Annotated in this window: 57 protein-coding genes and 1 pseudogene; 10 read left to right on the top strand and 48 right to left on the bottom strand. The window is 38.2% G+C overall.

The features are described 5' to 3' along the window. Positions 1–137: 137 nt before the first annotated feature. The 5 genes from TY16_RS25195 to TY16_RS10565 form a co-directional block, all read right to left on the bottom strand. On the bottom strand, positions 138–848 hold the full coding sequence (locus tag TY16_RS25195; protein ID WP_052342677.1) for a permease prefix domain 1-containing protein: 711 nt from the start codon (positions 846–848) through the stop codon (positions 138–140). Further along, positions 835–1,179: a PadR family transcriptional regulator gene (locus tag TY16_RS10580; RefSeq protein WP_043931875.1), complete on the bottom strand. Its 345-nt coding sequence runs from the start codon at positions 1,177–1,179 to the stop codon at positions 835–837. The genes TY16_RS25195 and TY16_RS10580 overlap by 14 nt, the downstream gene beginning before the upstream one ends. 549 nt (positions 1,180–1,728) lie before the next feature. Beyond that, complete coding sequence (locus tag TY16_RS25190) at positions 1,729–4,878, bottom strand: FIMAH domain-containing protein (protein ID WP_052342676.1); 3,150 nt, start codon at positions 4,876–4,878, stop codon at positions 1,729–1,731. A 410-nt stretch (positions 4,879–5,288) separates the two neighbouring features. Further along, on the bottom strand, positions 5,289–5,702 hold the full coding sequence (locus TY16_RS10570) for a S41 family peptidase (protein WP_043931874.1): 414 nt from the start codon (positions 5,700–5,702) through the stop codon (positions 5,289–5,291). Positions 5,703–5,798: 96 nt separating this feature from the next. Next, positions 5,799–7,454: an AMP-binding protein gene (locus tag TY16_RS10565; RefSeq protein ID WP_043931873.1), complete on the bottom strand. Its 1,656-nt coding sequence runs from the start codon at positions 7,452–7,454 to the stop codon at positions 5,799–5,801. Between the two features lie 192 nt (positions 7,455–7,646). Between TY16_RS10565 and TY16_RS10560 the strand changes: the two genes are divergently transcribed. Both TY16_RS10560 and TY16_RS10555 read left to right on the top strand, forming a co-directional pair. After that, positions 7,647–8,075, top strand: coding sequence for a hypothetical protein (locus TY16_RS10560; RefSeq protein WP_043931872.1), 429 nt, complete (start codon positions 7,647–7,649; stop codon positions 8,073–8,075). 235 nt (positions 8,076–8,310) lie between these two features. Beyond that, positions 8,311–8,940, top strand: a complete 630-nt coding sequence (locus TY16_RS10555; protein WP_043931871.1) for a cupin domain-containing protein — start codon at positions 8,311–8,313, stop codon at positions 8,938–8,940. A gap of 221 nt (positions 8,941–9,161) precedes the next feature. Here the strand turns inward: TY16_RS10555 and TY16_RS10550 are convergent, their stop codons facing one another. Further along, positions 9,162–10,355, bottom strand: coding sequence for a hypothetical protein (locus tag TY16_RS10550; protein WP_043931870.1), 1,194 nt, complete (start codon positions 10,353–10,355; stop codon positions 9,162–9,164). Positions 10,356–11,040: 685 nt separating this feature from the next. Here TY16_RS10550 and TY16_RS10545 point away from each other — a divergent pair. Continuing rightward, a complete protein-coding gene (locus TY16_RS10545; RefSeq protein WP_043931869.1) occupies positions 11,041–11,472 on the top strand; it encodes a hypothetical protein in 432 nt (143 codons plus the stop codon). A gap of 117 nt (positions 11,473–11,589) precedes the next feature. Here the strand turns inward: TY16_RS10545 and TY16_RS10540 are convergent, their stop codons facing one another. The 8 genes from TY16_RS10540 to TY16_RS10500 all read right to left on the bottom strand — a co-directional run bounded on the left by TY16_RS10540 (position 11,590) and on the right by TY16_RS10500 (position 18,971). Further along, positions 11,590–12,804: a UTP--glucose-1-phosphate uridylyltransferase gene (locus TY16_RS10540; protein WP_043931868.1), complete on the bottom strand. Its 1,215-nt coding sequence runs from the start codon at positions 12,802–12,804 to the stop codon at positions 11,590–11,592. Between the two features lie 127 nt (positions 12,805–12,931). After that, positions 12,932–13,279, bottom strand: coding sequence for a VOC family protein (locus TY16_RS10535; RefSeq protein ID WP_043931867.1), 348 nt, complete (start codon positions 13,277–13,279; stop codon positions 12,932–12,934). Positions 13,280–13,693: 414 nt separating this feature from the next. Beyond that, positions 13,694–15,148 (bottom strand): GMC oxidoreductase, encoded by a 1,455-nt coding sequence (locus TY16_RS10530; RefSeq protein WP_043931865.1) that lies wholly within the window; start codon positions 15,146–15,148, stop codon positions 13,694–13,696. Positions 15,149–15,539: 391 nt separating this feature from the next. Further along, complete coding sequence (locus tag TY16_RS10525) at positions 15,540–15,926, bottom strand: VOC family protein (RefSeq protein WP_043931864.1); 387 nt, start codon at positions 15,924–15,926, stop codon at positions 15,540–15,542. Between the two features lie 5 nt (positions 15,927–15,931). Then, positions 15,932–16,342, bottom strand: a complete 411-nt coding sequence (locus tag TY16_RS10520) for a hypothetical protein (protein WP_155922209.1) — start codon at positions 16,340–16,342, stop codon at positions 15,932–15,934. 486 nt (positions 16,343–16,828) lie between these two features. Next, positions 16,829–17,278 carry an NUDIX hydrolase gene (locus TY16_RS10510; protein WP_043931861.1) on the bottom strand — a complete coding sequence of 150 codons (450 nt, stop codon included), beginning with the start codon at positions 17,276–17,278 and terminating at the stop codon, positions 16,829–16,831. Positions 17,279–17,333: 55 nt separating this feature from the next. After that, positions 17,334–18,038: a DinB family protein gene (locus TY16_RS10505; protein ID WP_043931859.1), complete on the bottom strand. Its 705-nt coding sequence runs from the start codon at positions 18,036–18,038 to the stop codon at positions 17,334–17,336. A gap of 75 nt (positions 18,039–18,113) precedes the next feature. Continuing rightward, on the bottom strand, positions 18,114–18,971 hold the full coding sequence (locus TY16_RS10500; RefSeq protein WP_197028380.1) for an alpha/beta fold hydrolase: 858 nt from the start codon (positions 18,969–18,971) through the stop codon (positions 18,114–18,116). 353 nt (positions 18,972–19,324) lie between these two features. On the opposite strand from TY16_RS10500, the gene TY16_RS10495 reads away from it, so the two are divergent. Further along, positions 19,325–20,494: an MFS transporter gene (locus tag TY16_RS10495; protein ID WP_043931858.1), complete on the top strand. Its 1,170-nt coding sequence runs from the start codon at positions 19,325–19,327 to the stop codon at positions 20,492–20,494. 148 nt (positions 20,495–20,642) lie between these two features. Here TY16_RS10495 and TY16_RS10490 read toward each other — a convergent pair whose 3' ends face one another. The 9 genes from TY16_RS10490 to TY16_RS10450 form a co-directional block, all read right to left on the bottom strand. Further along, positions 20,643–21,224, bottom strand: a complete 582-nt coding sequence (locus TY16_RS10490) for an O-methyltransferase (RefSeq protein WP_043931857.1) — start codon at positions 21,222–21,224, stop codon at positions 20,643–20,645. A 240-nt stretch (positions 21,225–21,464) separates the two neighbouring features. Beyond that, a complete protein-coding gene (locus TY16_RS10485; protein ID WP_155922208.1) occupies positions 21,465–22,088 on the bottom strand; it encodes a hypothetical protein in 624 nt (207 codons plus the stop codon). A 680-nt stretch (positions 22,089–22,768) separates the two neighbouring features. Continuing rightward, positions 22,769–22,966, bottom strand: a complete 198-nt coding sequence (locus TY16_RS10480) for a hypothetical protein (protein ID WP_043931855.1) — start codon at positions 22,964–22,966, stop codon at positions 22,769–22,771. A gap of 328 nt (positions 22,967–23,294) precedes the next feature. Beyond that, positions 23,295–24,449, bottom strand: coding sequence for a pyridoxal-phosphate-dependent aminotransferase family protein (locus tag TY16_RS10475; RefSeq protein WP_043931854.1), 1,155 nt, complete (start codon positions 24,447–24,449; stop codon positions 23,295–23,297). Between the two features lie 257 nt (positions 24,450–24,706). Next, on the bottom strand, positions 24,707–25,090 hold the full coding sequence (locus tag TY16_RS10470; RefSeq protein ID WP_043931853.1) for a VOC family protein: 384 nt from the start codon (positions 25,088–25,090) through the stop codon (positions 24,707–24,709). Between the two features lie 154 nt (positions 25,091–25,244). Continuing rightward, positions 25,245–25,991, bottom strand: a complete 747-nt coding sequence (locus TY16_RS10465; protein ID WP_043931851.1) for an ABC transporter permease — start codon at positions 25,989–25,991, stop codon at positions 25,245–25,247. After that, complete coding sequence (locus TY16_RS10460; protein ID WP_043931850.1) at positions 25,988–26,719, bottom strand: ABC transporter ATP-binding protein; 732 nt, start codon at positions 26,717–26,719, stop codon at positions 25,988–25,990. Before TY16_RS10460 ends, TY16_RS10465 begins: the two co-directional genes overlap by 4 nt. Positions 26,720–26,889: 170 nt before the next feature. Continuing rightward, positions 26,890–27,510: a hypothetical protein gene (locus TY16_RS10455; RefSeq protein ID WP_231505596.1), complete on the bottom strand. Its 621-nt coding sequence runs from the start codon at positions 27,508–27,510 to the stop codon at positions 26,890–26,892. Between the two features lie 41 nt (positions 27,511–27,551). Continuing rightward, complete coding sequence (locus TY16_RS10450) at positions 27,552–28,244, bottom strand: DUF2711 family protein (protein ID WP_043931849.1); 693 nt, start codon at positions 28,242–28,244, stop codon at positions 27,552–27,554. 232 nt (positions 28,245–28,476) lie between these two features. On the opposite strand from TY16_RS10450, the gene TY16_RS10445 reads away from it, so the two are divergent. Then, positions 28,477–29,676, top strand: a complete 1,200-nt coding sequence (locus TY16_RS10445) for an MFS transporter (protein ID WP_043931847.1) — start codon at positions 28,477–28,479, stop codon at positions 29,674–29,676. A gap of 411 nt (positions 29,677–30,087) precedes the next feature. Here TY16_RS10445 and TY16_RS10440 read toward each other — a convergent pair whose 3' ends face one another. Beyond that, positions 30,088–30,384 (bottom strand): TIGR04104 family putative zinc finger protein, encoded by a 297-nt coding sequence (locus TY16_RS10440; protein WP_043931846.1) that lies wholly within the window; start codon positions 30,382–30,384, stop codon positions 30,088–30,090. Between the two features lie 209 nt (positions 30,385–30,593). Here TY16_RS10440 and TY16_RS25665 point away from each other — a divergent pair, with 209 nt between their 5' ends. Next, positions 30,594–30,770: a twin-arginine translocase TatA/TatE family subunit gene (locus TY16_RS25665; RefSeq protein ID WP_081772949.1), complete on the top strand. Its 177-nt coding sequence runs from the start codon at positions 30,594–30,596 to the stop codon at positions 30,768–30,770. Between the two features lie 139 nt (positions 30,771–30,909). Here TY16_RS25665 and TY16_RS10435 read toward each other — a convergent pair whose 3' ends face one another. From TY16_RS10435 to TY16_RS10405, 7 genes are all read right to left on the bottom strand, one after another. Continuing rightward, the gene (locus tag TY16_RS10435) at positions 30,910–32,115 is read right to left on the bottom strand and encodes a hypothetical protein (protein ID WP_043931844.1); all 1,206 of its coding nucleotides are present in this window, start codon (positions 32,113–32,115) and stop codon (positions 30,910–30,912) included. Between the two features lie 15 nt (positions 32,116–32,130). Then, positions 32,131–32,964, bottom strand: coding sequence for a hypothetical protein (locus tag TY16_RS10430; RefSeq protein ID WP_043931843.1), 834 nt, complete (start codon positions 32,962–32,964; stop codon positions 32,131–32,133). Continuing rightward, on the bottom strand, positions 32,961–33,650 hold the full coding sequence (locus tag TY16_RS10425; protein WP_043931842.1) for an ATP-binding cassette domain-containing protein: 690 nt from the start codon (positions 33,648–33,650) through the stop codon (positions 32,961–32,963). Before TY16_RS10425 ends, TY16_RS10430 begins: the two co-directional genes overlap by 4 nt. Positions 33,651–33,672: 22 nt before the next feature. Continuing rightward, a complete protein-coding gene (locus TY16_RS10420; protein ID WP_043931841.1) occupies positions 33,673–34,038 on the bottom strand; it encodes a GntR family transcriptional regulator in 366 nt (121 codons plus the stop codon). A gap of 548 nt (positions 34,039–34,586) precedes the next feature. Continuing rightward, a complete protein-coding gene (locus tag TY16_RS10415) occupies positions 34,587–35,123 on the bottom strand; it encodes a dihydrofolate reductase family protein (RefSeq protein WP_043931840.1) in 537 nt (178 codons plus the stop codon). A gap of 71 nt (positions 35,124–35,194) precedes the next feature. Continuing rightward, positions 35,195–35,668, bottom strand: a complete 474-nt coding sequence (locus tag TY16_RS10410) for a hypothetical protein (RefSeq protein WP_155922207.1) — start codon at positions 35,666–35,668, stop codon at positions 35,195–35,197. A 115-nt stretch (positions 35,669–35,783) separates the two neighbouring features. Continuing rightward, positions 35,784–36,257 (bottom strand): 8-oxo-dGTP diphosphatase, encoded by a 474-nt coding sequence (locus TY16_RS10405; RefSeq protein ID WP_081772948.1) that lies wholly within the window; start codon positions 36,255–36,257, stop codon positions 35,784–35,786. A gap of 186 nt (positions 36,258–36,443) precedes the next feature. On the opposite strand from TY16_RS10405, the gene TY16_RS10400 reads away from it, so the two are divergent. Then, entirely contained in the window at positions 36,444–36,815 is a 372-nt protein-coding gene (locus TY16_RS10400; protein WP_043931838.1) for a VOC family protein, read from the top strand. A gap of 213 nt (positions 36,816–37,028) precedes the next feature. Here TY16_RS10400 and TY16_RS10395 read toward each other — a convergent pair whose 3' ends face one another. The 4 genes from TY16_RS10395 to TY16_RS10380 all read right to left on the bottom strand — a co-directional run bounded on the left by TY16_RS10395 (position 37,029) and on the right by TY16_RS10380 (position 39,390). After that, positions 37,029–37,340, bottom strand: coding sequence for a hypothetical protein (locus tag TY16_RS10395; protein ID WP_043931837.1), 312 nt, complete (start codon positions 37,338–37,340; stop codon positions 37,029–37,031). 111 nt (positions 37,341–37,451) lie between these two features. Further along, a complete protein-coding gene (locus TY16_RS10390; protein WP_231505595.1) occupies positions 37,452–38,153 on the bottom strand; it encodes a nucleotidyltransferase domain-containing protein in 702 nt (233 codons plus the stop codon). Positions 38,154–38,260: 107 nt separating this feature from the next. After that, entirely contained in the window at positions 38,261–38,638 is a 378-nt protein-coding gene (locus TY16_RS10385; RefSeq protein WP_043931835.1) for a nuclear transport factor 2 family protein, read from the bottom strand. Between the two features lie 134 nt (positions 38,639–38,772). Next, positions 38,773–39,390, bottom strand: coding sequence for an NUDIX hydrolase (locus TY16_RS10380; protein ID WP_043931833.1), 618 nt, complete (start codon positions 39,388–39,390; stop codon positions 38,773–38,775). Between the two features lie 565 nt (positions 39,391–39,955). On the opposite strand from TY16_RS10380, the gene TY16_RS10375 reads away from it, so the two are divergent. After that, on the top strand, positions 39,956–40,456 hold the full coding sequence (locus TY16_RS10375) for a DnaJ domain-containing protein (RefSeq protein WP_043931832.1): 501 nt from the start codon (positions 39,956–39,958) through the stop codon (positions 40,454–40,456). Positions 40,457–40,500: 44 nt separating this feature from the next. Here the strand turns inward: TY16_RS10375 and TY16_RS10370 are convergent, their stop codons facing one another. Continuing rightward, positions 40,501–41,118: an NUDIX hydrolase gene (locus TY16_RS10370; RefSeq protein WP_043931831.1), complete on the bottom strand. Its 618-nt coding sequence runs from the start codon at positions 41,116–41,118 to the stop codon at positions 40,501–40,503. 46 nt (positions 41,119–41,164) lie between these two features. Next, positions 41,165–41,776 (bottom strand): hypothetical protein, encoded by a 612-nt coding sequence (locus TY16_RS10365; RefSeq protein WP_052342674.1) that lies wholly within the window; start codon positions 41,774–41,776, stop codon positions 41,165–41,167. Positions 41,777–42,133: 357 nt separating this feature from the next. On the opposite strand from TY16_RS10365, the gene TY16_RS10360 reads away from it, so the two are divergent. Further along, complete coding sequence (locus TY16_RS10360; protein ID WP_043931830.1) at positions 42,134–42,385, top strand: hypothetical protein; 252 nt, start codon at positions 42,134–42,136, stop codon at positions 42,383–42,385. 264 nt (positions 42,386–42,649) lie between these two features. After that, entirely contained in the window at positions 42,650–46,573 is a 3,924-nt protein-coding gene (locus tag TY16_RS25185) for a S8 family serine peptidase (RefSeq protein ID WP_052342673.1), read from the top strand. Between the two features lie 346 nt (positions 46,574–46,919). On the opposite strand, the gene TY16_RS10350 is transcribed toward TY16_RS25185, so the two are convergent. The 11 genes and pseudogenes from TY16_RS10350 to TY16_RS10300 all read right to left on the bottom strand — a co-directional run. Further along, complete coding sequence (locus TY16_RS10350; RefSeq protein ID WP_043931829.1) at positions 46,920–47,783, bottom strand: phosphotransferase family protein; 864 nt, start codon at positions 47,781–47,783, stop codon at positions 46,920–46,922. Between the two features lie 388 nt (positions 47,784–48,171). Then, positions 48,172–50,217, bottom strand: a complete 2,046-nt coding sequence (locus tag TY16_RS26150) for an extracellular catalytic domain type 1 short-chain-length polyhydroxyalkanoate depolymerase (RefSeq protein WP_155922206.1) — start codon at positions 50,215–50,217, stop codon at positions 48,172–48,174. 229 nt (positions 50,218–50,446) lie between these two features. Beyond that, a complete protein-coding gene (locus tag TY16_RS10340) occupies positions 50,447–50,746 on the bottom strand; it encodes a hypothetical protein (protein ID WP_043931827.1) in 300 nt (99 codons plus the stop codon). Between the two features lie 257 nt (positions 50,747–51,003). Further along, positions 51,004–51,435: a GNAT family N-acetyltransferase gene (locus TY16_RS10335; RefSeq protein ID WP_043931826.1), complete on the bottom strand. Its 432-nt coding sequence runs from the start codon at positions 51,433–51,435 to the stop codon at positions 51,004–51,006. Between the two features lie 121 nt (positions 51,436–51,556). Beyond that, the gene (locus tag TY16_RS10330) at positions 51,557–52,009 is read right to left on the bottom strand and encodes a GNAT family N-acetyltransferase (protein ID WP_043931825.1); all 453 of its coding nucleotides are present in this window, start codon (positions 52,007–52,009) and stop codon (positions 51,557–51,559) included. 87 nt (positions 52,010–52,096) lie between these two features. Further along, the gene (locus tag TY16_RS10325; RefSeq protein WP_043931824.1) at positions 52,097–52,516 is read right to left on the bottom strand and encodes a VOC family protein; all 420 of its coding nucleotides are present in this window, start codon (positions 52,514–52,516) and stop codon (positions 52,097–52,099) included. Positions 52,517–52,750: 234 nt separating this feature from the next. After that, complete coding sequence (locus TY16_RS10320; RefSeq protein ID WP_043931823.1) at positions 52,751–53,827, bottom strand: copper resistance D family protein; 1,077 nt, start codon at positions 53,825–53,827, stop codon at positions 52,751–52,753. 1 nt (position 53,828) lies between these two features. Further along, positions 53,829–54,392, bottom strand: a complete 564-nt coding sequence (locus TY16_RS10315) for a copper resistance CopC family protein (protein WP_043931822.1) — start codon at positions 54,390–54,392, stop codon at positions 53,829–53,831. A 112-nt stretch (positions 54,393–54,504) separates the two neighbouring features. Further along, on the bottom strand, positions 54,505–55,632 hold the full coding sequence (gene dnaN, locus TY16_RS10310; protein WP_043931821.1) for a DNA polymerase III subunit beta: 1,128 nt from the start codon (positions 55,630–55,632) through the stop codon (positions 54,505–54,507). Between the two features lie 192 nt (positions 55,633–55,824). After that, positions 55,825–56,696: pseudogene (locus tag TY16_RS10305) on the bottom strand (DUF1259 domain-containing protein). A 407-nt stretch (positions 56,697–57,103) separates the two neighbouring features. Next, the coding region (locus TY16_RS10300) for a lactonase family protein (RefSeq protein WP_043931820.1) at positions 57,104–57,671 on the bottom strand (568 nt) is incomplete at its 5' end.

The raw sequence follows: 57,671 nt of genomic DNA, 5'->3' as shown, positions 1-57,671 counted from the left end.
AACAGAAAAAGAAAAAACGCTCAGTTCTCTGAGCGTAATGAATATGAAAGATTTTGCTGTAACTATATTCTTACGTTAGTAGTGATTAGCCTAGCCTATTTTAGCTGCTAATTACATCTACTTCTCCAAGTTCAATTTTAATCGCAATCTTTGCTTGTTTTAAGTAACCTATAACTATATAAAATCAAAGAACTAATAAAGAATACCGATGCTAGCTGAATGACCCAATAAAAACGAACGACGTTATATGAACTGGTAACAAGATACGTATCTTCTGTGTTCGGATGTATCATTGGAATTCGCTCTTCTATCGTTTCAATAAAAGCAGAATCATCTTGGGGAAATCCCTCTGTTCCAATCGTTTTAAAAAGAACATGCGATGATGGATGTGTTCCTATTGTAATGACTATATTTTTAATCGTTCCATTTTCTATCGCTCGATTAACATCTGTCTCGAGTGTTTCAACAATTGGCTTATTGCCAAAAAAGAGCGCTCCTTCGATATTATTGTAAAAATACTGTCTTTGTTGCTCATTAACTTTCTCTACTCCCCAAGCAAAACCAACCAGTATAAAAGATAAACAAAATAATACCAATGTAGCAATAAACCATTTGTCTTTCAGTTTACTTTTCTTATGTTTAGTTCCAGCTTCAAATATGTCTGCTTCTCCTCCAAATTGCTCTAATGCTTCTGAAACAGCTTCATCTTCAGTCAATCCCTTACTTTTTGCTTCTTCAATATGCTCAAGCAGGTGTGTCCGCATTTCTTCTTTCATTTCTTCCTTTTCTCGAAGGCTTAAGGAAGATTCCTTATATAATTCATCCAAAAATTGATTAATTCTTTCCATGATCATTCCCCTCCAAAAAAGACTGTAAAATGTTCTTCAAGACAAGCCATTCATTTTGGCTGCTTTTAAACTCTTCAATGCCGGTACTTGTTATTCGGTAATATTTCCTTCGCGCTGCACCCTCTGAATCAGTCCAATACCCTTCGATTAACAATTTCGTTTCCAATCTCTTGAGTGCCGGATACAAGGTTCCCTCCTTTAGTACAAAAGTATTTCCACTTACTTCTTTCATTTTCTTGCTCATTTCATAACCGTAAAGGTCTTCGTCAACTAGCAAACTTAAAATAATTACATCTATGTATCCTTTAAGCCATTCTTTTCGAATTTCCAAAATCTACACCTCCACACTGGAAATATAACACATTATACTTTGTGTTACAAGGTATATTGTATTATAAAAGGGAGTGGAATATCCCTAACGGGTTCCGTTTCCTATCGAAAACGTGCTGAGACATGGCACAATTATTCCGGCTTTAATTCAAAAACTGTTCTCCCATATTGTTTTTTCTTGAACTTCCCATTCCAATTCAAACTCAAAAATTGAATTATTCTTGGAATAGACGCTCTCCTCATAGTCCGCACTTCCATCATAAATCCATTTTGTGGAAGGAACTACTGCTCTCTTAACCCGTTTGTTCCACTAAACACCTTTTCGAGGAAAAAACCCTATTCTTGTTTCTTCATAAACATATTTTCGGACCACTCTATAACATGCATGCTATTGGAATCACAACTCTTTTAATTGGTGCAGCTCTATTTTTCATGTACCTGCTAAGAAATAGAACAGCGTAATAAAAAGCCTATCTTTCTAGAGCTACAGTTGCTCGAAAGATAGGCTTTTTTGTAGGGGTGGGACAAGGGACCTGTCCCTGTGACCCACTTATTCCCATATAGCGTTTACGTTGTTAGTGAGCATTGCTTTAATTTCGTTGTTAGCATTACTATTATTTAGGTGCTTTGTAAAGTCTTCAAGGTGTTTTTTTGCTTGTAGTAAGTGGCCTTTATCGTAATGATGCTGTGCTTGGTCTAAACGGTTTGTTAGTTGATTTGATAGTGAATGTTCGATTTGTTTAGATGTTTGAAGCTCTGCAATCTGATTAGCTACTGTAGCTGTGGTGACGGTAACTGCCACGGTTAGCTTATTTGATGTGTATTCTTCACCTTGATAAGTCACGATTGCTTGAATTTCGGTAGTTCCTGCATTTTTACCGGTAATTTTTCCGTTCTCTAACGCAGCAACCTGTGGTGAACTATTTATCCACTCTACATCATCAACTTCATCTAGGTCGACTGAATCTCCATTCGTAAGAAGGACTGATAGTTTGGTTTCTATTTCATCGCCCTGGAGTAGTGTATTTTCTCCGGAGAGTGTCACTTTATCTACTACAACTTCTCTTTCATACGTTAATTTGAAGTCATCATAATATGCCCCTGTTGTTGTAAAGAAGTTAGAAGCCCCTCCAAATAATCTGGCAGAAACAGCATTTTCAGGTGCTTTGACCGTTGCACGTACCGTTTGCCATTGTTTATGTCCGCCCCTAACATGAATGATGTTGACACCATCCACATCCTTCCCAACTTGCTTACCAGCTGCATCAAAATAACGGATAAAGAAGCTTGCACTGCCATCCTCTAAATACATTTCAACTGTACCTGTATACTCAACACCAGCTGTAACCGGAATCGGATTTGATACGACAAACACTGTTTCATTTTGAGCCCTATCGGTAATTTTCATTGAATTGTTTCCTGTTTTAGCCTTTTCGCTGGTTATCCCGTACGAAACATTATTTGTAAGACCAAATAATGACGACCAACCCGGAATAGAATTGTTTTCTCCTACTGTTCCTTCAAATCCTGCATTTGCAACTGGTACAGGAACCGTTTCGTAAATAGGTACAACAGGCAGTTTCCCTCCATCAATGACAGGAATCATTTTTAAATAATGCGAGTCACCGTCGATAAAATAAATATTTTGGTTGCCTTCCTTATCGTATGCGAGTTCAATAAACGAGACTTCAGGTCCCGACTCAATCAAGCTAACATGTTTGAGATCTTTTGATTTTGGATCTACTACTGCTAATTTTCCGCCAATGTCCGTATATAGTAACCCATCTTCTCCAAACAGGATATGAACAGGTCTCCACATCCCTCTATTTTTGATATTTGGATATAAATTCTTAGATTTTACGATTTCATACGTATCAGGGTTCATTGCAAATAAGATCCCATCAACTGCTCCCCATAATAAACCATCTTCATCAAAGGTCAGTCCGCTTATCATTGGAGGCGCATCCAATTCCGAGAAGTCTAATTCAAACTCCGTAATTTTCTTTTGGCCTTCCACATCCCACACAAACATTTTTGCCTTTTTGGCAGTTGGTTCGATATCCAACCCTCCACGGATTGTGGTAGACCCGTAAATCTTGCCATCCTTATAAGCAAGGCCAACGATACTTTGATCTTGGACAATATTTCTATGTGTCTCTCTTTCTCCTGTAACAGGGTCATAGATTGTCAGCGTTCCGCCTAATTTTTGATAATATGGAATTGTACCGATTAGTAATTTTTCATTCTCAAATTTCATGATATATGGACGGTCTTGTTCATACACATCATATAAATTGAAAAGTGTCTCAGTTTTTAGTGTATCTGTATTCATCTTTTGAATCGATGCTCCGGAGTATATCCCGAAATACATGTCAGAGCCATTACCAGCAGCCATACCTTCTGCCTGGCCTTGAGAATACGTGGTAATTTCACCTGTTTTCGTGTTGTATCTTGCCCCTTTTGGACCTCCAGGGTAAGTAGTCATGTAGAGGTTGCCATCAGGACCAAGTCCAAGACTATGTAAAGCTAACGGCAAATTCCCATTCATCGCTAAAGGTAAATCGATTATTTTATTGGCATCCAAATCCACTGTCATAATTTCTCCGGACCTTTTTACCGTAACAAGACGTAAATCTGCGGAGTCCTCTCCAAAGTCAACAAAAGCACTTCCCCGCCATCCTGCAGGATAACGGATACCCGTTTCCCTTGTTTCCAATGTGTTTACATCCACTTCTAAAATATGACGTTCGTTAATTACATATGTTTTACCATCATTCACAGCTAATTGTGAATATCCAAAAGCTCCGAAGTCATCCTCAGAACCATCACCTTTTATACCACCTATTACTCTATCTTCCCACTCTTGTGCAGTTAAATCATAAATCAAGATAGCACTTACACCACTAAAACGTACAAATAAGAAGTTTCCAGCAACCTCCATATCATATGCAAATTGCATTTCTACAAGTGTTTTCCCAATGATATCAGGTGCATTTTTCGTGATATTTTCTTTTTCTAAAGTCTGAGTGTTGATTCGATACACACTTCCTGTAACCCCCAAGCCTGCGTAGAGGTAACCGTCGTGGTAAGTTAACGATCGCACATAACTAGCGTCACCCTCGACATCCACTTTTCCCAAGTCAATAAATTTTTTCTGATTGACGTCGTATTTGAATATTTTACCTTCTTTTTCCTTGTAGGTACCGATATAGACATTCCCTTGATCATCTGTTGTGCTGCTCCAGAATTGATGGCTTGGATCCGGAATCCCTAAATTCTTAACAGATTTTGTTTGTGGTGAATAACTCCAAAGTTCTCCTGCGTTCTTTTCTGCTAATCCAGCAATATATACGGTTCCATCCGGAGCAATAATATGAGTCCAGACCTGGCCTACTTTTCCTAATTGCTCATTAAAGAGAACCTTATTGTTCTTAACATCAATAACATTAAATAGTCCTCCATTTGCCGTTGTATAGACAATATCTCTCCCATTCTCTTTTCCAAATACGGCATCCGTTACAACTGCACCTGTAGCAGGAGTACCCAGATTCTGCACTTCTTTAAAACCACGACCATTCAACTTTGCAACCACAGTCTCATCATTATTTGTTTCGGCACTTACACTGAATTGAAAAAAACTAGTGATTAACATGACAATTAAGAAGCTTGAGAGCAATTTGCGATAACGTTTTTTCCCCATAGTATGTCTCCCTTCGTTTTTTAAAAACAAGGATGGTAGCGCTTTCATTCTATGATACTTTACATACCTCCCTTAAATAGAATTGATGGTTTTTCAAAGATGAATACTCCGAATCTTGAAGTAATTATATAGTTCATCTAATTTAAGTAACAAGTCCATAATAAGTCGATAAGTTGTCTTTATTGTGTCTTTATGAGATAGCTAAGGGGGAGGCCAAAGGGACAATTCTCTCGTCTCCTACGTAGGTCAAACTTATTAAATGAATGCTTGGCTTTGGAGTCACAACTCTTCTAATTGGATAATCCTTAATGCTCTTGCACATAAAAAATGCCTATCTTCAATGAGCAACTTACTGCACAAAAGATAGGCATTTATAGGAGGTGAGACAAGGGACCAATCCCCGTGATCCACTAATTTTCCTCACTCAAATATTCGATGGATGCTTCTAGTTGTTCGTCTCTGCCTTCGAGTACTGCCTCTCGCGTTCTTTCTACTATGATATCTGGCTGAACCCCTATCATATGGTGCTGAGTCCCTTCTAAACTCAATGCTTGCATGGCGGTAAACCAGACGCCCATATTTCCTGGAAGTTTTATATGATTGATCGAGTCGTTTGTTCCAGCAGTTGGCCCTCCAATCATTGTCGCAAGCCGATTACCCTTAAAAGCCTCCGCATAAGTTTCACAAGCACTTATACAGCTTCCATCGATTAGCGCCACATTTTTACTCTTAAAAATCTCATGTATCGGAAGGATATACAAATTCCAGTGTGATTTCTGCTTAAATCGCTTTATATCAATAAAAAATGAGTGACAAATTAGCATACAATTTGGCACTCATTTTACGTTGCAGTTTTAATGTTTGCGATAGGTAACGGAACCCGTTAGAATATCCCCACTCTCTTTAAAGGATTTTTTCACCTATTTCAAGGTTGCGCTTTTCGACGAAACCACATCTTCTGCCATCTTCCTCAATTTATATTTTTGAATCTTGCCTGATGCGGTTGTTGGAAAAGAGTCACAGAATTCGATATAACGCGGGATTTTGAACCGTGCAATTTTACCAAGGCAGAAATTCCTGATCTCATCAGCGGTTGCGGTTTGGCCCTCTTTCAATTGGATCCAGGCCATGACTTCTTTACCGAACTTTTCATCCGGGATACCGACGATTTGTACGTCAAGTACCGCCGGGTGCTGATAGAGGAATTCTTCAATTTCGCGCGGATAGATGTTTTCACCGCCCCGAATGATCATGTCCTTAAGCCGGCCAGTAATTCGGCAGTAACCGTTTTCGTCCATGACGGCCAGGTCTCCAGTATGAAGCCAGCCATCCTTATCAATCGCTTCCCGGGTGGCATCGGGATTTTTATAATAGCCTTTCATCACATGGTAGCCACGTGTGCAAAGTTCACCCTGCTCGCCATTTGGCAGCTCTTCGTTAGTTACCGGATCGATGATTTTGACTTCGACATTCGGCAAAGCTTTCCCAACTGTTGCTACTCTCAGCTCAATCGGGTCGTCTGTCCGGGTTTGCGTGATTACCGGGGACGCTTCAGTCTGGCCATAGCATATCGTAATCTCTTTTGCCCCCATCTTTTCAATCACTGCTTTCATGACTTCAATCGGACAGTTGGAGCCAGCCATTACGCCAGTCCTCAAGGAAGATAAATCATATTTTTCAAAATCAGAATGATTCAACTCAGCAATGAACATGGTCGGAACACCGTGCAGCGCTGTGCATTTTTCCTTCTCAACAGCTTCAAGAACCTTTTTGGGGTCAAATTCCTGGACAGGCACCATGGTTGCACCAACGGATACGCAGGCAAGCGTGCCAATGACGCAGCCGAAGCAATGGAAAAATGGAACCGGAATGCAAAGCCTGTCTTCATCCGTCAGCTTCATGCATTCTGCAATATTCAGGCCATTGTTGACGAGATTATTATGGGTCAGCATGACACCCTTTGGGAATCCGGTCGTTCCGGAGGTGTATTGCATATTGATAGGGTCCTCAGGGTCTAGCGATGCCATCCGCTTGTCCAGCTCCTCATCAGACACCTCATCCTTCAAGGCAAGGATATCTTCCCAATGCAGCATGCCGGGATAGCGGTTCTCGCCAAGGACAATGACATTTTTCAAATAAGGGAGTTTCTTCGACTTCAAGCGGCCCGGCTCGGCAGTCTTTAGTTCTGGTACGATTTCGTAAAGCATCTCAATATAGGAAGCATCCTTGAATTTTTCCATAAGGATAAGAGTGGTGGAATCGGATTGCTTTAGCAGGTACTCGAGTTCTGCAGTCCGGTAGCTGGTGTTGACAGTGACAAGGACCGCCCCCATCTTGCCAGTCGCAAATTGAGTTGTTACCCATTCTGGACGGTTCGTTGACCAGATGGCTACATGCTCCCCTGCTTCAATGCCAAGCTTCATCAGTCCTTTGGCAGCATCGCGGCAAAGTGTTTCGAATTGTTGGTACGTATAGCGCAATCCCCTGTCAGGATAGACGACAGCATCCTGATTCGGAAGCCTTTCTGCTGTTTCCTGGAGTAGTTTTCCTACTGTAGTATTCATTGCTTCTGCCATTCCCAAAAAACCTCCTTATGCATTTGTTAAAACCGGAAGTTGTATAATATGTAATCGCTGTCATTTATTATAGTACGAATTTTCTAACATTTCCATTTTCAATCAAAAAATTGGTAATTCATTTACATTTTAAAAAGGTTTTATTGGTTATTGCCGAATAGGTTAAACTAAGAAAAGTTTGGGGGCTGACGAATGAAAAAAATACGAATAAAGTCGATTATTTTTGCCATCTTTCTTTTAACGCTAATTGGGTGCTCTAACAAGGGGAACCTGGAGTATGATTTGGACAAACTAACTAGAGTCGATGTCGAAAAGTTCACAGAGGAACAAAAATCTCAAGAAACCATCATCATGCAAGAAGAACAGCTTAAAACCATTAGAGAAGTGATCGGAAGAATTCATTGGGAACAAAATGTGAAGGTAGGGATGATGAGAAAAGAAAACTTCAAAGTTACTTTATTCATCGCCAATGAAAAAGATATGCCAGAAAGGTTATATGAATATTTTATCTTGTTTTATCCGGGTGGGTCAGCGTCAATTGTTGACAGAGAAAAGAATGCTGTCGGAACTTTAGACAAAGAAAATGCCCTAAAGCTAGAGGATATTTTTATGGAGAATTAAAAGAGCAGGTGCAGCTTATCTTTTTGTGATTAAACCTGTTCATTAGTTTTGTGTCAACTCAATAACAATCGAAGTTTTGGTGTTTATATTAGCTCTTAATAATTCTATGATCAAAGCACCATTTTCAAGAAAGCCTATTCCATTATAGTTTTGAAATGGTCCTAAATCTCATTAATCACAATTTTATTAAAACCTCATATCTTGCCCATAATGACAAAGGAGGCAAATATGACTTATGAACACAGATATTGAGTATACCTCTCCATCAACACAGTACACGTTTGATGTAAATAAAAGCCATTTGTTTGTTAAAGATAATCAAAACTTAATTAATGTGTTAGGTAAAAAACAATTGAATACATTGGAAAATACATCACTTCTTGACATCTTTCTTAGTGTAGGTAATGTAATAGAACCACATTATCACCAAAACGCCGCTCAATTAGTTTATTGTATTTCTGGAGCTGCTACTGTATCGATACTAAACCCATTCACAAAACAGTTGCTAAATTTTCCAATTACACCTGGTCAAGTAGCAAATGCAAAGGGATGGTGGCATTATGAAGTTGCTACTGTTGATAATACTCATCTTCTAGCAATTTTTGATGCACCGAATCCAGAAGTCATATTAGGTTCTGACATTTTAAAATTTACCCCTTCACATATTATGGCTCATACTTATTGTCTTAATGAAGATCAATGGAAAAACGTAACTGAACCGATAAAACCAAGCACTTATATAGGACCATACAAGGACTGTAATAGGAATCAACTGTTTAATTATCCACCAAATCAAAACCACAATTTACAGCAGCAATACCCACCATACCAGCGCTACCATAATTATTCTCATTATAGATATTGAAAGAACTGTTACAGTTTTATTATCGGGTAGGGCTTTGATTGATATTCCAGAACGTATTTCATGTGCTAAAACCAAAAAAGCAGGAAAAATGACGTGTGCAATCACACGTCATTTCTTATGTCGTTTTCAGAAAACATCCTCAATGTGTTGTTTTTTTCGTGCGTACCGAAGGTCTCTCCGCCCGTTGAATGCTCGGGGTCTGAGGTGATAGCCTCTTCCCCTTAATTTTCTTCCTTCTTCTTCAACTCTTTCAGCAATTTGTCGACAGCGGCTTGTGCTGCAATAGTACCTGGTGTTGGTTCAACGATTCCTCTAGGTGAGGGTTCATTTATGAGCGGTTCTTTCGATACGGCAACCTCGTTGAAAGTTTGATTTTTAAAAGAAAAATTGTTGGTTGGATCACCATCAGGAACTGTTCTCAGATGTTCATTGACCTTTATGAGTTCCCCGTTAGGTGTTGTTCGCAAATGTTCCTGAACATGAACCAGCTCTCCAGTTGATGCAGAACTACCAGGTCCTTCATATGACATGTTATTTGAAATAATCCCATCTGATGCTGTCCGGAAATGTTCTTTTACCATGACAACTTCCCCGCTTGCGGTTGTTCGCAAATGTTCCTTTACATGAACGATTTCACCACTTGCTGAAGTGGAATCAGAGCCATGATAGCTTAAATTATTGGTAAGGGTCGCATCAGGTGCAGAACGGACGTGATCCGTTACCTTCACAAAAGGCTGATCAGAGGGAATCGCAGCCCTGGTTGAAATTGGCTCCCCAGTTGTTAGCTTTGTTTCAGTATAAGCTTCACCGCCAACCGGCTTTGTTTCCACTGTAGTATCAACGCTTGTTTCAGCAGCGAAAAAGTCGCCGCCTACATGAAGTTTTAAAAAGGGTAAAACAAACGCAATAATAATGACTGGGACGCTTCCCATGATTCCAAGCGCTGCATAGCTTGTATAATTATATTGATAAAGCCAGCGCAGAAGGAACCGAAGGCCAATAAATCCTAGTATACTTACCACAGCGGCTTCTACGACTGGATTGCTGTAATAATACGAATGTAAATAGGCAGAACGAGCCAGTGATGCAGCTAATATTCCATATAAGATAAGGCCAGAGACAAACGGCCTCCAGTTTTCGATAACATAACCTATTCTCATGAAAAACAAAACGATCATCACGATAAAAATTATCGGTGCCAAAAAAGGCAGAGCGAAAGAAATGACCCCGAGTATTAACATCCAAAACAACATCGATTTTAACATCTTAAAGGACGTTATTAGAAAAAATGCCAAGATACCAATACCATATAAAATTGGATTAAAATATCCAAGAAAAACAACTAAAGGCAATAAATAGATTGCCATCTTATGATGCGTTGATTCCGTTTGTGTTCTTATCCATTCCTGGTTCATACACTATCCCCTTATGTAAATTTCCAACGAATATAAGATTACCCTATGGAAACCAAAAACGAAATAGTTTTTTTAAAGGAATTCCCAGAATAATAGGCTATGTCAGAGAGACTAATAGATATCCAAATTGTGATGCTGCCGCCTGTTGTTTAGGTGTAGTAATAGTACCCATCAGTATGCTTTACCACCCAAGGGTCTATTAGACTGTTAATTGGCGTGACGTTAAAACTGAGGTCCTTCTTCATTGTCATTTTCACCGTCTTGCAGTTTTTAGCTCAGGATCCTTAGAAGTTGTTGTATTAATGGACAATAACTCTTTATATAAGTGAACAATTCCATTTTTATATTGGTTATTTATGTTAAAATTTAAGTGAAATCATTCAACTATGGAAGGGTTGAAGAAAGAAAGTACAATTTTTGAACGTAGAGAGAAACGTATGATGATCACTTTCTAAAATAGATAAAATTGCCCCTTATGGCAATTCTTGTTCTGCGTATTATTCCAGGCTTTTTTTCTAAATGAATGGAAGGGTTTAACCTGGGAAACAAACTGGGGTACAGTAATCCAAATTTTAATTATGGCATTTCTTTTTTTAATACTAAATAGAAATAGAAAAACCTAAATTTTGCCCACGCTGTAGTTTATTGGCCAAGGAATAATGCGGGAGTCGGGAGTGGTATAGCCATGAAGAAATATCTATATTTTTCTTTATCAATTATTTTTGTCGGTACTTCCCTTTTTCTTTATATTTATCGCGAACAAAATTTAGTTGATGTAATGGATATAGACCGTGTAGAGAAAATTTATATTGTTCCTCAAAATAAATTTTATGAAGAAATTAAACCTAAAATAGCAGATGAAGAAACAATGAATAAACTCTTCGTCTACCTTAATCAATATCGTGTAAAACTAACGAATAAACATGGTTGGAGCTCTGATCATCCAAGTGAACAGTTTACACTTTACCTCGTATATGAAGATGGAAATTTGGAGATTTTTACTTTTGAACGGGATGTAGTCGCATCCACCCGAATTTACCAAGTAGTAAATCCTCCTTTGGATTATCAATTCATTCAGGAGTTGGAACGGGAAATCAAATCTGACGAAAATAAATGATTATTGGATAAAAAATGTTTTTCAACAGAAAGGGCGATTAATCCTTCCTGGATTAACTCGCCCTTCTTGCTTGCTTAATATTCGCTGCCTTAGTTATTTTAAAATCAACAACTTTGATTATTCGTTTAGTAAAATCATCCTTCTTGCCGATTCAGGGCTGTCTTCCCCGCTTTTATTTTTCACAGGCGCAAATTCCTTTTCTCTTGGGACCTGCAGGACGGCAATCGATTCAGCTTCAGGAAACAAATCGAAATAAAATTGCTCCAGTTTGTAGCCATTTGGTTCTGCTGGTTTTATTTCTTTACCAATGGCATCCACGGTCGGTATGGATTTATGTGCAAAATGATATGGAAGGGATTTGTCCGCTATTTCTTTGACAAAATCCAGCTTGAATAAATGAATGCTTATATGAGCATTCGTCATATCCGGATCTTCACTTTCCTCTTTGGTCATTTCCGAGTATTCAATGACAGACGGTTTTCCGTCCATCAGACAGAATACTCCTACTTTCTCTTGCGGGTTCCGTTTGGCCGCTGATTTACTGGCTATAGGAGAATCTTTTTCATCGGCAAAGCCGACAAATAGCGGATCGGCAATTTTTATAATCGCATTGTCAACATTATACATAAAGATCCACTTTACTCCCCGCTTCTCCATGTCCCCAAGTGCACCGCTCGATTTCAGAGCCGAAAATACTCCGCCGTTTCCGTTCGGCGATAAAGAAAGACTCGACTTTGTTTTTAACATCAATTTGCCATCCGGCGTTAATGTGGGTGCTGTGGGCTGAATGAAAAAGCTGATGAGCTCTGGATTGTATCCAAAGTAATTGTGCTGATGAAAGAAATCCTTCGTTTCCTCATCATTAATGGGGCTTGTCATGATATACCAAGGGATCATATTATCCGTTTGTTTGTAGAGCTGAAGCAAGCGTTTTGCCTGAAGTTCGAATAAAGATTCATGGCCGGGCAGCCCAATGTCATACGTTCCTTTTGGTCCATCATGTCCAAGTCTGGTTCCTTGTCCTCCTGCAAGGAGAACAGCCGCTACCTTTCCTTTTTTGATCAATTCCAAACCGTTTTGTTCATACTCTTGTTTCTTTATCTCCGGGAGTTTCTCTAATACTTCGTATGGAACAGGTTCGATACTCTTTCTTTCTGGATTGTCAGCAGAAGTCAGTTTTTCAGTTGCTAAGCTGATTTCCGTTAAGTTGACCTTCTCTATGTCGTCCAACAGTTGATCCTGTTCAGCATCCGAAAGTTCATCCCAAAAGTTTAGAAGGTGGGACTGATTAAATTGTTTCAATGTTTCTTGTAACTTTGAAAAACGATTCATTATAAAAACCTCTCCATTTTATAAAGATTTTTCTTTAACCTGCACACTTAGTGTAACAAAAAAAGGAGTTGCAACTACAACTCCTTGTACTTTGTACCCGTTTAATCCACTTAATATTATTAAAAAGTTATTTTTCCCATAGCTCGACCAGTCTGCCATCCGGGTCTTTAATCCAAATGAACTTGCCAAATTCACTAACCTCTTTTTCCTTTACAAGAGGTACACCGATTTGCTCAAGATGACTAATAGTCTCGTCTATATTATAAACTTCGAAATTTAACATCACTTGCTGTTCTGTTGGGAAGTAAGGGTCGTTTTCAGCAAAAAAAGAAAAAATTGTTTCATTTTCTGTGTGTTGTTTAATTATAGTCCCATTCCAATTATTTATTTCAACCTTCAACACGTCACTGTACCACTTTTTAGTAGCTTCCAGATTTGCAGCCCTCCAAAATATGCCCCCGAAACCTTTTATCATTTTAATAATCTCGCTCCCTTCTTTAATTCAACAGGGTTTTATTTCTTCTTACATCCTTACCTATATTACACCATAACTAGAAATCCTTTTATTAAATATAAGTTCTCAAAAATAGGTCCTAGCTTAAGAGTTTGGTAGAGAAAAATGTCGGTTATTACTTGATACACTATTTGTCATTCAGTGAAAAATTATGTCATGATGGCAGTTTTCAGTGAGGTTAATCAGTGCTATTCTTCGAGATTATGGTCCATTTTCTTAAATCCGAGAATGTGGTTGACTCAACAGGGAGATTAAACATATCTCTTCTATTCACATTTTTTAGATTAGGCAGATTATTTCCAGAAGTAATACAAAGGGATGGTTCTCGTGTTTCGTCTGAAGCACGAGAACCATCCCTAATTATTCTATATTATTCTAGCTTGGCTGACGCACAATATTGTCAGCGACTCGAATCGCTAAAGCAGTGTTAGAAAGCACCGGTCCTGCTGCGGTTAAGGTTGGAAGCGCGCTATTATCTGCCACATATAGACCCTTAACGCCATGAATTTGCCCATTACGATCAGTCGCTGAAGTATTCGGATTTGGCCCCATTCTACATGTGCACGACTCATGCATATCCGCCCCTGGTGGACGGAGAACTAAAGTAGACTCATCTAAAGTGACTCCCATCGCTCTCGCTGATTCTCTTATCCCTCGTTCAACTTTTTGGGCTGTTTGACGGTCTTTTTCACTTAAAGAGTATTGAACCTGTTGTAATGGTACTCCATACTCATCTTGCCTAGACTCAAGATATACCCGATTTTCTGGTCTGGATTCTACTCTTCCAAAAGCTGCAAAAACAACCATCAACTCATTTTTCAACTCTTTATCTTCAAATTGTTGGTAAGACCAATATTGGTCTGGTCCTAGAATCTGGATTTGAAAAGGATCTTCTTCAGTTTCGAATTTTAAAATCGATAAATTTCCGAGTCGATCAGAAAACTGCCCTCGACTGACTGTACCAATTGCAATCATGGACACGTGTCCTGTTAAATAACGTCCTATCGCTTGTCCCTGAATACCAGAATTTAATAAGATACGTGGGGTTTCTAAGGTGCTTGCTGATATTACTACATTCTTTGCCCTAATCGTATAATTTGTTTTCGTATTCGTATCAATTACCTGCACACCAGATGCTCGTTTTCCATTATCAGTCGTATTAACTTTATGGACAAAAGCATCTACAGCGAGATCATATGGTCGGTCTAACTGGGCCGCTGCCAATGAATTTATCGAACTGTACCAAGGATTTGAATGAACTTCTCCTTGCCTGGAAGGTAACAAATCAAGAGCAAGCGGCATATTTTGGGCTTCCAAAACACCTCCAGAATGAAGCCTCATTAACATCTGGTCCTGCAAAGATGAACCTTTTGCCCAATCTGTTGTGACATGTAATAAATTCTCAGCCATTCGATAGTAAACATCAAGTTCCCTGCGGTTAATCGGCCAGTTTCTTAGCTCTTCTTCAATTGGCCTAGGTGTTGCCGCATTCCAAAACAGCGACCTTCCACCCAGAGCATAAACCATGGTGGCTCCAGAAAATTGAGGTAAGCGCTGACCAAGCGGAGTGGAATTATTAGCAAGAAGTACATCCCGTGATGTATTTACATTTTGTGTAGGGATATTTTGTGCGTGCGAATGAAATAATTTACCCCCCTTTTCAAGAATAGCAATCTTTTTTGCGCCTTGCTGTTTCCACAACTGACAAAGTCTTTGTAAAACAGCACCTCCTCCAGGACCACTTCCTACAATGACCACATCGTATTCTGTTTTTGCTAATTCGGAAATGGGTTTCGTATTAATCCAATTATTCTTGTATCTTATAACCATAGGAACACCCGCCTTCAACCATGGATATTTATCCGTTCATTTTATGACGGATTACTTGTCTATTATGTCTAAGACAGGTTTCAGGTTGAAGTCTAACTTTATTGGAGATCTGCCAACTCTTTTGGATTTCAATTATTACTTTTTCAACAGTTTTTTCCAAAATCTACAATGTTTCTTCATGGCGGGATGAAACGAAAATATAGCCGTCACCAATTCTTCAGGTTACGGCAGAACCTGATAAATATAAATCTGCATATGTTGCAGCGAAAATACAGCCAAATTGTTATTACCAAACTTTGTGGCAAAGGAAAATGATGAATAACGAATTACAGCGAATTCAATTTTACCTTGACCAACTCGTACGGGCTAAACCAAGGTAAAGTCCTTCTTTTTAACAAAAGATTTCATGGATGTTCCCATCAGGATCTGCAAAAAAAGCAGTTGTTTGGCCCCATGGCATTTCTGATGGTTCTTTAATCGGGGTAGCTCCCTTTTCTATAATTTCTCTATAGGATCGCTCCACTTCCTCTGGCGTTTCACAAGGGAAAGCCAATTCAAAAGACTGGCCCTTCTTTCCCTCCTTAAAGGAACTGTGTCCGTCAGTGATATCATACATAATTCCCCTGGAACAAATAGAAAATCTTACCCCCTCGTTATTGAATTCAACATAACTCGGAGCTTCGCTTTGGACAGTAAAGCATAAAACATCGCGATAAAAATTAGTCATTCCTGCCATGTCATCAGTAACTATTGTTATAAGGTTTATTTGTGCTTTCATTTCATCTACTCCTTTTTGGCATCGATCAAACCGTGATGGTGCAAAGCCCTTAAAACATCCATTGTCCATATACTTTTCCAAGCTCTAGCCGCATCTTCATCACAATTCCAATTTAAAATAAAATGCCCATCCTCTGCTTGGGTTTTAATTTCATTTTCCAAACTTTTGATAACAAACTCTTTAATTGGCAAATACAATGGACTTTCAGGTGAATGAGCAAAGAAAAACGGTTTTGCGCAATAAGTAGTTGCCCATTTATCGGAATCAATTTCTATGATTTCATTAATATCTTTTTTTAATTGTTTTAAAATAATAGACTCGTATGGTTCATCTGTTCTTACTGCCAAACGAAGTAAACTGAGCGCTTCCAAAAAGTAAAATTGCATTGGTTCATTTGAAGTGTGAATCGTACTCATATTAGCTATGGCATTTTCAGTAACATTCTTTAGAAAATCGTCTGGAACTAATTAGCGATACTCATAAAGATAACCAACCAATTCAGCACAAGGATTATCGGTCCAACCCTTGCTTCTTTGGTTAGGTCTCGAGTGCCAACATTTTAATTCGTGATCATAAGAGTCCATTATGTATTTAATGCCTTTTTGCACTACCTCGTCGTCTGGAGAAGCACCAACTTCACTAAGATACTGAAAAGCCATGCTGGTATCCATCCCATTTGAAATTACAGGATGACCTTCTCCCATATTCCTAAATCCGCCATTTTCACCTTGGTACTGCTGCAATATACATGTTGCGGATTGCCATTTTCAAAATGAAAACGAAATAATTCCTGTTCTAAGTCCCTTCCGTAATTCATTAGATAACTTCGAGCTAGCTGGAAATTTTCAGATGATAATGTACGAACTTTAGACTCCTCCTTTTTGAAAAATAAAATAGCTGTCCTAGGTATTTTTATATATATCGATGGAATAAAATTGCTGGCTTACTATTGAGTCAATAATGTTCCGTAAAACAACTGGATCACGAAGTTCTACATCATTTAGATGTAAGGTTTCTGATAAACGGATCCATCTACTATCTGCAATTTCGTCTTCATGTAAATTTAGCTCTCCGCCGATTATTTCACCTATGAAATGAAACAGAATAACTTGGTCGCCCGTGCTGCTTGTAAAATTGTAAACTCCAGTTGAATTTATAAGCCTTACATCGTATCCGGTTTCTTCTTTTACTTCCCTGCAAGCTGCATCTAAAATATCTTCACCTTGTTCGATTCTTCCTGAAGGGAAATTCCACTTATGGAGTGCAGTTGGTTTATTTTCTTTAATCATTAAAACCATATTATCCTTAATAATAGATACGCTGGCCACTAAGACCATTCCATTTTGACTCATATTGTTCTCCTGCACCTTTTAGTCTAGCGTTAACTTCCTAGACTACTTCCTTTTATTAATGAATTTTAATTCGCTTTGAGAGTTTAGCCTTAATACGGAGACATTTATTTAAATGTAGGAAAATATGTCTTGTTGCTGGCATCAAAATTAATCCAGCAATAGTTTTTTTGCCCCAATATTCCGCTAACCACCTTGAATTCTCCATTACTGCGTTTTCATCAAATAGCCGTTTAATTCTGCACTCTTCAACTTCCATCTTAAATTGTCCTGCTTTCATGGCAGTAATAACTTCTTGGGTTCGTCTGCCCACCGATGCTCTATATGCCAGTAATGAATCAATATTAATTTTGGAACTTAATTCAGCGATCTCACTTTCACTCATATCATTTCCTGAATGAGCAAATGGAATATCCATTTTATTAAGCCAATCAGTAGTATTAAGAACCTGTTGCTCATCAGCTACTAAAATATTCATTGTCATATCCTCTATTCGGGAAATGTGCCATAAGTGCCACACAATTGAATTTCTAGTATCGGGATTTTGGACGGGATATTGCCTAAAAGTTGCTTCATTAAGATTTTCCAACAATGCATCTTCCAGTGTTAGATGAGTCGCTTTACCAATTGTTGAAGTAGAATGCAGCAAAGAATGCTGGGAAAGGATTAATTGAACTGCCTGTGAATGTACTTCTGGTTTTAAAATTATATCTTTTAGTTTCTTATGATTTTCATTCCATACCTTACGTTGTTTCATATCCATAAAAATGATTCGCTCCTAAATTGTATTATGTAATATACGAAGGAACTTTAACTAACACGTCTCTCTAGCAACCCTTTATTTTCCCGTTTGGACATGTTGATTAATTAATTTTAGAATACTATCTATTACAATCTTAGGGTTTTCTAAATGTACTGAGTGGCCAGTATCCGCTTCAATATGCTCGGTATTGTTTGTTAAATCGGTAAAGAGTAACTGATTTTTCTTCCAACCTTCAGTTTGTTTTATTGCACTGATTACTACAACAGGCAAATCCTTTCGCAATTGTTTGGATTTAACCAGTTGTAAAGCTGATGTTACGCTGTCCACATACTCCTGGTATGCTGATTTATATGCACCAAGTGTATATCCGATATAGTTTAGTGACTCATCGTATTCCGTTGCAAGAAACTTTCTGCCTATCCTCTGCTTAAACATTCTCGGTATACCTACTAATGAGGTAACATATCCAGCTGTCAAAAGCCTTCTAAAATTCTTAATTCGTTTCCTATTCTCCTGGGAAAGAACATATTGATTCTCGTGTGCAGCATCTTCCAAAACCAGGCCGATGACCTCATCAGGGTACATACTGGCAAACAGTCTCATTGAGAGGCCTCCAAAAGAATGACCGACTAGTATATAAGGTGGTTTTATATTGAGGTGACTAAGGATATCCCTTATTTCCTCAACACTATCTAATGAAGTCATCGTTTTTCTCTTCGTCTTACTCCACCCGTAGTTCCCTCGATCGTATGATATGACACGGGCAACCTTGGAAATTTCGGGCTGAATATAACACCAATCAATCGAAATGGAACTATATCCTGCTTCCAGTATGACAGTGATAGGTCCTTCCCCAGTCACAATTGCGTGTACCTCTGACTTACTGGTTTTAATTATCTGTCCCAGCGGATTAACTTTGTTTTTTCTATCCATGGTTAAATTCCAAAGTGTTAAGGGAAATCCCATAATACCTAACGTGTTTCTAGCGATAGTCGGAAAAATCACTTTTACCTCCAAAATATAACAATTCCATTGGAGAATATAATTCGATAATGGTTAATGTATTCCTTCTTTTTTCCACAGAATAAGAAAAGAGGCCGCCTCTTATTGGCGCACACAACTTATCGAGCGTTTCTCCCGGGGATTTCTATAAATTAAAGAATATCAGCCTATTCCAAGAAAATATTTTCAATTCCTGCAGAGTATGTTACATTAATATTTTGTTCTTGAGCAAACTTGCATCAAGGAAAAGTATTCAACTAGGGGAAATTAGGAAGGAAGATAACATGGATAGGCGTATTTATTTTTTAATGATCATTTCCTTTGTAATCGGTATGGTTGAACTGATCATTAGTGGCATTTTGGATTTAATTGCTGAGGATTTGAATGTAAGCATCGGACAAGCCGGTTTACTGATAACTGTTTTTGCATTAATATTTGCAGTTGCATCACCCATTTTACTTGTCATGACAGCCAAAATTGAGAGAAAGCGGCTTATGTTAGTTTGCTTATACATCTTTTTAATTGGTTGTATCGTGACAGTATTTGCACCTACTTATTCGATTTTGTTTATAGGAAGGATTATTTTAGCTTTAAGTGGAGCGCTCTTAATCATCCTGTGTTTGGTAATGGCTCCTAGCTTAGCAGGAGAACAGTATAAAGGCAGGGCGATTGGGATTGTTTCAATGGGAGTAAGTGCTTCATTAGTATTAGGGGTACCAATCGGACTGATTCTTGGAAATAGTTTTGGATGGAGAGCACCTTTCGTCCTTATCACGGTCCTGACAGCATTATCAATAATTGGTGTCCATCTGTTAATGGGTCGTATTGAACCGAAACCTCAAATTCCGTTAAGGCAACAGCTTGCAGCATTTAAAAATCACAAAATCACATTAGGACTGACAACAACATTTCTGTATATGACTGGTCATTCCATTATGTATTCATACTTTAAACCTTATTTAGAAGCAACCACTAATTTCAATGCTAATTGGATTAGTATTATCTATTTAATATTTGGCTTTGCTGCTGTATGCGGTGGTGGAATTGGCGGTGTAATGGCGGATTTACTGGGCTCGAGAAAAACAATGGTCATCTCTCTAGCAGTTTTTAGTGGACTATTCTTTGTATTTCCATATACAACAGATGTATTTCCAGTGTTTTTCATAATCCTTATTGTATGGGGGATTCTCAGTTGGGCGATTTCACCGGCAATGCAATCTTATCTGATTGAAAACGCACCTGAATCATCAGAAATTCAGCAAAGCTTGAATAATTCAGCACTTCATTTAGGTGTTGCAGCCGGTTCAGTTATTGGAGCTGGTATAGTAGACACACTTTCAATTACTGTTAACCCAATTGCAGCTGGAATATTAATCTTCTTCTCATTCATTACTGTAGTCCTTTCTGTTAGCAGCAAGAGTAAGACTTTGTATAAAACAAAGAGCGCAAATTGAGTTAGTTCAATTTGCGTTCTTTTTAAGTATATTAAGTAACTTGACTCCTGGCGTAATTCCTCATCGTCCATCATTTTTCTGATAACTGACTGACTATATTTTCATCTTCCTTTATGGTGAAGTATGTTAATTATCCTTCATCTTAGTATTATTTAATCCTCGTTGCTAGTATTGCAGAGCTTGTTGGTGTTAAATATATTTCTGTTGCCCGCAATCCACTATGATTTAACCAATATTCCCTAACTTTATCGGGTTTCCCTCTCCATTCTTCTGGAAAGTGCTCTTCAGGAGTAAAATCATCCATGAACAACATCCCGCCGATTTTTAATGTATCGAACAACAGCTCTCCCTCAATCGTCTTTGCAGCAGCTGCATCGGCAAAAATAAATTGAAACGGACCTTTTGGAATAACCTCTTTCCAATCACCACAAATGAATTCCGCTTGGTTATGTTTAATATGATTAGCAGTAGCATCAATTTTCTCTATTGAATGATCCACACTAATAAATTTCACTGTTGGAGCAATAGATGAAAGTAACCAAGAACTCCCTACACCAAAACCTGTTCCAATCTCAAGAATTTTCCCTTGTTTTATTTGTCCAACGAGAACTGATAATAGTCTTCCGGCTTCATCTGAACAGGAATGCACAAAATTCTTTCTTTTAGCTAATTCCTTACTGTCCAGGACTAATTCTGGAATATATGTATTTGAACGATATGTCGTGGCCATTGATTTACCCCTTAATTAAGTAATGTTATAAACATTAATTTGTTCAAGTAGTTCTTCTTAATTTAAAATAGTAGCTATTCGAAAACCTCATATTCCCCATTATCTTTTTTGGCTAAGACTATTTTTGCATTCCCTTTCACTGAATAAATTTCGTACTTTCAAATAGTTTGAAGTAATTTCAATATTTGGCGCCTTTTCTATATCAATTTTTTCTTTGATGAAAAAGAAGCTGATAAGAAGCTACAAATTTTCAATATTTAATATAGTCCCGGTCCGTTCCATGTAGGTGAACCGATATGTTTTTCCTTCTTCTAGCCGAAATAGGTCCAGCAGAAGCGTAAGGTCATGGTCAAGTTCTTCGGTTTCTATCAATGCTATATCATTATCTGTGTAGCGGCCGCCGCCGGTATAAACATCCACAACTTTAAGATCCTCTACCTTCGCTACGCCATTTTTATAATCGTGGATATCTTTCAAACTATTCATTGTTAAAGAACTTAGTTGGTTATAAACAAATACAGCCATGGCTATAAAAATTATCCCCGCCCCGCCCCATGCAAACACCTGGGTCTTTCTTATTTTTTGGGGATTTTTTAATGTGATGACGAGGCTGGAATAAATGAAAAAGAGTAGTAGGGTTAATGCAGACAAGTATAAGAAAGCAGTTCCCATGGACTCAAACATAAATGCTTGATAAAGATCGGTAATAAACAATATTTTTATGAAAATAAAAGCTCCACCTAACAAAACAAATATACTCATTACAATTAGAAAGCCAATTATTATTCTAAACCTTTTACGGTTTGCAAGATCACGCTTGATTTGTTCAGGCGTTTGCGCATCCCGCTGTTTTTTTCTAGACATTCCCACTAATTCTCCCCTTTTTCTTAAAATTACTTTTAATGCCTACAAAACGAACTTGGAGTATTTTGCCGGATTGATAAAACACAATTATAAACCCTCGGATGCTTTTGCCCAGCAAAATCACTTGTTGCTCACAAACTACTCCCAAACTTCATCCAATTTATCCGAATAGAGCTCAATTGCTTTTCATCTCCAATCCTCATCTTCATTCTATAGGACTACTTAGTTTAGTTTTTATTAAGAGCTCTTCGACGTGCCAAGAATATATAAGATGATTGAATAAATTATTTCACTCATTATGTAGTATATAGCTCGTTGCTTTGGATCTTTACTTGTCATCTTTCCTGCGTGCTAATGAAGCTGGAAAAGGCCAAAAATTATGGCTTACCATCCTTCATTCCACTTATGAAGACGGGAACAGACTAAAAAACTATGCCTAACCGTCCTTCATTCCGCTTATGAAGACGGGAACAGACTAATAAATTATGCCTTACTGTCCTTCATCATACCGAGAAGGATGATACTTCATCCATATTATAACAAATGTGAAGGTCTTTCCATTTAACAATTGAGATTTTTCTCTTCGTTATCTTCCAAGGAGGTATAATTTTACTTTTTTTAAAGGGCTGATAAACAGGAAAAGCCACGGTTCCGTTACTGCAACCGTGGCTTTTAACTGTTTATGATCTAATTAACTTCATCCCAAACGTCAAGACTTCATAACTATTTTTAAGAATATAGCCGTAATTTTGTTTATAATCGATGATAATATCATCTTCCAAATGGCTAATAACCAAAGGGTCTATCAAGACAGAAATATCGTCTATTTTAAATACTTCCTCATTATTTACCTGCTCAGCCTGAGCAAGTTCGTACACATATGTGGCTCCTCAGCCAGTTGTTCGGGTTTCGTTGATTTTAATGCTTGGTTCGGTACCAAGGACCTTTTTAAGCTCATTCTTTGCATCAATTGTTATATGAATATTCATTTCTTCACCTCATTTATAAATTACCCTTCCTTGATTATAATCAACCGTGTTATCTTTACAAAGATTATGATTACAAGATCAAGTAATTTAAAAAGCAGTGGATTTGATTAGTCATCAAATCCACTGCTTTTCATGTGATTTAAAATTTACTTTATAACAATAATAAATTGAAGGTGTATAGCTTCCACTAAAAGCAGCCTGCTCTTAAAATATGTTTCTATTTTAAGGAGGATAAGAAAACATTTTGGGCAGCTTTCACACCGGCACCTTGCTCAAACTGATAGGAGAAATCCTTCAAACCTGCTTCAATAAGGGAAACTGCTTGAAGGATATCGCTAGGGAAGCAATAGCCCATATGTCCAAATCTGAAAATTTTACCTTGAAGATTACCCAGGCCACCAGCAAAATCGAGGTGATATTTCTTTTTCAGATGTTCTAAAAAAGCTGCCAAGTCCACTCCCTCTGGGGTGCGGATCGCTGTAATGGTTGGTGATGCGAACTCATCAATTGTTAATAGTGGGATAGACAGAGCATTCATAGCTTCCCGAACCATGTTTTTCATGACCTCGTGCCGCTCAACCGTTTTCGAAAATCCTCCTTCCTCCTCAATTAAATCACACACGGCGGAGAGGCCTTTAATGAGCGAAATTGAAGGAGTATTAGGCGTCATTCCTTTTGCTGCCCACTCACGATAGCTTATTAAATTTAAAAAATACGCATGAGTCTGATTGGCCTCTATCACTTTCCAGGCCCTCTCACTTACTGCTAAAAGAGCAAGGCCAGGAGGCAGCATCATCGCTTTTTGTGACCCTGTCACCAAAATATCGATACCCCATTCATCCATTTCGGCTGGGGCACCGCCTATACAGCTTACTCCATCGACTATAAATAAGGCATCCGAATGATTGTGTACAGCTTCTGCCAATTGTTTAATAGGGTTTAAGATTCCTGTAGACGTTTCATTATACGTCGCAAAAACTGCCTTAACATTAGATAGCGGTTTCAAAAACTCAATCAGGTCTTCCTTTGTGCAAGCTTCACCCCAATTTTTAGCTAGTTTATGTACTTTCAAACCATTTTTCTCGCATATTGAAACGAAATAATCCCCAAAGGCTCCTACTGTGATGACAACAACTTCATCTCCAGGAGAAACCGTATTTACTACTGCCGCCTCCAATGCTGCTGTCCCGCCTGATGGAAGAAGCAAAATCTCCTGCTGGGTCCCGAAGACAGGTTTCACGCGTTGCGTCGTTTCTCGATATAGCTGGACAAATTCCTCGGTACGATGACTAATCATATCTTGGGCCATTGCCAATTCCACTTTTTTAGGAATTGGAGTAGGTCCAGGATGTCTAAGAATATTTCGATACATGAATTCCCCTCCATTTTCTTTTCTTAAAATTAGTTTAGCATAATAATTACCAAAAGGAATTTATATAAATGAATACAAAGATATTTTACTACTTCCGTGTTGATTATCCTCATAATATGAAAATAAGAACGTTAAAAAGCAGTCGATTAAATCCATTAATAATAGAAACGCTATTCATTTTAATTTCACCATTTATTTACTTCGCACAATATGAAAAAAGAGCAATGGGATAGGATTCTAACCATTGCTCAATGCATTTAATTATTACAAATCATTAATACATTTCCATCCAAATCCTCAAAGTTAAAATAAGCAAAATCGCCAATACGCTCAATTTCTTTTACAACTTTAATTCCTTTGTTTTTAATAAATTCGTATGCTTCATCAATATCATTGACAAAGAAATTAAATAAAACATGATTTGAAGGTTTTAGTTTAAAGCTCGGATCGAAAGTGTGGTCATCTAGAGTAAGTCCAGTTTCTGATGTAACAGGGATATTGTAAACTGGAGATGCAACATTATCTTTATTAAAAGGTATTCCAAGTAGTTCGCTATACCATTCTGCTGATTTTTCTAGATTGCTGACATGGATAAAAACATTATTCACCTTACAAGCGATTGGAGAAGCAATTGAATTCATTAAAATACCACCCTTTGGTTCAGCTTTATTTACTAATTCTATTAATCTTAAGAAAAACCTTTAAAAATATCGTACTTCAGAATTTATTGTACTTTTTCAAGTACACCATTTTTTCAATAATGAATTCAACATCCTGGGAAAAGAATATTCATTCCTATCGCGTTAATTGCATCCGTTTATTGAATAATGTCGGATAGGAAAGAAAACCAAGCATTATGCTGGTCACCGCAGCAGTACAAAGCAGAAGGAACAGAATTAACAACTGGAATTGTACTGCTTGAACCGGATCAGCCCCGCCAATAATTTGACCGCTCATCATTCCTGGAAGCTGAACGAGCCCGATTGTTTTTTGGCTTTCAATCGTAGGAATCAAACTTGCCTTTATCGACGTAATTAAAGGGATATGAACAGCTTGCTTTGGTGTACCACCGAGCGTTAAAATCAACTCTGTTTCATCATGTCTCGCCTCTATTTCTGCGGTAAAACGGTTTAAGAACAGAATCGCGAGAACCATTGAGTTCCCAACAACCATCCCGCTTATCGGAATAATATATTGTGGTTCTGCAGGAGTAATGTTTAATCCGAGCAAAATACCCTGCGTAAGCAGCTCGATAAAAACAAAAGTTAGGATAAGCTTCCAGGTAATCCCTTGAATGGCGGCCCCTTTTTTTCTGGCATTTTGAGTTGCTGCACCAATCATCAGGGCAACCATGAGTATGGTAAAGGTTATATGATCTGACTCAAATACGAAAGTCAGGATATATCCGACGATAAGCAGTTGAATAATTGACCGGATCGTAGCGATCAGTATATCTTTTTCAAGTTCAAGCTTTAAGGTCTTTGATAATAAAAGTGGAATGAGAACGAAGACGAGGCTAAAGGATAATGCCAGGTAGCTCATTTGATGTCCCCCTTTACAAACTGTTTTACCAGTTCATTTTGCGGCTCAAGAAGGAGCTTGCTTTCACCAGATTCCAAGAGTTGCCCGTCCATAATCACCCATGTCTCATCCCCGATATGTATAGCCTGCTCCAGATTATGAGTAATCCACATAATCGTAACGTTAAATTCTTTATTGATTCGAACGATCAGTTCCTCGATATCCTGCTTTGAAACCCGATCAAGTGAAGATGTAATTTCATCGAGCAATAAAATCTTTGGCCGGTTGACGAGGGTTCTCGCAATGGAAACCTTTTGCCTCTGGCCGCCGGAAAGGTCTTTTACGTCTCTCTTCAATAAGTCTTTTTCCAAACCCACGGATGTGAGAAGTTCCGCAGCCTCCTCCTCAGAAAGTGTTTCCTTTTTTAACGTTCGTGGCAATGCTAGGTTTTTAAAAATATTGCCATTAATCATTGTTGCATTTTGCAGCGCGAGGCCGACACTTCTTCTAAGTTCGGTCGGTTCGTACTCTTCAATATTTTTCCCCGATATCCGTATGTCTCCTTTTGTCGGTGAAACCAGTCCATTAATCAGGCGGAATAATGAGGTTTTACCCGCACCAGACGGACCGACAAGTGTCGTGATTTTTCCTTTTGAAATGGAGCCTGTAATATATTTTATGATATTCACTGATCCAACCGAATAATCGACATGCTCAAGTTCGATAGCCTTTTCTTTTGATATATTCATTTGCAATTCCTCTTTCGTTTCTTCTATGTAGTAGGATACTAATACTTATCATAACACGCACGTGTAAAATACCATTTTGTGCAAACTTATTAGGTTCTTATTGGGAGTATTTACCCAAAAAACTCGGACGGACACTTATCTATCCTTTGCAAATTGTACTTATTTCAAATTTAATAGTTATAACTTTCTATTTTCGGTATCAAACATAGATTAGTTATAAAAAAGCAGTGAATTTCAGGTTGCCATGAAATCCACTGCTTTTTCTGTTCCTGAGCGTTTATTAATCTATTGGAGGATTGGCATTCTCTCCTATTTCCTTTGCTTGCTTCATAAAAGAATCCATAACTTGCACTTATTGAAATATTCAGTCCTAAGCCTGCTTCGCGAAGAACTTCTCGTAATTCTTCAAAATTCTTTTTACCTTCTTCAGATACTTCAATAAAACTATATAATTCATCATTGGGATAACGATTTAATTTAGTATACAAATTAGTAAGGATTTTTTCATCATTCTCTGAAAGGATTCCCAGTTGTTCACCAGTAGTTTTACCAAGTAAAATACCGTTCAGGACATCTCCTAACTTAGTTGTAACCAAGTTCGGTTCCGGCCAATTTTTCTCACTTTGATTTGCGATCAACCCTTCCAATTCTACTAAATTATATTGAACCTCTGTTAGAAGAACTTGCTCGTTCACGAAATACAAATTTACAATTCCCCAAGCAACAATTGCGATAAGAATTATATTGAAAGCAATAGAAATTTTCAATAATAACTTCTGTTTATGTCTCATGTTCACTCCCCCTGAACGTATCGACTTGTCGAAGTATTTTTTTAGTTGTGGATACTCCAATAAATCATGGTTTTATCATTACAATGAAAGCCTTCTAAATCACAGGAATTTACTATTCGGTTTACCGTCCCTTTGTCTGAGCACAATAGAGAAAAATGGCTGTCCCAATGTGTCGTCAGTAAAATGCTGGCATCTTGTGTAAATAAATTGACTCTCTGATTACTAAAAGGATAGTTGTCTTCGATTAAATCCTCGATATGTTGCAATTTCCGTTCAGTACCAAATTCATCTCCGCACCATATCCACTCGTGCCCTTCCTTTTTAAGGGCATCTAGAATTTTATTAAGCAGGAGTTCTGAAAAAAACCCTTCAGATGGTATGATCAGTTTGTTTTTTTCACAAACATCGTGGATTATTTCTGCTGTTTCTTCATCAACAAATTGTTTGTTTAATCCTCCTATAAATGTCCGCAGTCCGATGTCCAATTTCTTATTACTTTCAATTGAAGATAATTGAAGGAAGTTTTTCCAGGTAATTGGTTCACAATGATTAGTGATATCACTTTTCCCGAAGGAAGAGCCTTCTTTCCAATCGATTGTTTTCGGATTTATAAAAGGGTGATAAAAGATAAAGATCTCCTCAAAGACTCCATTATAAAATTCCTTAATTGGTATATCTTCACTGGCACAAACTGCATACTTATGAGGCTCAGGCAACATTATTGTATCCGACATTTTCTCCCCCTGTTTCTTATTCAGTAAATTCTCCACAGGAATTTCTACAGTAACAATTCACCAAATAAAGCCTGAATCCTCCCTGGAATAAAACTTCCATAAACGAGCCATCCCTGTATATACATGAACTTTTTCTACAAAGCAAAAACTACTTCAAATATTTATAAATAATACGGTAACAATAAATTCATCACTATTTATAGAAATAGCCTTGGAAGGCGGTACTATATCTATGAGGAAAATTAAACCTAAATTATGGACTAATCAATATGTCATTATTATTTTATTGTCTTTAGTCATGTTCGCTTCTTTTTATATGATTACTGCGGGTTTTCCAATTTTCGTATCAACTATAACTAATAATCCAGCGGTTGCAGGAATCATGACAACGACCTTAATGTTAGCATCGTTGGTTACCCGCTTCTTTGCCAGTGTGATTATCCAAAAAGTTAATATGAAATTCCTCCTCATTATTTCCCTTATCTATTTTATAGGTACTATTGCCCTTACTTTTGTAAACGACTCCATCGTTTTTTTAATATTGATTCGGGCACTGCAAGGTATTGGCTTTAGTATGCTTACGATTTTAGTCTTCACGATATCAAGTAATATTGTTCCTAAATCCCGCTTAGGTGAGGGTATTGTGTTTTTCGCAATGTCTACAAGCGTGGGGACGACAATGGGACCACTAATTGCAATTTCTTATCTTGCTAATTTTTCATTTAATTCGATGATGCTTTTAACTCTCGGGCTTATGGCCTTTTCACTTGTGTGCAGTTTTTTTGTGAAAAATACGGTTAAAAAAGAAAAGGAAAGCCCACAGGAGACAAAGAAAGAACCTTTCTATAAGTACATGTTCGATAAGCGTGTTCTCCTTCCATCTATTTTGGTGGCACTTAATTATATGGCGATTGCAGGAACAGTCAACTTTATAGGAGCGTTTGGAAAAGAGATCGATGTTGGCGGAAAGATTTCACAGTTTTTTATTGCACAAGGGATTGCGATGGTATTAGTACGGTTCTTCTCTGGTAAAATTTTTGACAGATGGGGCCATAGGATTCTTATTATTCCGGCCGCTGTCTCCGGTGCGGCGGGTTTGGTCTTATTGGGCTTTTCTACTGGTATGGTTATGGTTTGGGTTTCAGGAATATTATTTGGAATCGCATATGGGGTAATCCATCCAACTATCCAGGCTTGGGCATTAACGCTTGTTCCAGCAGAGAAAAAAGCAACGGCCAATTCCATGCTGCTTATCTTTATTGATTTCGGTTTGGCCATTGGCTCAGTAGGGCTCGGTTTCTTGGCAAAAAATGTTGGGTACGGGATGACATTTACTTATTCCGCTGCTTTTATGATTATTATTTTGTTACTGTATCTAGTTGGGAGCAGGAAAACAGTTGCATTAGCAGCTCATAAGGAAAAACCATCCTGAACGGACCATACTTGCATACGAAGGTGAGAAACCATAACTAACTGGGGTTACCCATAGTAAATAGTGGCTTGGGCGCCCCTATTCAAGGATGTTTGCATCAGGCTTTTTCCAGTAATTGTCTAAATGCTCATATCAGTGTTGAAATGGCTCATATAATTTCGATTTCACACATCGTACTCCGAAAAGCTAGGGCTTACCGGTTAGGAGTGGATAAAAGAAAAAGTTAAAGAGGTTCCGCTTGAGTATCCGTCATCTTCTTCTGGTGTAAAGAATGAAAGGAAATTTTCATTTTATACAACGAAAAGACCGACAGTAATCCTTGTCGGTCTTTTTTTATAGTTCATATGGAATATAAAGTGGAGGGCCGCTAGAGAATGATTCCCTCTTCAATTAAAGCGCTTGTTTACTTTGTTACAATTCCTCTCCATTCTCTTTGTATCGAACAATATATGGAGCGAGCATTACACCAACAATTGATATAATGGCTCCTATACCAATGTTTACATAGCCGTTATTAGAAGGAGAAAGGAAATGAAAAACTATGAAAATTGGTAAAGTAGAAATGGCTGCAACTGTACTCCTACTAAACATGGTTATCTTATGTTTAGTACCGCAGTTGTCACATTCAATTGGTTTATAAAACCACGAAAGGGATTTATAGATTTTCCTCCAGCTAAATGGTGATTTACAGTTTTCACATTTTTGCATACTTCCCCCTCCTTAAACATCGTTTTTGTTGTATTCAAACCTATAAAAGTTAATTGTTTATATTTATATACGATTATTAATGCTAATTCGATTCAATAATTTTCTCCGCCAAACAGAACCTGTTACTTCTAAATACTAGTCCCCTTTTAAAAAAAGAGGTATACTGACATTGTATTACACGCATGAAATTCTCACTGGGAGATGAAATAATGTTATCCAATATCGGTGTACCGGGAATGATTCTGATTCTTATCGTTGCCCTGATCGTGTTCGGTCCGAATAAATTGCCAGAGATCGGCCGTGCTGTAGGAAGTTCAATCCGCGAGTTTAAGCGCGCCTCGGAAGGGCTTACTGAAGAAATTAAAAAAGAAATCAAGGAAAAATAGATGTTCTAAAAAAGTACCATGAAAAGCGATCATTAGTAACCAACATAGTTCGTTTCTATGGACGGCTTCATTTTAACGTACCCAATAATGAAAACGTGCACCTGTTTAATGACGGGTGCACGTTTTTCAATTCTGCTACTTATTCAATAGTTAGCCAGTCAATCATCAGATAACCTTCCGTTTTATTTTTATCTTGGTCCTTCAACTCAACAACTCCCTGATATAGTTCGTTCCCCGTTTTGATTTCTAAAATTTTAAGTGAAGGAGCAGAAGAAGGCTTTTGTCCGATTCTTTCAGGTGTTGTAACGATATAAGCCTTTCCGTTTTTTACGGCAAATTGAAAGCCAACTGATTCTGCAAGCCCTGTCTCAATCACATTTACAATTCTCCCCTCTTTATGGCTGTACGTTACGAGTTTCAAACCATTCTCACCCGGTTGAGTAAAGTATAGCAATTCACTATCGTAATACGGCAATATATGGGGTTCCATTTGAAGTTCTTTAGGAACGTCAACTTTAATTTCTTTGCCGATTTCTAAATCAATCATGATTACCTCGGCACTTAAAGGTTCAGAAAACGTACTTTCCTCATCTTCAAATTGTTTAGAGGTTTCTTTGAAAAAGAAAGCAAACTGGCTTGGCTGTCTGGTATTGGTTTGATTAAGCAGTTGCAAATCTGTAAGTAAATTTTCTTTACCGTTCTCCGTTGAGACTACGATTTTGTCTTCCTCAACTTCTTTGTTAGCAAAGTTAATTGTGTAAAGGTGTACTTCTGTATTATCAGAGTCATAATCCGCGTTCCTGGTCAGTATTTTTAATTTGTTTCCAATCAACTGTATATCTTCAACACTTATAAATGAATACTTTTCTTTATTAGGAATATCAATTTTGAAGTTTTTTTCCGTTTCCGATTCTTTTGCCAGCATGGAAAGATTGAATGTAAAATCGTTGGTCATTTCACCAAAATGATACTCAACATCACCAAATATTAGGTGATCCTCATCCTCGTAAAATGAGTTCATGCCTGTTTTCCCTCTCATGAATGAACGGTACTTCTTATCAAGGTCTTTATGGCCATCGTTGTCAGAAAACAGTTTTTCAGTTTTATCAATAAGACCATTTTCTTTATTATATTCGGAACCGTTTGTAGTGATGGTAACGTTGTCAATGAAGTTGTTATTTTGATAAGATCCATGAATGTTAACTTGGTCTGCCTCTTTCTGGCTGCCAGTTTGTTTTTTCAAAGAAAACTGGGGGCTTCCGGAAGCTGCTGACTGGATATAAAAAGCTCCAATACTAAGAACGATAATGGATAAAAGTAAAATGGATGTTATGTACCGTTTCATATTGTCTCTATCCCCCTATACAGTGATTTTTTTATTAAGTAATAATCTGCTTGTCAATATGGACGCCGCTGCTATTAATAGAATTAGTCCAATCTCGATTAATAGAATTTCAATTGGATAAAGGAACTGGTAATTCATCCATACCATGATCAGGAAAGGTGAAGCAAAAAGGGTACATGCTGCAACGCAATACATGATTCCTATAAAAATCCCCTTTACTCGATAGCATCTTTCAAAAAGGATGGCTGTAAAGATAACCAATAAAGCTGTAAAACCTACACCGTAAAATAGGATGAATTCTGAAAATGTGGAAGGCAGAATAATCGAAGCATACATGCTGGCCTGCAAGGTTTCACTCATGCCCATTAAGATTCTGAATTCACCAGGGACAAGCCATTCAAACAAGATCTTTTGTACAGGAAAGAGCAGTATTTGTGCTGCAACTAAGCCAAGTACCATAAGGAATATCGCGGTTGCCTTTGCAAAAAATATCGTTAATCTCGGGATAGGAAGCATTAACAAACGGTATACAAATGTATTTTTCCCATTCCATTCCCTATACCAAATCATAAATACATACAAGATCAGAGCTGCTGCGGATAAGCCGATTGGGCCTATGAACCATAAACTATCAATAATGGATACAAATGAGGTTTGGCCGTATTGATGTACATATTCAGAAGCGGACAATGAGTTCGTAACCATTAGTTTATTCGCTTGATTCATATACCATTTGGAGATGGAAATAACCCCAGCAAATTCTGTAACCACCAAAATTACCAGTAGAGAAACATATAGTTTAAAAAACCGGTTGATTTCGAAATTGACTAATTTGTAATAACGATTCATGCTCTATACACCTCTCTCATCACATCGATTACAGACTTTCCTTCTCTCAGGCGAATATCTTCCGCCCCAAACTCCTTATGTACCTTGCCATCATCTATTAAGACTGCTTTATCAATCAAGTGTTCTATATCGTTAATTTCATGGGTGGTGATAATAACTCCTCTGCCTTCGATCAAATGAGAGGTAAACACTTCTGCAATCTGTTCCCGGCTGAAAATATCAATCCCGGAAAATGGTTCGTCCATCAATACATAATCCACATCAAGAGCAAGTCCAAGAAGCAGGTTTACCTTTGCTGTGTTCCCCTTTGACAAATCCCCGATCCGCATTTCACGTTTCAGCCTGAAGAAATTGAGTAGGTCGGCAGCACGCTCATTGTTCCAACTTTTGTAGAAGTCTTCCATGAATACGATTGAATCGTGGATCGTCATTTGCGGTAGCATAGTGATGGCATCAGGAATGAAGGTAATCTTCTCATAGCTATCCTTACTGAGTTTTTCATCATCCAGCAGGATTTGGCCGCTGTTGATTGGTGTCAGACCCATTATCGCTTTCAAGGTAGTTGTCTTGCCAACCCCATTTATTCCGATTAGGCAAGTGATTTCACCTTTATTCGCCGTAAAAGAAACCCCATCCAGTACGGTTTTTCGCTTGTATTTTTTTACAACATTTTGTACAGAAATCATATTTCCAGTCCCCCTCTTCCCGTTAATTTGACTGATATTTATCCTTTATCAGGTTCAATAGTTCATCCAAAGGCACGTTAATGTGCTTCACAGAAGTTAAGAATGAGTCAACCGCCTCTGTCAGAAGCTCCTCCCTCACCGAATTTAAAACGTTTGTATCGGTGGTAACCCTGCTTGGAAAATTTCGTTCAGTATGGATCAAATTCTGGTCCTCCATTTCCTTATAAGCCTTTTGGGCTGTATTTGGGTTAATTTTCAGCATGGCAGCCAGATCCCTTCTTGATGGAATATCCTGGCCGGCTTCCAGTGCCCCATTGGCAATTTGTTCTTTAAAATATCGGACAACCTGCAAATATACCGGGTCACGATTATTAAAGGTCACATTCATACATACATCTCCTCATCTTCCTTCCGTCGCGAGAGGTGTATGTACTAAGTAGTTCATACACCTTATATGTGTACTATACACATAGTACACTAAAGCCGTCAACCTAAACTTTTCAGGAAATGGAAAAAAATGATTTTTTCAACAGTCCCTCTAGAAGTTTTAATTCTAAATAATATTAATTTCCGCTGAAATCCCAATTTTTTTAACGGGAAACATTAACATACAAACATACGGGGATTAAACTGGTGCAAGGGAAGGGCGAGATGTTTATCCCATAACTTTCTGGTGGAGTGATTTAAAATTGAAGTTTATTGATTTATTGAATAGAAACACAATAAGCTTACCTCAAAGGTCTTGGTTCTCCTGGCTTTGTCAGCCTTTTTTTTCTTTTTTACCTGGAAAACCTGCCAGGTCCGCTTAGTCTCCTGCAAAATATTTTTGGCCCTTTAGGAAGATTAATGGAGTGAAAAGTAATTTTATTGCAGGCTTGTTAACATCTACAGGATTCAAACAGCTGCGTCTACTTTTTAGGGTAGCGCAGCTGATAGCTAAGCCTTTTTGACGTCATAATGCAATTCAGCAAATTGATTAAAGGTCCTTACCGATTTTAGATGAAAGTCTAGCTGGTAACTTCCTTCTTTGAATAATGGAATCCCCTCTCCGATAATAGTTGGGGCAATGGTCACAATCATTTCATCCACTAGTTTTTCCTTAAAAAACGTTTGTAGTAAATCTCCGCCGCCAACTATCCAGATATCCTTGCCTTCATTTTCTTTTAAAGATTGAATAAAGGTTGGGATGTCCTCATTCAAGAATGTGACATCGCTTGTGTCTTCTAACTGTGACCTCGTAAATACATAACATTCTTTATTGAGATAAGGGAACTTGCCTTTCTCCTGTTCCATGATCCAATCAAATGTCCTTTTCCCCATTACGATTGTATCGACTGTTTCGTAAAACTCTGAATAACCATTATCACCTTCGCCTTCCACCTTAAATAACCATTCCAACGAGTCATCCTTTGTTGCGATATAACCATCCAGGCTCTGCGCGATAAACACAACCACTTTTCTATTTTTACTCATAAGTCTCCTCTTTTTCCTAAAAATATTAATAATCACGTCTGTAGGTACCTATAAGGAAAAGTGAATTCCCTCTATTGCGGAGTTTTTTTCGACACTTTAAAAGGTTCAGTTCTTAAAACCTCTTTTCCATCTTCAGAAACAATAACTCGAATTTCTTTTGCTTTCGAAATAATTCTTAAAGGGTTCTTCATTGAAACAAACAGCTCTCCTTGCTGATTAGGCTGAAACAAGGTTTCTCCAACAATAGTTCCAAACCGCAACTCAACATTTTCTTTAGGTCCAAAATTAACTCCTTGGTTATTATCTCCCCTAAGTGAAATATCGTAGTTGGCAGTAGGATCTAAACCTTTTGCTAATACGATTACATTAAAAATCCCATCAGTAATCTCACCCTCATCGATGAAAGGATCCTCAAATAAGATTGTCACTCTGCCTGTTTCATCTTCAAAGGATACATCTTCTGCCTTATAAGCCTCGACTTCTTTAATACCTTCTTTATTTGAGCAACCTCCGAAAAACAATCCAAACCCTAGCAAAAGGACCATGAAACTACGCATTATCCCCCCCCTTTTTTGCAGTCTCAACTCTTATTATTCTTTATTATCGTTTGATACCCACTTCAGTAAACTACCCCCGATGTTTAATAACGAGTTAGTTTGTTTATGTATTTCTTATTGTAACTTTACCCTCTTTATTCTCTTCATGGTTCCATTCTACTTGAATTTCAAATATGCCCTCTTTAAAGAAAAATGGAAACCTTCTACGAATTGATGTTTGCATAGGTAACTTGTCTACATCTTCAATATTAACCCAAACCGCTTTTCCTTCAGGTGTTTCTTCAAGGAGATCCCCATTGAAATCCTTTGTAATGTAATTGAATATCATATATCTATCATTTGCGACCGGGTTAACATATTCATAAATTCCTTTAAATCTAAGGTTTCTAACTTCCAACCCAGTTTCTTCTTTCACCTCTCTTATTGCACTTTCCACTATACTTTCAGGAAATTCAACTTTGCCTCCTGGAGGAATAAATCCTTTGAAATGATCGTGTTGCCTATTCAGAAGCAAGACTTTATCGCCATCTTGAATCATACAAACAGTCCACATTTTATAGTTGATTATATTGCTCATATTTTCTCCCTTTTTTTAATGTTAGGCTTTGTTAAAGAATAATATTTTTATTTGATTTGCTCGAACGCCGAATAATAGGAAGTTTATTGTTCCGTTAAAGGGCAGGTTAATTCAATAATCGGAAGGAAAAAGGTATATAGAAAGGGAACTATTTGATATACCAGATTAAATAAAGGAGAGAAGACTATGAGTAAATCATTTATTGAACAAGTACATTATATTAGAATTCCTGTAAAAGATTTAGAACTGTCTGCACAATGGTATAGAGATGTATTAGGGCTCCAGTTACTAAACATTACTGAGGAACTCGCAATTTTAAAAGTAAATGAAGGACCTTTCTTACTTATCTTAGTTCCTACCGAAGATGAAACATTTGCACATTTTACAATTGATAATGAACAAGAATTTAGCATTGGCTTTACAAGTCCAGAATTATCTAAATTTCATCAACACTTAATTGATAATCAAGTTAAGGTCGAGGATATAAAAGAAGATAATGGTCATGCCTTTTTCCACTTTTATGACCCAAATGGTAATAAACTTCAAGTACACTGGTAAGATTATAATAAATAAATTACCTTATTTGATTAACGGGTGCTTTAACGGAATAAGAATGGGAATGTCCAAATCAGACGTTCCCATATTTTTTGCCTGAAAAACAACAATACTATTTAACAAAGCCTAATGTTAAAAAACCTACCTGCTCCTTATATTAAATAAAAAGAGCGTTAATACCTCATGAACAATCCACCCGTTACTTGAGTACGAACCTCAATTCACTTTTTTCGCGAAATGTAGAATCCCATTTATAATCCCAATCAAAAGAATAAGAACTCCATTAGCTAATGTTAATAGTCCTAAAAATGCTCCACCATAGCCTGCACCTTCTCCTGTACCTCCTGAACTCCAATCATAGAAATGTAAAAATAAAGCACCACTAGAAAAACCAATAACGGGTGCAAGTACCATCAAAATGATGCCTGATAGCATAAGACTTAATTTTCCTTTTTTAAACAATGTAAAGAACAGAACATTAAGCGAAATTAAAATTAAGATATATAATACCAATATTAAATCTTCCATAAGGTATCCCCTTTGTCAGTTTAATTTTCCACAAGAAACATGTTTGTTCAATAAGAAATTCAAAAAGAGGTGTATCCTTCATAAATCAACTCACCTTTAGTTCTATAAAAACTATTTTTTTCCTATAGAAAAACCATTAAATAACCTTCCACCGTATGGATTTAACACGTCATCAACTAATTTGATAATTTCTGTTTTATCTCCATTTTTATAAAACATATCAAATGCGATAATAAATTGTTCTGTAAACTTAACATCGTACTGTTTTAAAGATCGAATTATCCACTTCGATGCCCCAATCCACCTATTATTCGTTCTTAAGACAAACTCACTCACAAGCTCAGCTAATACATTAGCAATAAATATACCTTCCGCTCTATCATTGCAGCCAATAAAATCATCAAGTGTATCTGTAATAAAATATCGCTTAGTAGCTATTGTTTCTAATGACCATTTTTCTGGTCCTTTCGCTAACAGTTGTTCCGCCTGGAGTTTTATTGAGTCAATTACTCCATTATCTTTAAGGACCAAACCTTCTGAAACCATTCGTGGCAACGAAGGCCTGGCTCGTTTATAATCACTTTCGAAAAAGTCTTGATAAGAGATCAAGTTATGAACGAATACTTCTATATGCCAGTCAAAATCAATGATGGATTCCCTATAAGATGAAACAATTTCTTTATCAAACACTATTATGTCAAGGTCAGAGGTTTCTGTCGCTTCCCCACGCACGACACTTCCTGCCAACAAAGCTCCATCACAATATGGAAAAGATTTATTAATGAACTTATGTGCCGCTAGAATTGGTTCCAACTTGTTAAAGCCCCCCAAATACTCCCCCTCCTTTATATAAAACTGCTTTTTAACAATAAAGTGAGGAACCCTCTCTTGATAAACGCACCCGGTAGTAAAAAAAGAACCTACCTTTCCAGCTCAATATATTCTCTCAATAATTTCCACTCTTTATCTTCTTTTCTCCATACAAACATACATTGTGCTGCATAAGCTTCACCATTTATTATGTTTGTTTCTCTTCCTAAAATTATATATTCCTCTCCATTTTTACGTTCAGTGATTGAAACAACTTCAAAACTTTTTTCAGCATTATTCATTTGGCTCAATACACTATTAAGATCATAGTCATAATAGTACGGGTCAGGATGATCTATATTGGAATGAGCCCAGTACCCTACAAAACTCTTTGACATATAACCTCTAATTCCATCACCATTTTTGCTAATGAATCCTTCATTCCAAGCGACAAAATAGCTATTTAATACTTCCTTTATAATATTCAATTTCAATCCTCCCTATTATTTATTGGCCCGTTTGAATAATAAGAAATTCACCTGAAAAGGCGGTTAATCCTGCTCGATTAACCACCCGTTAGCCATCCAGCAATAGCGAACAACTGAGGAGGCTTTCAAGGCTATCAATCAAAATAGACAGGTTCATGAGGATTATGTAAATGTTTAAACGCTAAATGAATTTGTGATTCTGTATTTCTAGCTACCGATAATGTTGGTAGTTCATTTTCCGAAAAAAATTCCACTGCATCCGTTTCGATACCTTCTTTTGGATGCCCGCCAATGATTTCACATTGAATAAACATTTTATAAACGTGATATAGAGAAGGTGGGTGTGGATGGCATTTCTTATCAAATACAGCTATTAATTTTATTGCTTTAACATCAAACCCGGATTCTTCTTTTACTTCCTTGACTGCAACTTCACTTGGTGTTAATCCTATATCACCCCAACCTCCAGGTAATGACCAAACCCCATCATTGTTTTCTCTCACCATTAAAATTTTATTATCCTTAAACACAACAGCCCTGATATCAACTTTCGGCGTTGCATACCCAGTTTCATTTGCAAATAGTTCCTTTATAATTTTATTATCCAAATTTGTATGCTCTCGCAAAATTTCAACACTAATATTCCTAATCAATTCAAATCTTTCCAAGTCATAAACATCTTTGGAATAAGTCAGCCCTGCTTGTGCAATGGATTGAAGCTGTTTTGCCCATTCTAACCATTTAGGTTCCATTCTTTATTCACCACCAATTAATTTTTTCTAACCTTCCCAATAGCACAATAAGTAATTCAACAAAAAGCGAGTTCAGCCTGCCGGAGGGCGCAGGCTAATCCCCAGCTCTAAAACAAGATTTAATTATTTGATGTCAAACCCAAATCGATTTCTTCTTCGTTTCCGTTCCAATATACAATCAGTGACCATTTTAAAATATCTTTTATAGGGACCGGGTTATTAATATCGGTTTTTCAATATCCACCACCACTTAAAGTTGTATTAAGCTCTCGATTACCCATTTAGCCATCCATGATCCGTGCTTATCTTTGTACTCGAAAAACGAACCGATATCCTTTGATCATATGTTGTTATGAAATTATTTCTATATTAAGCGAGATTATTCCTCCTAATGTTTGAAGTATTCAAAATTCTGGTAATGGTTCTGCCCTCTTCCCTAATTTGTAATCTGCCTTTAATAGATGTAACACTATTGTTCTTGTTCTGAAAAATTGCATTGGTATGATAGTCCTGTCTGCTATAGAGATTGAAGCTTGTTGATTTTTTAAAAAGAGAGTTGAAAAACATGCTAACTGTAAGAGAGGCTGCTGAACAATTAACCGCCGCTGGCATTGCCGCCAGTGAAGATGACGTCACGCGTTGGATCAAGCAAGGCAAATTGAAGGCCGAAAGTATCAATAGAAGAGTCATATCCTACAAAATACCTGTGAAGGACCTGATTGATTTTTCAATAAAAATACAGACTGCTGAACTTCAATCCCGGTTGGCAGACTGCGAGCAGGAACATACTAACCTGAAGGATCATGTAGAGCTATTAAAAACACGTGTACATATTGAACAATCCAAAGTGCGGACGTTAAAAAGGTTGCTGGAAGAACAAATTCTCTCTTCAGCCGAAGGAAGTTCGTTCCACTATGCTGAGTTGTTGGGGCTTGAACAAGACTCGGACAGCCGCCACCTTAAAAGAGAATTCAAGAAATTATTAAAAGCCCTCCATCCCGACAGAGCCGGAGACGAAAGGCTTTTTAAAGTGTTCAAGGAACATTATGAGAAGCTTAAGGCTTAATTCATCTAAGGAGTGCGCCGGTTCGTTTTGGACCAGCGCGCTTTTTAGATGTTTTCTTTAATGCCGTTAATAACAGATTTATAAAACGGAATCTGATGCGGAACAAACTGATCCTGGCCAACCTCTCTTTCAAAGAAAGACTTGCTGCCATCTTTCATTTCGAAGCCTGTTACCTTAATGGTATCCCGCTCACCATTCCAGAGCTCTGCAAACTGGGCAAATTCTACCTTCACCATGCCAGCCACTTCGTCCTCTTGCAAAATAAAGTCATCTAACGACCTTTCGCTTTTATACAAAAAGGTATGTGCCAACTCCTTATCGATAAATGCTTCTTTTTCAGCGCAATATTCTATGATTCCTAGCGGGATTAATTCTTCGAATGAAAGATCGACTCCAACCTCTTCCTTTATTTCTCTAATGCCATCCTGCACAGTTTCGGACGCAAGCAAATGCCCGGCAACCGTGATATCGTACAGGTTCGGATAGTCCTTTTTCAAAGGGCTCCTTAACTGTAAATAGATATAATCAATGCTATTTTCATTGTGAATGAACCAGCAATGAAAGGTTTCATGCCAATACCCCAGACTATGGATTTCACCGCGTGTTGCAATTCCTATGGGATTCCTGGTTTCATCAAAAATTGTTAACCGTTCGTCTTCCATTCAATCTCCCCCTGAAAGTTTCTACGTATATAAGTTCCTAAAATTTTTACTTTAGCTCGACTTTTGTTTCTGCATATCGGGAACGAAAAGTAACATATTCTCCTTTAACCCACTCAGCATCGTCTACTCCAAATACAGCTAAATTGTCTGCAGCTGTTCCCCTAGTCATTATGTGGACGGTATCATGATTTACTTTTTTCATCAGTCCAGGATATGTAGTTTTTCGATAAAAATTATAAAAATGGTTTGTCTCCCCGAGCGTAGCATTTCTATGTTGTATAAGGATTGTCTCGTCTTCTGTCGGTGAAATTACAGTTTCATAGGAATAATTAAGGTTTGAATGAAACAGCCAGAGTAAAGCCATGGGAGGCAAAATTAGTAAAGTAATAAACGGTATCGCAAACTTGATAAGTTTCAGGTCAATTAACATAATACATATTGCAGTAAGTATAAGTAGTGCAGGAATCATAACACCCGTTGATATAAGGAAGCTGAAGTAATAATCCTGAGTGGAAAATAGAAAGACAATTATATCAAAGAATAGGACACCAATAATAAATGCCTTTTCAGGGTAATTGAGCATTTTAAATCTGTTGAAAAACCTGCCCTTTGTGGTTCGCTGGCGATCTGTCTTTCCTATAATTACTCGAACGACCATTGCTATTATTCATAGTATTAGCAAACTCCCAATGAACGTGCCCATTTAGTACATCTCCAGTATAAAAAGATTGGCTAGTTCGGTAACTTGGTGCATATAAGAAGAGCAATCTACCGTTACATCTTAACACTATATACATAGAATATCTATATATAACCATAAATTTTTAAATCTGCTGTATAAATAATGGACTCATTCCACAATAGACAACCCCCATGTTCCTTAAACAACATGCTTAAAATCTGATGAGGTTGTAATTACATCCAAAAAATGGTATGATGTAAAAGTAAAATATAAATATTACTTAGGGACTTTTCATAGTCATCTCCCTCCGTAATCGGAAAGGAGACTGTACAGATGATACCCGAAGATCAATTAAAAAAAATGCTTGAAGAACTTTGTTATTACAAAGAAGTAGAAATTACACATACTTTTTCGCAAAATGAAAAGCCGGTACTCACCGTTAGTTGTATAACCCAGGAGAATTTTCACGCATATCAGATTACGTACCTGGAAAGCGCTTCTGTGAAAGTTTTTACAGATGTAAATTTAGCTGTAAATACCATACTTGAGGTATTGAATAGTAATCTAGAACCTTCCACTAATTGATTTAGTGGTTTTTTTTATGCAATAAATTTCTTTCCTTTATATCTATCATAATCAGTTCCAAACATATTCTTGTATATCACTAAAAAGGAACGGCCGAAATCAACTTTATCGATTTTTGTCGGAATATTTAGATGTGACAAAATAAGGAAATAAATTATACTAAGAGAGTGTGAGAGAAATTAGGTTTGCTGTTTTTTTACTAGACAAGCCAGGCTCTTGTCTGCCACTCTATCGCAGTACAAAATACTAGAAAAGGAGATTTAAATGAAAAAATCAAAGCTGCTTTCGATGACTCTTGCTTCGCTGCTAACGGTTTCCATTGCACTTCCCGCCGGAACCAATAACGCGGCATTTGCAGCCAGCTCATCCACTTCACTGTCCTCACAAAGTAACGCAAAAAAGAGCACTCTGTTAGCTAAGAAAGCCGAAACCACCAAAAAGAATACCATTAGCAATCAAAAGGAAAACCCGATTGCTAAGAAGTTCAAGGAAAGGACATCAGGAAAAAAACCTGCAAAAGCAGTGCCAGGCGAATATATTATTACATATAAAAATGGTGTGGCGGATTCCTCCATTCAATTTTTGCACCGGAAGTTTTCACTAAAGGCTTCCACCAAGCTGAAATCTCTAAATTCCGTTGTGGTTGAAGTCCCAAAAGGTAAGGATACACAAGCTTTCGTCAAAGAATTGAAAGCAAATCCCAATGTTGCTTCGGTTCAACCAAACTACTTCTATCAAGCTTCAGGAGAGACTGCAAACCACTATGACCTGCTATGGGGACTCCATAATACCGGCCAGCCTATCAAGGGAATCGCCGGAAAAGAGGACATCGATCTCGATGTTCCGGAGGCATGGTCTACATATAAGGATTTGAAAGAAGTCATTGTTGGGGTCATCGATACAGGTGTTGATATCAACCATCCTGACCTGAAGGATAAAATTTGGACAAATAAAGGTGAAAAAGCCGGCGACGGTATTGATAACGACGGCAATGGCTATATTGACGATATCAATGGCTGGGATTTTTTCAATAATGATAATACTGTCTTCGATGCTCTCGATGGCGACGATCATGGGACACACGTTTCCGGAACCATCGCTGCTGCATTGGAAGGCAATGATACAAGCTCCAATACCGGTGTTGTCGGTGTTGCACCAAACGTCAAAATCATGCCGCTTAAATTCCTTGGACCTTGGGGCGGAGATACTGCCGGAGCCATTGCAGCAATTGAATATGCGAAAAAAATGGGTGTAAAGCTGACGAACAATAGTTGGGGCGGAGATATGTACGATCCCCTTCTACAACAGGCGATAGAAAACTGCGACTGCCTGTTTGTGGCAGCTGCGGGTAATGAGGGTATGAACATGGATCAAATGGAATTTTATCCTGCCGCCTACCCGAATGCTAACATCCTCTCTGTTGCCGCAGTAGACAACCAGGGCAAGCGGGCTAATTTTTCAAATTATGGCACCTATTCCGTGGATGTGGCGGCACCAGGTGTGGACGTCCTAAGCTCGGTCCCTAAATTCCCGATTGATGAATTTAAGAAGATTCTTGGAGGAGAATTTGGGGCCTTAGCGCAAATTACTGACCCGGAATTTGGCTTTAAAGCCATTGTTGATGGCGTTGGTTTTGAAAAGATTACCGGAGAAAATCGCCAGCTAGCCTTTGAAAAAGCCCTCGGCTATTTGAAGCCAGGAGAAGAGCCGGCAAAAATCCTCTTGGTACAGGATGATGAGCACGACCTTGCATCGCTGGTCAAAGGGGAACCTTTATTAGAAAATTATTTCAAGGATTATTTGTCGGATTACAAAGAATTCCTAAAGGATCGGGAATACGATATTGTAACCATCCCGTCCAATTCATCTTTCTCAAAGAGTGCAGGAACGAAAAAGCTATCAGATTATGATACTGTTATCTGGTTTACCGGCCACGGGCTTGGCATGAATTCTAATGAAGGAACAACACTCACGATGGAAGACGTTGCCTTGCTGGAAGGCTACCTTAAAGAAGGTGGCAGCCTGATGCTGACTGGCCAGGATGTGTTAAGCGGACAGAGCAACTCTTCGTTTGTCACGTCGTTGCTAGATTTAAAGGTAATGACAGATATGGCACCTCTTATGAATACCAAGGGGGTTGAAGGAAGCATTTATGAAGGAGATTCCTTCAATGTTGACAAATGGGACTCACTCTTCCCTCCTTCTGATCTCATCCAGGTGAACGGGCCAAATGCCAAGCTTTCCCTAGACTATGTTTCGGAATACAGCCAGGCATATGATTACTATAACGGTACATCGATGGCAGCACCTCATGCCACTGGTGCCGCTGCACTATTTATGGGATTGCATTCCAACATGTCCCCTGTTTTTGCAAAGCTTTATTTGGGCAGCCAGGGAACTGAACTTCCGAGCCTTAAAGGAATCGTGGGATCCGGAAAGCTCGTGAACGCAGCCAACATCAACTTGTTCGATGACAACACGGTGCCAGGGCTGCCATTACAAAAAAGCATTCTTTCCGGAGACCTTTCTTCTACTACGGATAAAGATGATGTTTTCGCGGTTCCATTAAGAGAAGGGGAAGCGATGACGATTACCCTTAACGGCGACAAAGGTTCCGACTTTGACCTTTATGTCTATTCAGAAGGTGCTGAGGGAGTCGCAAGTGCAGAAGGCTTAATGGCCTATGCCGAAACATCAGGAACGTCGAATGAACAAATTCTGTTCATCGCTCCTTATACAGGATTTTATTATATCGATGTGTACGCCTTCAAAGGGAATGGCAAGTACAAGCTATTCGCCGGAAACTTTGGAGGAGCATACGAAAATGAAATGCCCGTCATTGCCTACACTGGCAACTGGGAGCTTGATGAGAATCCAGGCTATTCGGGTGAGATGGCTAGCGTTCTTAATTCAAGAGGAGAAGTGAATTTCTCATTTGTTGGCTACAGCTTCGAGTGGCAGGCTTTCAAGGCCCCAAACCAGGGCATCGCGGACATTTACATTGATGGTGTTAAGCAGACTCCTGTTTCATTGTACTCCCCTACTTTCCAGGGAAAACAGTCTGTCTTTAAAAAGGAATTCCAGGAGTACGGCAAGCATTCAGTGAAGATTGCCTGGACTGGAAAGAGTGATCCGGCTGCAAGAAAAAGCGCCTCAGCAATTAACGTTGACCGCTTCATCGTCAAGGATAATCCGCTCAAGCCGCTGGCATCTTACAGTGCATCCAAAAAATATCCAGTCGTAAACTGGGCACCAGTCAGCTGGGCAACGGCCTACACTGTTTATCGGAAGGAATCAGCAAGTTCAGAGTATACAAAACTCACTTCCCAGCCAATTTCTGCAACTTCCTTTACCGATACATCGGCAAAGCCGGGCAAAACCTATGATTATGCTGTATCGCTTTATACACAAGGTGAAGAAACCAAGCTCTCTTCTTCAACTCGTTATACCTTCGATGATGATGTAAAAGCAAGCCTTCCGTTTACCGGAGATAAAGCAAAAGGCAGCTTGAACGCAAGCTTGAAGGATTATCAGGATGTTTGGAAAAAGACGCTTGAAGCAGGTAAAACGTATGAAATCAGCTTATCCGGCTCTGCAGGCACCAATTTCAAACTGAATGTTTACAAGCCAGGTACAACCTCCATTTTCGGAAGTTCTCCTGCTGCATCTGTATCCACAACCGGGTCGTCCAAGAAAATCTTGTTCAAGCCACAAAAGACAGGAACCTATTACCTGGCTCCTATGGCTAAAACAGGTTCTGGAAGCTATACGCTTGCAGTAGCGGTTCAAACTACTTCTCATGTAGAAAATACCGCGGCCGCCTTTAAAAAGGCAGGCACCTGGTCGACTGTAAAAACAACATATGCGTATGGCGGATCTTTTTTACAATCGAAAAAAGCCGGCAGCAGCATCAGCTATACCTTTACTGGAACTGGAGTCGCCCTCTATGCGATGAAGGATAAAACAATGGGCTATGCTGATATCTATGTCGACGGAAAAAAAGTGAAGCAGGTCGATTTGTATTCCGCCAAGCGCCAATACAAACAGAAAATATGGGAAGCAACCAATCTTCAGAAAAAATCCCATACCGTCAAAATCGTCGTAACTGGCAAAAAGAGAAGCGGTGCAACCGGTACAAATGTAAATCTGGATGCGTTGAAAGTAACCACCTTCTCCCCTGTTAAATAAAGTGTTAAGTGCAAACAAACTCGTCTCATTTGAGGCGAGTTTGTTTGTATTGATTTGATTTTAAAGTAAGGCGCTGTTTTTGCTGAAGGTTGATTTCACTCTGTATTAAAAATAAGGGGAGTTATTCCAGTTAAATTGGGAAATACCTATATTTCCCTTAAAATAAGGGTAGTTATTCCGCTTATTATACCGCAATCATTGAATTTGGACCTATTTTTAGAGGCTAAGTGGAATTTCTCCGCTTATTTCTACTCCTTAAGGTGCCCGTGCGAACAATAACCGGAAATTCTCCCCCTATTAATTTTCTCATACCTCAACAAAATTCAACAATGAATACTAACAGAGCCTAAAGTAAAAAAGTTTTTATCCTCGCTACATTTTCACCATAAAATTTTGCGTTTTTCTCAAGTCCACGGCGTTTGCACCAGCCAATACTATTGAATGCATCTGTGAATTGATAAAAAGGCAATACGATTTCCAGATCTATTAATGGACGGATACTGTTATAACCTTCTTGAAAGGACTTATACAGTCTGGGATCGAAGCTTAAATAATCCCGATACAGTTTGGTGAAATCAACTTCTGTCGAACCAAACCGGACACTCTCAAAATCAATCATTCCTGATACTTTATTTCCATCAACAATAATGTTTGCTGGCCGAAAATCCATATGTACAAAACTTGGTCCGTCCGGGGAAGGCAGCTGGTTTTTCATATTCTCGAACTTTTCAATAGCCCTGCTGAATAATTGCGGATCCAAAACGTCCTTTACATCCTCAGCAAAGCTATAAAATTGTTGTTCAATGAATTGGGACCAAGTATCGAATTCATTTTTTATGCCAGTTAACACTTTGCCGGCAGGTGGATGAACTGAATGCATCTGTGCTTGAAGGACTCCGACTTGATACGCTACTGTAAGCGGAGCATCGGGTGTTAATGGCTGTCCTTTTAATTCCGATAGCAAAAAAGCTCCTGGACACTCCTCATCTCCAGTCCAATACTGTAACATAACAGGAATCGGAACTTTCCCCTTAAGTATTTCATAGGATTCTAACTCACGCTGAAACTTTAATTTGGTATAAGGTATTTTCAAAAATACATGTTCACCGCTAGACAAAGAACATTTATAGACTGTTGAGCTATGGGAATCTTCTACTTCGTTCAGTGATTGTACCTGCAATCCAAATTGATGAATGACATGATTTAACATTAACTGCCCCCCTTTTATAGTAATTTTAATATAGTTATAATTTGCAAGATACAAATTTTTTAAAGTAGAGATATATATTTTCATTGTATTCGCAACCTTTTTTCAAAGGACATTCTACTCGTCCAACAGTATCGAAATGTACTCGAAATCGTATTTCAAGGACATTTTACTGTATGAGCAGCATCGATTTGTACTCGAAACCTTATTTCAAGGACATTTTACCGGTACGGCATCATCAAAATGTACTCGAAAACCTGTTCCAAGGACATTTTACTGGTCCAACAGCATCGACTTGTACTCGAAAACCACCGGCCTATCCCAATTAATAGCGAGAAAAAACCAGTGATTGCAGACTCCAACAATGCGATCACTGGCTGTTTTGACCGTACTAGTTTGTAGTTACTATAAGCTGCGGTGCGTAATCAGGTGTTTCGCCACCATATAGTTCTAGTACATCTGAAGCGAAGTCCGCAAGAGTGTTGGCCTTCAACCGGAATTGAGTGCGGCCGTTTTTGTTGATAAACTCCAAGGCACTAGCTGGAAGACTGATTTCAGTGTAACCATTGTTCTCTGCAGGGACGGACATAGTTACAAAATCAAGCAATCCATTGGTCGAAGCAGTTGCACCGTAATCGGCCTGTTCAAGACTGCTCGACGTTGACCAGTTCCCGCGGATCATGCTGACTGACAGAGAGTTTACAGACCCGGCCATCGTTTTGCGGTATACTCTCAGCTTGGCTCCTGTAACTGTAGCTGTGTCACTCAAACTGCTCGTATCAAAGGATAGGATGCTTCTGTATGTGTCCCTGTTGCTCATGCCTTTGTCCCCAACTTTGGTTACCGAACTGCTGTGGCCATCCGCCATATACATTCCGGCAAAGCCGTCTTCAGCGGCAATACTTGTAAAGGTTGTGCTGCTGTTTGTTATCGTAATATCATAATTTTCGGTTTTAACTTGCTCGCTGTTGCCGGCAGTATCCACACTAAAAAACTTTAAAACTGCATCTGAATTAATCGAGATTTTTTCACGATAGACGGCCGAGTTGAGAGTCGGCGTGCTTCCGTCCAGCGTGTAATACGTAGTCGCTGGCTCGTTGACCAACAGCTCCACAGCGACTGAGTTGGCATACGAGCCACCAGCAGGCGAAGCCGTTGTCACGGGCGATGTTGTATCTACCACTGTTGAAATTGTGTATGTTTCAGTATTTATAACTTGTTCCATGTTTCCTGCGGCATCCTCACTGAAGAATTTCAACGTTGTGTTAGAGCTAATTGTGATAGGTGCAGTATATTTGCTCGAGCTCTTCGTTGGTGTACTTCCGTCAGTTGTATAGTAGGTTGTAGCAGGTTCATTAGCCGTTAATTCTACTGCAACAGCTGAGGAGTAATTTCCTCCCTTTGGTGTGGCGAGTGTTTGGGGTGGAGTTGTATCCTCAGTTTTCGGATTGTTTTTGAAAAACTCCCACATGATTTCACTAGCGTTCGGTCCATTCGGGTCAGTATACGATCCGGCAACATCGCCGCCAGACCAGGCATGGCCCATTCCATCTACAATATATTTTTCAACGATTGATTTTCCATTTTCATCTTTGTAAATATAACGAGTGTATTTCCTGCCGCCGCTTACCTGGCCTTGAATCGTTTCATCAGCGGTATCATCTATATTATTATTATCAATCCCATCAGACGCAAGGTCATTTGTCTGAGCCCATTGTGAAGCAACCTGATGTCCATTGATTTCTTTTACAGTATAGTCAGATGTTCCGTGGAAGACGATGGTTCGAACGACTTTTTTGTAAGCTCCCATCGCTTTATACGCTGCAGTTCCTTGCTGGACCGGATCCGGGCCGCCGTTAAGCATCACAGTCCAGGCACCGTTTTCGGTAGTTGCGGATTTGTACTCCAGTCCAGCACCTACCCCTATGCTGGCAAATACATCCGGATAAGTCGCCCCCATGATTACCGCCATTGCAGCTCCAGCTGAAAGCCCAGCAACATATACTTTATTGCTGTCGACGGAGAAATTCTTTTTCACCTCTGCAGTAATCCCGGCAATATGGGCAGCATCTCCTGCGCCACGAGATTGATGGGCTGAATCGAACCATTTCCAGCACTTATTCGTATGTGCCGTTTTAGGCTGGTCAGGGTAAACAGCAAGGAACGTTTCCCTTTCCGCAATAGTATTCATTTTGGTGCCGGTTGCAAATTGGGTTGGGTCCTGAGTACATCCATGCAGCATGACTACTACAGGAACTGGGGTGCCACTTTTATATCCGCTCGGAACATACACTTTATATTCTTTGTTATTGTAAGTATAGGAGAGAGTCTGGCCTGCAGCCTCCGCAGGCTTAGCCATTGGGAACAGAGTTGAAACAGTAAGCATCACCGCCACCAGCAACATCAACATGCGATTCTTTTGAAAAACAATTGTCATTTATGTTCCTCCACTTCAAAGTTGGATTTCACGGCCCGTTATAAAACATCTACCTCCTTCCGAACGCAATTTGTAAGCGTTTCCAAAATAAACTAAAACAATCGAGTTGCATTACAGTTACAAATACAAACAAAAAACTATGATTTCCGGTTGCCCTTTCATCATAGTTTTTTACATATTATTAAGCTGGTAAATTATTTTCCCAATGTCGGTATCACCGTTTTAATACCTATACCAAGACGCCTTTTTTCTTTTTAAGTACCCTATTTATGTATTTTCTGTTTTTGTATATAAAGTTTATTAAATCTTCTTTTACCAATTCTTTTTCGCCTTCATCACAATAATTTTCGCCTTTTCCATGGATGGTCCACTTCCCGCCTGCTTCGTAATGCATGAGAGTCCAGGATCCCTTACGGATTGAATCTTCAAAAACCAGATAATATTTCTTTCCAACAAAATCATAATCTGCAACGCCTGAAAAACCATTTAGAAAATTCTCGATATCCCTTTTGTAAACAATTGATTTCACCTAAGATCATCCTTTCCGGCTCTTTTTCTTATTACTATTATTACAAATTTCGTGGAAATTTTTAAATATAATGCGTGCATCCGATATTTAATGATACAAATTACCTGCCGTCTTATAAGCACTAAAAGACTTGGACCACTTTTATGGAGGTCTTTCCTTAGAATTTCCCAACTCCAAAGAGTCGGAGTATCTTATGTTCCTAATCTGATTGGCATTTATTTTATATAGAACTATTCTTGTTAAACTACCCTGTATATTTAGATAAGTCTCTTTGAAAAACCAGTACTTTTAGCTTCAAAACCCATACTAGTATAAAACTTATGAGCTGCTATTCGTTCTGGACGGTTACCACTATTTAGACTAATAGCGATCGCACCTAATTCCCTTGCCCATCTTTCCGTTTCTTGTATTAGCTTTTCACCTATACCCCTTCTTCGGTATTTAGAATCCACTACAAAGGCAACGATCCGCACATAACATCCATCGTATTCATAAAATAGGCTCTTACATAACCCTGCTACCCCGACCACATTGCCATTCAATTCCGCTATGAGAGTATGATAAGAAGGATCCGATTCTATGTTATTAAACCTAGATTCCATATTTTCAACGGTAGTTGGGTAACCCAATTGTTCCATTAAACTTGCTAACCTGGGTACATCATTCTTTGTCGCAGTTCGTATTTTCATTTAATTTCCTCCACTTGAAACCAGCGTTTACTTAAAACTACCTAATTTGTTCTTTTAGAAGTTCAACAAAAAGTGCCTTAATCCTTCCCATGATCAGGCACCCGCTAGTTGCATTTTTAAACTACAAATCTTGAGATAATCGAATCATATCCCTGCATTGGATACCGTTTTCGAAAATCTCTTCTGGATAATGCCTAATGAAAAAATCCATATCCACACCAATAATTCTAAACCCGCATTTCTGGTAAAACGCTAATTGTCCTATGCTTGAATTTCCAGTACCTATTTCTATTGTTTTGTAACCTTTGGACTTAGCGACTCCTATTGCATGAAGTATTAGCGATTTTCCCCATCCTTTTCCTTGCTGGCCTTCTGCTACAGCAATGTTGACCAACTCCACCGTTTGAGGTCTGGTTGGAAGGAGTACATATACACCAATGATTTCTTCATTGCTTTCAGCAACAAAGCATTCTCCCCTTTGTAAATATTCCTCAATAAGCCTCGGGGACGGATCTGCTAGTAGTAACAAATCCATTGGGGGCATCTCATCTTTTTTTAGTTTGCGAATTACCATTAAAATTGACCTCTCTATTTTGAACTTCCGATTTTTTTATTGATCGGGACCAATACCCAAGTAAATGGAATATTGAAGAAAATATTTTTATTGAGTGATAAGGTATTTTTCTTTAAAAATCGGACTAAGTTCACTCCACACATCAAATTTATTCCCATCTAAATCGTAGAAAATAAAATTCCTTCCTGAATGTCCTCTGTTTTCAATTTCACCAACACTAATTTCAATTTTCTTAAAGTTTCTATGTATTTCTTCTAAAGCCTTTACCCCATTAACTTCGAAAGTTAATGAAAAACGCTCATTACCGGAAATATCAAAGAAATTGGAGCTTTGCTTTTCATTGGCTTTCACCAGAAAAAAGCTCTGATTAGCAAGGTTTAAAATAGCTTTGTCTTGATCTATATAGCTTAATTCTGCTCCTAATTTTTTCACATACCAATTAGAAGAAAGCTCAACATTCGTTACTGGTATATAAGTTGTTCCCACTCTTAGTAATTTTTCACCCATCTTTAAATCCCCCTCTTTTCATTAATAATGAATTCCGGACCCATTTGGCCTAGTTACCATAATAAGGATTTCTACAAAAAGAGCGCAAATCCTTTATATTCCTCTTTTTTCTATAACAATCTACTTAAATTAAAATGATAGATGCAAGTTGTTGTACCGCTACTGTCCTAATTCTTCAAGCAATGATGAAAAGAGAAAAGGACCCTTTGATCTCAGGGTCCTTCATTCTCGTCTTTATAAAGTTAGTGACAGCATCAGGAAAAAATACATTGAAGCAATAAAACCCATGGCGAAGAAGACACCAACAGCAGGTTTTACTTTTTTAAAGCTTAAAAATATAAGTACCAAGAATAGCAGCGTGGTTATTAATAGTAAAATCGACGTTGCATTTGTAGTTAGCGCAACATTTGCCGTTGTTAGGATATCCTTGCCCAGCAGCCATTCCAACCATCTTGATGCGCCTTCAGAAACCACAGTAAATTCTACCTCATGCGGTGGCGAAAGTGTTCCCAATACACTGGTGAAGTAGAAAACAATAAATATTGTAAGACTTTCTGCTTTTACCCAAGGACGAGGATTAAAGGATTGAGAACTTATCGTTTTCCTTGCCAGTATCCCATTTATATAAGCAAAGGCCAAAATCGGAATGATGCCAATATGCTTTAATAAAAGCATTTGTCCATAAGGCAAGACCCAGGAATTAACGTACTCATCTGGTTTCACAACGAAAAACATAAGGACTAATCCGCTAATGAAAATGACAGCTATGCTTCCTATCGCAAATGGAGTAAACCATTTTAAGAACTTATTCCATTTTGAATCATCCTTCGAGTACCAGGCTACATGAATAAGGATACCGCTCCAAAGGATGACCATTAAGAAATGCGCAGAATGGGCAAAAAGCCCAGACCAAAATGATAAAGATGCAACATGGCTTGAATATCCTACCGCTATTACCATAATAAATAACAAAAGTGCTTGCAGATGTTTTGAGCCATTCAGCAAAAGCGTTATCCAGAGGAGTACGGCCATAAACCCAATAATCAGCCATGCCCTGCCAACCTGAAAGTCGGTAATGACCGAATAAGCTGCCGTTGAAATGCCAATTGCATCTTTAAAGTAAGAAATGGTAAGGGCAGCGGGACCAAATGAAAAAATATAAATTCCCAGCGTAGCTAAGAGTAACGTTTTTTTAGAAATAGTTGTTTGCGGCTTGTATTCTACAGGAACATATTGCAATGCGACATATCCCGCAAGAATAGCAAAACAAAAATATGTCCCAAACTCGCTGAACGTAATTAGAAACTCCATACTATTTCTTCCTTCTGAAAAGTAGGAACAATCCAATACCCAATAGTAATAAAACAGCTATAGGGATTATGATAAGTATAAGATTTGACTCGGATTTTTCAGTATTTGCGAGTTCAGGATTTGCCGTATCCTCTTCTCCCTTTTTAACAGTATCCGTGTCGTCATTGTTGGACTCTTCCGTTGCAGGCCCTACCTTCTCCGGTTCTTCAACTGCTTGCTCAACTTGAACGGTGAAAGGGATTTCACCTGTTATTATATGGCCATCTTCCCCAACAATTTTCCATTGGATGATATAAGAACCAGTTGCCAACGGGTCAGCAACTGTTCCAATCATCTGTGTTCCTTGTGGTTCAATACTTTCAAATGGAACCTCCTGGCCGTCCTTCACAAGTGTCATTGTACTGAGCGACTCAACTTCTCCACCAAAATTCAGTACAATTTGATTTAAGTTCTCTTTTACCACTTGTCCTGATTCAGGAGTGGATGATTCTAACTGTGTATGGGCACTTGCTATAGTTGGAAGCATCATTACCATAATGGCTAAAATGATAACTATCTTTTGCATTATCTGTCCCCTCCCTCATGATGTGTTTTTAATGCAAAAAATAATGATAACATACATTTGGATTACCTTTCACTATGTATTCTGCCAACAGTACCATTGAATTCAGTTGAACTCAATAGGACCTAACTGGTGATATTAAGTGTAAATATTCAGGATTTCCGATCGGTTCTATTAACACTGGCCTCATTGTTCCATTAAAACTTAGTCTAATTTCATCTTCTTTTATTCCTTTTAAGGCTTCGATTAAAAAACTCCCATCAAGAGAAATACCTAAATATGGATAACCACTAATATCATTAATAAGTTGCGTTTCTTCAATTTTTCCGATTTCATTTGAATTTGAGGAAATTCTTAATTTATTGTCCTTGATTTCTAAATTCACATTGTTATTTTTCCATACACTTGCAAAAAGACACGCTCTATCAATCCCCTTTAAAAAATCAATAGTGTTCACAGTTATTACTGTCTTAAATTCTTTTGGCAGTATTTCAGAAATATTCGGATAGTTTCCTTCAATCAGTCTCGAATATAGGGAGAGGCTTTCTGATTTGAATAAAATGTAACTGTCTGTTAAATAGAGGTTAATATGCTTTGTATCAAGATTAAATAACTTGATAAGCTCACTTAAACTTGTGCCAGGTACAGTAAAAGAACCTGTTATATTGGATTTTATGAAAAGACTTCTAATTGCTAACCGATGTGAGTTTGTGGCTGCCATAGATAGACCGTTTTCGGTAAAAGTTATATTTACTCCTGTTAGGACTGGACGGGTCTCATTTTTGGAAGCTGCAAATGATGTTTGTTTAATCATTTCTATAAGCTCCAAACAGGGAACTTCAATATGCTTTCCTTCATCAACTTTTGGCAGACTCGGATAATCCTCAGAATTGAATCCATTAAGATGAGTAATAATTTCTCCGGACTTAATGGTGACTGATTTATTTTCATTAACTTTTACATGCACTTCATTAGGCAATTTTTTAATAATTTCACTCAAATATTTTCCGGAAACTACGACACTGCCAGGTTCATATATCTTTACTATATTTCTATCCTCAACCGTTAATGGAACAAATTTTTCAATAATGATATCAGAATTACTTCCGATAAGAGTAAGGCCTTCCTGATTGGCCGCTAACAAGATACCCGATAATATAGGAAAAGGCGTTTTCGAAGATACCGCTTTAGCCACGTCCATGATTGCTTTATTAAACCACTCATTATTAATAACGAACTCCATACAAGGTTCACCCCATTTGTTAATTAGGGATACTAATTCGACAAAGACACACAAAAACCTTCAATCATGTTTCTAGCATTTTAATGAAACTGGTAAGAATTAATTATTTCTCTTTTCTTCTATAAAAAATAAAAACAACAGCTAGTTTGCTGTTGTTTTAAAAGCCGGATGTTTCTTAAGCAAAATACTATCTTAACTCGAAACATTAATTTCTTTATTTGTAAGCACCTGCAAGGCGTATCTGACATCCCTAGCAAAATGGATTGGGTCCTCAATTTTCTCGAAATGGATGTACATTAACCTAGGATCCTCAAATAGCCAGTGATTATGAAAACCGGTAACAATGATATTATGTTCTCTCAGCCTGCTTATAAAAGGGTTCAGCTCTTCTTGAAGAATTACAGTCTCACCACTACAAAGAGCTTTGCCATCTGGTGTTAATGATTCGAATGTAAACATCTGCGGGATAACCAGGAAGGACCTTGATCTCCTCCCTAAGACAGTTGGCTTAATATTGTTTCTTGATTTCATAACCATACAAGTACCATTTTCAAATGTAAGCATCCCGCCTAGTATCCGACCAAATTCATCACAAAGGTCCTCTGAGCAAGGAATTCCACGCATCCCGCCACCAAACAGTTGCCGAACCCCTACATTTCTATTGGTTAATACCCCTAAAGCATACCTAACTTTTCGAGCAAATGACAATGGTTCGTCAATCGACTCAAAATGCATATACATGAGGCGAGGCTCTTCAAATAGCCAATGATTGTGTAGTGCAGTTACAATAATTCCACATTCCCTTAAACGGGACATAAACGGGTTTACTTCTTCTTGGAGAATGACGGTTTCCCCTAGACATAAAGCCCTTCCGCGATATTTTCAAAAGAAAAAGCCTGTGGTACAAACATAAATGATTCAGCTCTCCGTCCCAGTACGACCGGGTGGATGTTTGTCCTAGATCTAGTAGCAGTACAAACTCCATTAATGATTGATGGAGTTGAATCAAGTATCCGGGCAAACTCGTCACATAATTGATTTTGATAGTTATCCCTGTTTTCCAACTAAAATTCCCTCCCAATAAGCAATTCCATTCTATAATATGAAAAAGTAATTAGTTGGACAGGGCATATTGTTCGAAATAATTTCAAAGCGGAGTCAGGGTGGTATGGATTTTTATTGTACTTAAAAACTATTTTCAAGGACATTTTATCAATCCAGCAGCATCAAATTGTACTCGAAAAGTCATTTCAAGGTCATTTTACCTGTCCAGCCGAATCAAATTGTACTCGAAACATCATTTCAAGGACATTTCAACTGTCGGGCTACAACGAATTGTACTCGAAATCTCACTTCAAGGACATTTCGCCATTCGATAGCCTTGAATTGTACCCGAGAATGTCTGCTCAAGTAAGCTTTTCTACCAAAATAAAAATCCTATTCATGAATTCTCATGAATAGGATTTTTCTATTAAAACTTTATGCAAACAGGATTTGGAACCGCAATGTCGTTTTGTAGGAGTGTCAACTTGCCTGTTTCGGAATTTCTCTCAAACAAGACAAGATTGCTGGAATTTTGGTTCGAGGCAATTAAAAATTTTCCTGTTGGGTCTAGGGCAAAATCTCTTGGCCAATCGCCTTCTGTTGATACCAATTCTACGAACTGAACATGGCCGTTTTCCTGATTCACTTCAAATACCGCGATGCTATTATGTCCGCGATTGCCAGCATAGACAAATTTACCGTCAGAAGAGACATGAATTGCACTACCCTGGTTATTTTCCGTAAATTCCGAAGGCAGAGTTGAAATGGATTGAATCTCTGAAAATGTCCCATTTTCATAAGATAATACGATTACTTCAGAGCTGAATTCAGTCATAACATAAGCAATAGAAGGATTTAGTGGATGAAACTCAAGATGTCTTGGACCACTGCCCGGTCTAAGTTCCAATCGATTCGTTTCAATTAAGGTCCCGTCTTCATTGACGCGGTATGTAAAAACTAGATCGCAGCCTAATTCAACAACGGCTAAATGCTTC

It is taken from the genome of Bacillus sp. EB01, assembly GCF_000613125.1.
Taxonomy (GTDB): domain Bacteria; phylum Bacillota; class Bacilli; order Bacillales; family Cytobacillaceae; genus Bacillus_D.
The sequence above is the reverse complement of the archived record's forward strand: the minus strand, read 5'-3'. Positions and strand labels throughout refer to the sequence as shown.

Coding starts and splice junctions, on each gene's coding strand:
- TY16_RS10530 (WP_043931865.1), bottom strand. CDS start 15,148: ATGGTTATAAGATACAAGAATAATTGGATTAATACGAAACCCATTTCC.
- TY16_RS25665 (WP_081772949.1), top strand. CDS start 30,594: ATGTTATCCAATATCGGTGTACCGGGAATGATTCTGATTCTTATCGTT.
- TY16_RS10325 (WP_043931824.1), bottom strand. CDS start 52,516: ATGGGTGAAAAATTACTAAGAGTGGGAACAACTTATATACCAGTAACG.
- TY16_RS10380 (WP_043931833.1), bottom strand. CDS start 39,390: ATGGAACCTAAATGGTTAGAATGGGCAAAACAGCTTCAATCCATTGCA.
- TY16_RS10365 (WP_052342674.1), bottom strand. CDS start 41,776: ATGGTCGTTCGAGTAATTATAGGAAAGACAGATCGCCAGCGAACCACA.
- TY16_RS10545 (WP_043931869.1), top strand. CDS start 11,041: ATGAAGAAATATCTATATTTTTCTTTATCAATTATTTTTGTCGGTACT.
- TY16_RS10405 (WP_081772948.1), bottom strand. CDS start 36,257: ATGAGCAATATAATCAACTATAAAATGTGGACTGTTTGTATGATTCAA.
- TY16_RS10540 (WP_043931868.1), bottom strand. CDS start 12,804: ATGAATCGTTTTTCAAAGTTACAAGAAACATTGAAACAATTTAATCAG.
- TY16_RS10360 (WP_043931830.1), top strand. CDS start 42,134: ATGATACCCGAAGATCAATTAAAAAAAATGCTTGAAGAACTTTGTTAT.
- TY16_RS10420 (WP_043931841.1), bottom strand. CDS start 34,038: ATGAATGTGACCTTTAATAATCGTGACCCGGTATATTTGCAGGTTGTC.
- dnaN (WP_043931821.1), bottom strand. CDS start 55,632: ATGGAGTTCGTTATTAATAATGAGTGGTTTAATAAAGCAATCATGGAC.
- TY16_RS25190 (WP_052342676.1), bottom strand. CDS start 4,878: ATGGGGAAAAAACGTTATCGCAAATTGCTCTCAAGCTTCTTAATTGTC.
- TY16_RS10455 (WP_231505596.1), bottom strand. CDS start 27,510: ATGAGACATAAACAGAAGTTATTATTGAAAATTTCTATTGCTTTCAAT.
- TY16_RS10485 (WP_155922208.1), bottom strand. CDS start 22,088: ATGTCTAGAAAAAAACAGCGGGATGCGCAAACGCCTGAACAAATCAAG.
- TY16_RS10465 (WP_043931851.1), bottom strand. CDS start 25,991: ATGAGCTACCTGGCATTATCCTTTAGCCTCGTCTTCGTTCTCATTCCA.
- TY16_RS25185 (WP_052342673.1), top strand. CDS start 42,650: ATGAAAAAATCAAAGCTGCTTTCGATGACTCTTGCTTCGCTGCTAACG.
- TY16_RS10510 (WP_043931861.1), bottom strand. CDS start 17,278: ATGAGTCAAAATGGAATGGTCTTAGTGGCCAGCGTATCTATTATTAAG.
- TY16_RS10315 (WP_043931822.1), bottom strand. CDS start 54,392: ATGCAAAAGATAGTTATCATTTTAGCCATTATGGTAATGATGCTTCCA.
- TY16_RS10555 (WP_043931871.1), top strand. CDS start 8,311: ATGAACACAGATATTGAGTATACCTCTCCATCAACACAGTACACGTTT.
- TY16_RS10335 (WP_043931826.1), bottom strand. CDS start 51,435: ATGAAAATACGAACTGCGACAAAGAATGATGTACCCAGGTTAGCAAGT.
- TY16_RS10445 (WP_043931847.1), top strand. CDS start 28,477: ATGAGGAAAATTAAACCTAAATTATGGACTAATCAATATGTCATTATT.
- TY16_RS10520 (WP_155922209.1), bottom strand. CDS start 16,342: ATGAGTACGATTCACACTTCAAATGAACCAATGCAATTTTACTTTTTG.
- TY16_RS10495 (WP_043931858.1), top strand. CDS start 19,325: ATGGATAGGCGTATTTATTTTTTAATGATCATTTCCTTTGTAATCGGT.
- TY16_RS10440 (WP_043931846.1), bottom strand. CDS start 30,384: ATGCAAAAATGTGAAAACTGTAAATCACCATTTAGCTGGAGGAAAATC.
- TY16_RS10460 (WP_043931850.1), bottom strand. CDS start 26,719: ATGAATATATCAAAAGAAAAGGCTATCGAACTTGAGCATGTCGATTAT.
- TY16_RS10320 (WP_043931823.1), bottom strand. CDS start 53,827: ATGGAGTTTCTAATTACGTTCAGCGAGTTTGGGACATATTTTTGTTTT.
- TY16_RS10425 (WP_043931842.1), bottom strand. CDS start 33,650: ATGATTTCTGTACAAAATGTTGTAAAAAAATACAAGCGAAAAACCGTA.
- TY16_RS10330 (WP_043931825.1), bottom strand. CDS start 52,009: ATGGTAATTCGCAAACTAAAAAAAGATGAGATGCCCCCAATGGATTTG.
- TY16_RS10400 (WP_043931838.1), top strand. CDS start 36,444: ATGAGTAAATCATTTATTGAACAAGTACATTATATTAGAATTCCTGTA.
- TY16_RS10560 (WP_043931872.1), top strand. CDS start 7,647: ATGAAAAAAATACGAATAAAGTCGATTATTTTTGCCATCTTTCTTTTA.
- TY16_RS10570 (WP_043931874.1), bottom strand. CDS start 5,702: ATGCTAATTTGTCACTCATTTTTTATTGATATAAAGCGATTTAAGCAG.
- TY16_RS10435 (WP_043931844.1), bottom strand. CDS start 32,115: ATGAAACGGTACATAACATCCATTTTACTTTTATCCATTATCGTTCTT.
- TY16_RS10550 (WP_043931870.1), bottom strand. CDS start 10,355: ATGAACCAGGAATGGATAAGAACACAAACGGAATCAACGCATCATAAG.
- TY16_RS25195 (WP_052342677.1), bottom strand. CDS start 848: ATGGAAAGAATTAATCAATTTTTGGATGAATTATATAAGGAATCTTCC.
- TY16_RS10415 (WP_043931840.1), bottom strand. CDS start 35,123: ATGAGTAAAAATAGAAAAGTGGTTGTGTTTATCGCGCAGAGCCTGGAT.
- TY16_RS10500 (WP_197028380.1), bottom strand. CDS start 18,971: ATGGATAGAAAAAACAAAGTTAATCCGCTGGGACAGATAATTAAAACC.
- TY16_RS10410 (WP_155922207.1), bottom strand. CDS start 35,668: ATGGTCCTTTTGCTAGGGTTTGGATTGTTTTTCGGAGGTTGCTCAAAT.
- TY16_RS10535 (WP_043931867.1), bottom strand. CDS start 13,279: ATGATAAAAGGTTTCGGGGGCATATTTTGGAGGGCTGCAAATCTGGAA.
- TY16_RS10505 (WP_043931859.1), bottom strand. CDS start 18,038: ATGGATATGAAACAACGTAAGGTATGGAATGAAAATCATAAGAAACTA.
- TY16_RS10430 (WP_043931843.1), bottom strand. CDS start 32,964: ATGAATCGTTATTACAAATTAGTCAATTTCGAAATCAACCGGTTTTTT.
- TY16_RS10525 (WP_043931864.1), bottom strand. CDS start 15,926: ATGAAAGCACAAATAAACCTTATAACAATAGTTACTGATGACATGGCA.
- TY16_RS10375 (WP_043931832.1), top strand. CDS start 39,956: ATGCTAACTGTAAGAGAGGCTGCTGAACAATTAACCGCCGCTGGCATT.
- TY16_RS26150 (WP_155922206.1), bottom strand. CDS start 50,217: ATGACAATTGTTTTTCAAAAGAATCGCATGTTGATGTTGCTGGTGGCG.
- TY16_RS10470 (WP_043931853.1), bottom strand. CDS start 25,090: ATGAATTCAATTGCTTCTCCAATCGCTTGTAAGGTGAATAATGTTTTT.
- TY16_RS10395 (WP_043931837.1), bottom strand. CDS start 37,340: ATGGAAGATTTAATATTGGTATTATATATCTTAATTTTAATTTCGCTT.
- TY16_RS10370 (WP_043931831.1), bottom strand. CDS start 41,118: ATGGAAGACGAACGGTTAACAATTTTTGATGAAACCAGGAATCCCATA.
- TY16_RS10565 (WP_043931873.1), bottom strand. CDS start 7,454: ATGGCAGAAGCAATGAATACTACAGTAGGAAAACTACTCCAGGAAACA.
- TY16_RS10490 (WP_043931857.1), bottom strand. CDS start 21,224: ATGGCCACGACATATCGTTCAAATACATATATTCCAGAATTAGTCCTG.
- TY16_RS10450 (WP_043931849.1), bottom strand. CDS start 28,244: ATGTCGGATACAATAATGTTGCCTGAGCCTCATAAGTATGCAGTTTGT.
- TY16_RS10475 (WP_043931854.1), bottom strand. CDS start 24,449: ATGTATCGAAATATTCTTAGACATCCTGGACCTACTCCAATTCCTAAA.
- TY16_RS10350 (WP_043931829.1), bottom strand. CDS start 47,783: ATGTTAAATCATGTCATTCATCAATTTGGATTGCAGGTACAATCACTG.